At 60.5% G+C, this 56,890-nt stretch carries 51 protein-coding genes and 5 pseudogenes (2 of these 56 only partly in view); 28 read left to right on the forward strand and 28 right to left on the reverse strand.

What is annotated here, in order from left to right; genetic code table 11:
- The 4 genes in view from nirD to JVX98_RS03785 are tightly spaced (at most 2 nt apart) and all read left to right on the forward strand, a layout consistent with a single transcriptional unit that may run on beyond the window.
- Positions 1 to 130: the end of a nitrite reductase small subunit NirD gene (gene nirD / locus JVX98_RS03770; RefSeq protein ID WP_371826511.1), read on the forward strand. It extends 206 nt beyond the left edge of the window; the window shows 130 of its 336 coding nt (coding positions 207-336); its start codon lies beyond the left edge, outside the window; its stop codon occupies positions 128 to 130.
- Positions 131 to 132: 2 nt separating this feature from the next.
- Entirely contained in the window at positions 133 to 2,790 is a 2,658-nt protein-coding gene (locus JVX98_RS03775) for a nitrate reductase (protein WP_205236914.1), read from the forward strand.
- Complete coding sequence (cysG, locus tag JVX98_RS03780; RefSeq protein WP_205236915.1) at positions 2,762 to 4,234, forward strand: siroheme synthase CysG; 1,473 nt, start codon at positions 2,762 to 2,764, stop codon at positions 4,232 to 4,234. Before JVX98_RS03775 ends, cysG begins: the two co-directional genes overlap by 29 nt.
- On the forward strand, positions 4,234 to 4,542 hold the full coding sequence (locus JVX98_RS03785; protein ID WP_205236916.1) for a hypothetical protein: 309 nt from the start codon (positions 4,234 to 4,236) through the stop codon (positions 4,540 to 4,542). The genes cysG and JVX98_RS03785 overlap by 1 nt, the downstream gene beginning before the upstream one ends.
- Positions 4,543 to 4,746: 204 nt before the next feature.
- On the opposite strand, the gene JVX98_RS03790 is transcribed toward JVX98_RS03785, so the two are convergent.
- Complete coding sequence (locus JVX98_RS03790) at positions 4,747 to 4,926, reverse strand: hypothetical protein (RefSeq protein WP_192449336.1); 180 nt, start codon at positions 4,924 to 4,926, stop codon at positions 4,747 to 4,749.
- A gap of 342 nt (positions 4,927 to 5,268) precedes the next feature.
- Here JVX98_RS03790 and JVX98_RS03795 point away from each other — a divergent pair, with 342 nt between their 5' ends.
- Positions 5,269 to 7,338: an ATP-dependent helicase gene (locus JVX98_RS03795; protein ID WP_192449994.1), complete on the forward strand. Its 2,070-nt coding sequence runs from the start codon at positions 5,269 to 5,271 to the stop codon at positions 7,336 to 7,338.
- Between the two features lie 59 nt (positions 7,339 to 7,397).
- Here the strand turns inward: JVX98_RS03795 and JVX98_RS03800 are convergent, their stop codons facing one another.
- Both JVX98_RS03800 and JVX98_RS03805 read right to left on the reverse strand, forming a co-directional pair.
- Positions 7,398 to 7,565, reverse strand: a complete 168-nt coding sequence (locus tag JVX98_RS03800; RefSeq protein WP_192449335.1) for a hypothetical protein — start codon at positions 7,563 to 7,565, stop codon at positions 7,398 to 7,400.
- A gap of 202 nt (positions 7,566 to 7,767) precedes the next feature.
- Positions 7,768 to 8,223: an SRPBCC domain-containing protein gene (locus tag JVX98_RS03805; RefSeq protein ID WP_205236917.1), complete on the reverse strand. Its 456-nt coding sequence runs from the start codon at positions 8,221 to 8,223 to the stop codon at positions 7,768 to 7,770.
- Between the two features lie 167 nt (positions 8,224 to 8,390).
- Here JVX98_RS03805 and JVX98_RS03810 point away from each other — a divergent pair, with 167 nt between their 5' ends.
- Positions 8,391 to 9,449 carry an adenylate/guanylate cyclase domain-containing protein gene (locus tag JVX98_RS03810; RefSeq protein WP_205236918.1) on the forward strand — a complete coding sequence of 353 codons (1,059 nt, stop codon included), beginning with the start codon at positions 8,391 to 8,393 and terminating at the stop codon, positions 9,447 to 9,449.
- On the opposite strand, the gene JVX98_RS32195 is transcribed toward JVX98_RS03810, so the two are convergent.
- Positions 9,430 to 9,954 (reverse strand): dienelactone hydrolase family protein, encoded by a 525-nt coding sequence (locus tag JVX98_RS32195; RefSeq protein ID WP_246764866.1) that lies wholly within the window; start codon positions 9,952 to 9,954, stop codon positions 9,430 to 9,432. The genes JVX98_RS03810 and JVX98_RS32195 overlap by 20 nt on opposite strands.
- 439 nt (positions 9,955 to 10,393) lie before the next feature.
- On the reverse strand, positions 10,394 to 11,449 hold the full coding sequence (selD, locus tag JVX98_RS03820; protein ID WP_246764867.1) for a selenide, water dikinase SelD: 1,056 nt from the start codon (positions 11,447 to 11,449) through the stop codon (positions 10,394 to 10,396).
- A 186-nt stretch (positions 11,450 to 11,635) separates the two neighbouring features.
- Here selD and fdnG point away from each other — a divergent pair, with 186 nt between their 5' ends.
- From fdnG to JVX98_RS03855, 7 genes are all read left to right on the forward strand, one after another.
- On the forward strand, positions 11,636 to 14,722 hold the full coding sequence (gene fdnG, locus JVX98_RS03825; RefSeq protein WP_205236919.1) for a formate dehydrogenase-N subunit alpha: 3,087 nt from the start codon (positions 11,636 to 11,638) through the stop codon (positions 14,720 to 14,722).
- Positions 14,719 to 15,705, forward strand: coding sequence for a formate dehydrogenase subunit beta (gene fdxH, locus JVX98_RS03830; protein ID WP_205236920.1), 987 nt, complete (start codon positions 14,719 to 14,721; stop codon positions 15,703 to 15,705). Before fdnG ends, fdxH begins: the two co-directional genes overlap by 4 nt.
- Positions 15,705 to 16,394, forward strand: a complete 690-nt coding sequence (locus tag JVX98_RS03835) for a formate dehydrogenase subunit gamma (protein ID WP_205236921.1) — start codon at positions 15,705 to 15,707, stop codon at positions 16,392 to 16,394. Before fdxH ends, JVX98_RS03835 begins: the two co-directional genes overlap by 1 nt.
- Positions 16,395 to 16,496: 102 nt before the next feature.
- A complete protein-coding gene (gene fdhE, locus JVX98_RS03840) occupies positions 16,497 to 17,408 on the forward strand; it encodes a formate dehydrogenase accessory protein FdhE (RefSeq protein ID WP_205236922.1) in 912 nt (303 codons plus the stop codon).
- Complete coding sequence (selA, locus tag JVX98_RS03845; protein WP_205236923.1) at positions 17,408 to 18,784, forward strand: L-seryl-tRNA(Sec) selenium transferase; 1,377 nt, start codon at positions 17,408 to 17,410, stop codon at positions 18,782 to 18,784. The genes fdhE and selA overlap by 1 nt, the downstream gene beginning before the upstream one ends.
- Positions 18,781 to 20,685: a selenocysteine-specific translation elongation factor gene (selB, locus tag JVX98_RS03850; protein WP_205236924.1), complete on the forward strand. Its 1,905-nt coding sequence runs from the start codon at positions 18,781 to 18,783 to the stop codon at positions 20,683 to 20,685. The genes selA and selB overlap by 4 nt, the downstream gene beginning before the upstream one ends.
- Positions 20,686 to 22,284: 1,599 nt before the next feature.
- Entirely contained in the window at positions 22,285 to 22,617 is a 333-nt protein-coding gene (locus tag JVX98_RS03855; RefSeq protein ID WP_205237031.1) for a hypothetical protein, read from the forward strand.
- 393 nt (positions 22,618 to 23,010) lie between these two features.
- Here the strand turns inward: JVX98_RS03855 and JVX98_RS03860 are convergent, their stop codons facing one another.
- The 7 genes and pseudogenes from JVX98_RS03860 to JVX98_RS03885 all read right to left on the reverse strand — a co-directional run bounded on the left by JVX98_RS03860 (position 23,011) and on the right by JVX98_RS03885 (position 25,535).
- Complete coding sequence (locus JVX98_RS03860) at positions 23,011 to 23,538, reverse strand: DUF1515 family protein (protein ID WP_205236925.1); 528 nt, start codon at positions 23,536 to 23,538, stop codon at positions 23,011 to 23,013.
- A 3-nt stretch (positions 23,539 to 23,541) separates the two neighbouring features.
- The gene (locus JVX98_RS32200; RefSeq protein ID WP_246764895.1) at positions 23,542 to 23,751 is read right to left on the reverse strand and encodes a hypothetical protein; all 210 of its coding nucleotides are present in this window, start codon (positions 23,749 to 23,751) and stop codon (positions 23,542 to 23,544) included.
- Positions 23,745 to 23,897 (reverse strand): hypothetical protein, encoded by a 153-nt coding sequence (locus JVX98_RS03865; protein WP_246764868.1) that lies wholly within the window; start codon positions 23,895 to 23,897, stop codon positions 23,745 to 23,747. The genes JVX98_RS32200 and JVX98_RS03865 overlap by 7 nt, the downstream gene beginning before the upstream one ends.
- A gap of 1 nt (position 23,898) precedes the next feature.
- The gene (locus JVX98_RS03870; RefSeq protein ID WP_205236926.1) at positions 23,899 to 24,333 is read right to left on the reverse strand and encodes a hypothetical protein; all 435 of its coding nucleotides are present in this window, start codon (positions 24,331 to 24,333) and stop codon (positions 23,899 to 23,901) included.
- A gap of 13 nt (positions 24,334 to 24,346) precedes the next feature.
- Positions 24,347 to 24,700: a hypothetical protein gene (locus JVX98_RS03875; RefSeq protein ID WP_205236927.1), complete on the reverse strand. Its 354-nt coding sequence runs from the start codon at positions 24,698 to 24,700 to the stop codon at positions 24,347 to 24,349.
- A gap of 154 nt (positions 24,701 to 24,854) precedes the next feature.
- A pseudogene (locus tag JVX98_RS03880) lies at positions 24,855 to 25,245 on the reverse strand (DNA packaging protein); the annotation flags it as partial.
- On the reverse strand, positions 25,242 to 25,535 hold the full coding sequence (locus tag JVX98_RS03885; RefSeq protein ID WP_205236928.1) for a hypothetical protein: 294 nt from the start codon (positions 25,533 to 25,535) through the stop codon (positions 25,242 to 25,244). The gene JVX98_RS03885 and the pseudogene JVX98_RS03880, both read right to left, overlap by 4 nt.
- Before the next feature lie 647 nt (positions 25,536 to 26,182).
- Here JVX98_RS03885 and JVX98_RS03890 point away from each other — a divergent pair.
- Positions 26,183 to 26,350, forward strand: a complete 168-nt coding sequence (locus JVX98_RS03890; RefSeq protein ID WP_205236929.1) for a hypothetical protein — start codon at positions 26,183 to 26,185, stop codon at positions 26,348 to 26,350.
- Positions 26,351 to 26,608: 258 nt separating this feature from the next.
- On the opposite strand, the gene JVX98_RS03895 is transcribed toward JVX98_RS03890, so the two are convergent.
- The 4 genes and pseudogenes from JVX98_RS03895 to JVX98_RS03905 all read right to left on the reverse strand — a co-directional run.
- The gene (locus JVX98_RS03895) at positions 26,609 to 26,818 is read right to left on the reverse strand and encodes a cold-shock protein (RefSeq protein ID WP_192449324.1); all 210 of its coding nucleotides are present in this window, start codon (positions 26,816 to 26,818) and stop codon (positions 26,609 to 26,611) included.
- A gap of 1,010 nt (positions 26,819 to 27,828) precedes the next feature.
- Positions 27,829 to 28,185 carry a hypothetical protein gene (locus JVX98_RS32205; RefSeq protein WP_246764869.1) on the reverse strand — a complete coding sequence of 119 codons (357 nt, stop codon included), beginning with the start codon at positions 28,183 to 28,185 and terminating at the stop codon, positions 27,829 to 27,831.
- A 14-nt stretch (positions 28,186 to 28,199) separates the two neighbouring features.
- A complete protein-coding gene (locus JVX98_RS32515) occupies positions 28,200 to 28,322 on the reverse strand; it encodes a hypothetical protein (protein WP_256442645.1) in 123 nt (40 codons plus the stop codon).
- Positions 28,323 to 28,491: 169 nt separating this feature from the next.
- Positions 28,492 to 28,728: pseudogene (locus tag JVX98_RS03905) on the reverse strand (ATP-binding protein); the annotation flags it as partial.
- 107 nt (positions 28,729 to 28,835) lie between these two features.
- Here JVX98_RS03905 and folE point away from each other — a divergent pair.
- From folE to JVX98_RS32640, 4 genes are read left to right on the forward strand one after another with little or no spacing between them, the layout of a single operon-like run.
- Positions 28,836 to 29,444, forward strand: a complete 609-nt coding sequence (gene folE, locus JVX98_RS03910) for a GTP cyclohydrolase I FolE (RefSeq protein ID WP_205236930.1) — start codon at positions 28,836 to 28,838, stop codon at positions 29,442 to 29,444.
- A 42-nt stretch (positions 29,445 to 29,486) separates the two neighbouring features.
- Entirely contained in the window at positions 29,487 to 30,194 is a 708-nt protein-coding gene (locus JVX98_RS03915) for an SDR family NAD(P)-dependent oxidoreductase (protein ID WP_246764870.1), read from the forward strand.
- 41 nt (positions 30,195 to 30,235) lie between these two features.
- Positions 30,236 to 31,798: a cryptochrome/photolyase family protein gene (locus JVX98_RS03920; RefSeq protein ID WP_205236931.1), complete on the forward strand. Its 1,563-nt coding sequence runs from the start codon at positions 30,236 to 30,238 to the stop codon at positions 31,796 to 31,798.
- 45 nt (positions 31,799 to 31,843) lie between these two features.
- Positions 31,844 to 32,119 (forward strand): DUF2256 domain-containing protein, encoded by a 276-nt coding sequence (locus JVX98_RS32640; protein ID WP_371826520.1) that lies wholly within the window; start codon positions 31,844 to 31,846, stop codon positions 32,117 to 32,119.
- 174 nt (positions 32,120 to 32,293) lie between these two features.
- Here JVX98_RS32640 and JVX98_RS03930 read toward each other — a convergent pair.
- The 5 genes and pseudogenes from JVX98_RS03930 to JVX98_RS03950 all read right to left on the reverse strand — a co-directional run.
- Positions 32,294 to 32,985: pseudogene (locus tag JVX98_RS03930) on the reverse strand (IS5 family transposase); the annotation flags it as partial.
- Positions 32,986 to 33,369: 384 nt separating this feature from the next.
- A complete protein-coding gene (locus JVX98_RS03935) occupies positions 33,370 to 34,962 on the reverse strand; it encodes an arylsulfatase (protein ID WP_371826512.1) in 1,593 nt (530 codons plus the stop codon).
- 72 nt (positions 34,963 to 35,034) lie between these two features.
- A complete protein-coding gene (locus JVX98_RS03940) occupies positions 35,035 to 37,419 on the reverse strand; it encodes an arylsulfatase (protein WP_205236934.1) in 2,385 nt (794 codons plus the stop codon).
- 69 nt (positions 37,420 to 37,488) lie between these two features.
- Positions 37,489 to 39,042, reverse strand: a complete 1,554-nt coding sequence (locus JVX98_RS03945) for an arylsulfatase (RefSeq protein ID WP_205236935.1) — start codon at positions 39,040 to 39,042, stop codon at positions 37,489 to 37,491.
- Positions 39,043 to 39,537: 495 nt separating this feature from the next.
- Complete coding sequence (locus tag JVX98_RS03950; protein ID WP_205235873.1) at positions 39,538 to 40,230, reverse strand: GntR family transcriptional regulator; 693 nt, start codon at positions 40,228 to 40,230, stop codon at positions 39,538 to 39,540.
- Positions 40,231 to 40,406: 176 nt separating this feature from the next.
- On the opposite strand from JVX98_RS03950, the gene JVX98_RS03955 reads away from it, so the two are divergent.
- The 4 genes from JVX98_RS03955 (at position 40,407) to JVX98_RS03970 (ending at position 46,212) form a co-directional block, all read left to right on the forward strand.
- The gene (locus JVX98_RS03955; RefSeq protein WP_205235874.1) at positions 40,407 to 41,516 is read left to right on the forward strand and encodes a mandelate racemase/muconate lactonizing enzyme family protein; all 1,110 of its coding nucleotides are present in this window, start codon (positions 40,407 to 40,409) and stop codon (positions 41,514 to 41,516) included.
- Between the two features lie 340 nt (positions 41,517 to 41,856).
- The gene (locus JVX98_RS03960; protein WP_205235875.1) at positions 41,857 to 43,377 is read left to right on the forward strand and encodes a sensor histidine kinase; all 1,521 of its coding nucleotides are present in this window, start codon (positions 41,857 to 41,859) and stop codon (positions 43,375 to 43,377) included.
- A gap of 145 nt (positions 43,378 to 43,522) precedes the next feature.
- A complete protein-coding gene (locus JVX98_RS03965) occupies positions 43,523 to 44,746 on the forward strand; it encodes a putative DNA modification/repair radical SAM protein (protein ID WP_192451300.1) in 1,224 nt (407 codons plus the stop codon).
- Positions 44,743 to 46,212 (forward strand): UdgX family uracil-DNA binding protein, encoded by a 1,470-nt coding sequence (locus JVX98_RS03970; protein WP_205235876.1) that lies wholly within the window; start codon positions 44,743 to 44,745, stop codon positions 46,210 to 46,212. The genes JVX98_RS03965 and JVX98_RS03970 overlap by 4 nt, the downstream gene beginning before the upstream one ends.
- Positions 46,213 to 46,396: 184 nt before the next feature.
- On the opposite strand, the pseudogene JVX98_RS32215 reads toward JVX98_RS03970, so the two are convergent.
- Together JVX98_RS32215 and JVX98_RS03980 are read right to left on the reverse strand one after the other, a co-directional pair.
- Positions 46,397 to 46,572: pseudogene (locus JVX98_RS32215) on the reverse strand (CsbD family protein); the annotation flags it as partial.
- Positions 46,573 to 46,721: 149 nt separating this feature from the next.
- Positions 46,722 to 47,651 carry a LysR family transcriptional regulator gene (locus JVX98_RS03980; RefSeq protein WP_205235877.1) on the reverse strand — a complete coding sequence of 310 codons (930 nt, stop codon included), beginning with the start codon at positions 47,649 to 47,651 and terminating at the stop codon, positions 46,722 to 46,724.
- Here JVX98_RS03980 and JVX98_RS03985 point away from each other — a divergent pair.
- From JVX98_RS03985 to aac(3), 4 genes are all read left to right on the forward strand, one after another.
- Positions 47,535 to 48,623, forward strand: a complete 1,089-nt coding sequence (locus tag JVX98_RS03985; RefSeq protein ID WP_246764788.1) for a penicillin-binding transpeptidase domain-containing protein — start codon at positions 47,535 to 47,537, stop codon at positions 48,621 to 48,623. The two genes, JVX98_RS03980 and JVX98_RS03985, sit on opposite strands and share 117 nt — an antisense overlap.
- Positions 48,624 to 48,759: 136 nt before the next feature.
- Entirely contained in the window at positions 48,760 to 49,083 is a 324-nt protein-coding gene (locus JVX98_RS03990; protein WP_205235879.1) for a DUF1330 domain-containing protein, read from the forward strand.
- Positions 49,084 to 49,086: 3 nt separating this feature from the next.
- Entirely contained in the window at positions 49,087 to 49,713 is a 627-nt protein-coding gene (locus JVX98_RS03995) for a LysE family translocator (protein ID WP_205235880.1), read from the forward strand.
- Positions 49,714 to 49,771: 58 nt separating this feature from the next.
- A complete protein-coding gene (gene aac(3) / locus JVX98_RS04000; RefSeq protein WP_205235881.1) occupies positions 49,772 to 50,584 on the forward strand; it encodes an aminoglycoside 3-N-acetyltransferase in 813 nt (270 codons plus the stop codon).
- 70 nt (positions 50,585 to 50,654) lie between these two features.
- Here aac(3) and JVX98_RS04005 read toward each other — a convergent pair whose 3' ends face one another.
- The 4 genes from JVX98_RS04005 to JVX98_RS04020 form a co-directional block, all read right to left on the reverse strand.
- The gene (locus JVX98_RS04005; RefSeq protein ID WP_246764789.1) at positions 50,655 to 51,857 is read right to left on the reverse strand and encodes a patatin-like phospholipase family protein; all 1,203 of its coding nucleotides are present in this window, start codon (positions 51,855 to 51,857) and stop codon (positions 50,655 to 50,657) included.
- Positions 51,858 to 51,933: 76 nt separating this feature from the next.
- Positions 51,934 to 53,166: an MFS transporter gene (locus tag JVX98_RS04010; RefSeq protein ID WP_205235882.1), complete on the reverse strand. Its 1,233-nt coding sequence runs from the start codon at positions 53,164 to 53,166 to the stop codon at positions 51,934 to 51,936.
- On the reverse strand, positions 53,163 to 54,137 hold the full coding sequence (locus JVX98_RS04015) for a zinc-binding alcohol dehydrogenase family protein (RefSeq protein WP_205235883.1): 975 nt from the start codon (positions 54,135 to 54,137) through the stop codon (positions 53,163 to 53,165). The genes JVX98_RS04010 and JVX98_RS04015 overlap by 4 nt, the downstream gene beginning before the upstream one ends.
- Positions 54,134 to 55,651 carry an FAD-dependent oxidoreductase gene (locus JVX98_RS04020; RefSeq protein ID WP_205235884.1) on the reverse strand — a complete coding sequence of 506 codons (1,518 nt, stop codon included), beginning with the start codon at positions 55,649 to 55,651 and terminating at the stop codon, positions 54,134 to 54,136. The genes JVX98_RS04015 and JVX98_RS04020 overlap by 4 nt, the downstream gene beginning before the upstream one ends.
- Before the next feature lie 46 nt (positions 55,652 to 55,697).
- Here JVX98_RS04020 and JVX98_RS04025 point away from each other — a divergent pair, with 46 nt between their 5' ends.
- The gene (locus tag JVX98_RS04025; protein WP_205235885.1) at positions 55,698 to 56,177 is read left to right on the forward strand and encodes a MarR family winged helix-turn-helix transcriptional regulator; all 480 of its coding nucleotides are present in this window, start codon (positions 55,698 to 55,700) and stop codon (positions 56,175 to 56,177) included.
- A 246-nt stretch (positions 56,178 to 56,423) separates the two neighbouring features.
- Entirely contained in the window at positions 56,424 to 56,807 is a 384-nt protein-coding gene (locus tag JVX98_RS04030) for a helix-turn-helix domain-containing protein (RefSeq protein ID WP_205235886.1), read from the forward strand.
- Positions 56,808 to 56,834: 27 nt separating this feature from the next.
- Here the strand turns inward: JVX98_RS04030 and JVX98_RS04035 are convergent.
- Positions 56,835 to 56,890: pseudogene (locus JVX98_RS04035) on the reverse strand (IS1595 family transposase); its annotated part runs 82 nt beyond the window's last position; the annotation flags it as partial.

Genomic DNA, 56,890 nt, shown 5'->3' on the forward strand with positions numbered 1-56,890 from the left:
TTGGGCGATCTCGCTCGAAACCGGCAAGGCGCTCGGCGCCGACGAAGGCGCGGTGCGCACCATTCCAGTGCGCGTGGACGGCGGTGCACTGTTCATCGCGCTCGAAAGCCTGCTGATTGCGGCGGAATGACCATGGAGAAGGAGGTCAAGACCACCTGTCCCTATTGCGGTGTCGGCTGCGGCGTGATCGCGACCGTGAGCGAGCAAGGAGCCGTTGCCGTTCGCGGCGATCCTGACCACCCCGCCAATTTCGGACGGCTCTGCTCCAAGGGTTCCGCACTTGCCGAGACCCTCGACCTCGACGGTCGGCTCCTGCATCCGGAGATCGACGGGCGCCGGGCCGGCTGGGACGAAGCGCTCGACCTCGTCGCCGACCGCTTTGCGGAAACGATCGCCGAACACGGGCCGGATTCGGTCGCCTTCTACGTCTCCGGCCAGTTGCTCACCGAGGACTACTACGTCGCCAACAAGCTGATGAAGGGTTTTGTCGGCTCGGCCAACATCGATACCAATTCGCGCCTTTGCATGTCCTCCTCGGTTGCCGGTCATCGTCGTGCCTTCGGCTCGGATACGGTACCCGGGACCTATGAGGATCTGGAGCTGGCCGATCTGGTAGTGCTGACCGGATCTAACCTCGCCTGGTGTCACCCCGTCCTCTACCAGCGCCTTGCCGCCGCCAAGGCGAAACGACCGGGGCTGAAGATCGTACTCATCGATCCGCGCCGCACAATGACGGCCGATATCGCCGACCTGCATCTCGCGATCCGGCCCGACGCCGACGTGGCGCTCTTCGTCGGGCTGTTCTCGCATCTGGTTTCCAGCAATGCCGTCGACCAGAACTATGTCGCTGCGCATACGGCCGGTTTCGCGGAGACCTTGCTCGCAGCCGGCGGTGTTTCGTTCGACGACGTACTCGAACGGACCGGCCTTCCGGCGATGCAGATGCGCGAGTTCTACCGGCTGTTTTCGACAACCGAAAAGGTCGTGACCTGCTACAGCCAGGGCGTCAACCAGTCGTCCTCGGGCACCGACAAGGTCAACGCGATCCTCAACTGTCATCTCGCTACCGGCCGCATCGGCCGACCGGGCATGGGGCCGTTCTCGCTGACGGGCCAGCCGAACGCGATGGGCGGCCGCGAGGTCGGTGGTCTTGCCAATATGCTGGCCGCCCACATGGCGATCGAAGATGCCGGTGACCGCGATCGCGTCCAGCGCTTCTGGCGTTCGCCGAAGATTGCCGAGAAGCCGGGGCTGAAGGCCGTCGATCTCTTCCAGGCGGTGGCAGACGGTCGCGTCAAGGCGCTCTGGATCATGGCAACGAACCCTGTCGTCTCGATGCCGGATGCCGATGCCGTCGAGGCGGCGATCAGGGCCTGTCCCTTCGTCGTGGTCTCCGACATCCTGAAGGAGACCGATACTGCCCGCCACGCGCATGTGCTGCTGCCGTCGCTCGGCTGGGGGGAAAAGAGCGGCACGGTCACCAATTCCGAGCGTCGTATCTCCCGCCAGCGGGCGTTCCTCGCCGCACCGGGAGAAGCCCGGGCTGACTGGCGGCAACTAGCCGAAGTCGGGCGCCGCCTGGGCCATGCCGATGCCTTCGCCTACGAAGCGCCCGCAGCGATCTTTCGCGAACATGCCGCGCTCTCGGCCTTCGAAAATGCCGGCAGCCGCGATTTCGACATCGGCACCTATTCCGATCTTGCGCTTGAGGACTACGACGGGCTGACGCCCTTCCAGTGGCCCCAACGGGAAGGCCAGAAGCGCGCCGAAAGCCGTTTCTTTGCGGCGGGCAATTTCTATCACGCTGACGGCAGAGGCCGGTTCGTGGCCGTTCGCCCGGCAGAGACCAACCGCACCAATGCCGATTACCCGTTCACGCTCAACACCGGCCGCATCCGCGACCAGTGGCACACGATGACCCGCACAGGCAAAAGCGCGCGCCTCTCGGCCCATATCGCCGAACCGTTTGCCGAACTGCACCCGCGTGATGCGATGGAGATCGGCGTCGGCAACGCCGACCTTATCGAGATCGAAAGCCCTGAGGGCAAGGCGTTCGTACGTGCGCTCATCACCGAGCGCCAGGCGCGCGGCAGCATCTTCGCGCCGATGCACTGGAACGACCAGTTTGCGGCGAAGGCACGCATCGATGTGCTCGTGCCGCCGATTACCGATCGTCTCTCGGGCCAGCCGGCATCGAAGAACGTTGCCGTCGCCGCGCGAAAATTCAAGGCGACGCACTACGCCTTTGCCGTCTCTCAGGCAAAGCCGGTCGATCCGGATGCCGCCTATTGGGCGCTGGCAAAGGCGGCAGGCGGGTGGCGGCTGGAGCTGGCTTTTGCCGAGCCGGTGGACGACTGGGCCGGCTGGTGCCGCCGCGTTCTTGCGATCCCGCCAGGGGTAGAGCCGCTCGGCTATGCGGATGCACAGACCGGCGACATCAGGCTCGCCTTCTTCGATGGTCCGCGGCTTCTCGCGGCCTTCTTCCTCGCGCGTGAACCGGTCGCCGTCGCGCGCAACTGGGCAATCGCGCAGCTCGTCGCTGAACACGTCAACCTGCGCAAGCGCTTCGCGCTCGTCGCCGGCCGTCCGGGGGCCGACAAGCCGGATCCCGGCGCCACCGTCTGCTCCTGCTTCGGTGTTGGCGTCAACCAGATCGTCGCGGCCGTACGCGGCGGTTGCCACAGCGTCGAGGCCGTCGGCGTGGCGCTCAATGCCGGAACCAATTGCGGCTCCTGCCGCGCCGAAATCAGGGGGATCATCGATGGATGTCTTGCAGCAGCCGCAGAGTGACGGACCCGCCCGCATGGAGGCGCTCGCCAAGCTGCCCGTCTTCTGGGCGCTGGAGGGCCGGCGCGTCGTGGTGGCCGGTGCAACGGACGGAGCGATGTGGAAGGCCGAGCTGCTGGCCGCCTGCGGCGCGCGCGTCGACCTTTACGCTGAAGGGAACGACGAGGCGCTCGCGGCATATGCCGGCCGTACCCCCCAACACCCCACCGCCATCATCACGCTAAACCGCCGGCACTGGGCGCCCGCCGATCTTGACCGTGCCGCGCTCGCCGTCGGCGATTGCGAGGACCAGGCGGAGGCGCGGGCATTCTTCGCCGCCGCCCGCGCGGCGGGCGTTCCGGTCAACGTCATCGACAAGCCGGACTTCTGCGAGTTCCAGTTCGGCTCGATCGTCAACCGCTCGCCCGTCATCGTTGCGATCTCGACCGATGGCGCCGCCCCGATTCTCGCCCAGACGATCCGCCGCAAGATCGAGACGCTGTTGCCGAAAAGCCTGAAGGCCTGGGCAGCGCTGGCACAGTCTCTTCGTGGAGCGGTGAACCGCCGGGTCGAACCCGGTCCCCGCCGCCGCGTCTTCTGGGAACGTTTTGCCGATCGCGTCTTTTCGACCATGGATACGCCGGAGGAGGGCGTAGGCGGGGTGCTTCTTGCTGACGCCGAAAGGCTCGCGGGAGCCCCCGCCATCGGTCACGTGACTTTGGTCGGCGCGGGACCGGGCGATGCCGAACTCCTGACGCTGAAGGCCGTGCGCGCGCTGCAAGCGGCCGATGTCATCCTTTTCGACGACCTCGTTTCTTCAGACGTGCTCGACCTCGCCCGGCGGGAGGCAAAGCGCATGCTCGTCGGAAAGCGCGGCGGCCGCGAAAGCTGCCGGCAGGAAGATATCAACGCCATGATGGTCAAGCTCGCCAAGGCTGGGAAGCGCGTCGTGCGGCTGAAATCCGGCGACCCCATGGTGTTCGGCCGGGCCGGCGAGGAAATCGCCCATCTCGACCGCGAGAACATCCCCGTCGACGTCATCCCCGGGATCACTGCCGCAAGCGCCATGGCCTCCCGTCTCGGCCTGTCGCTGACCCATCGCGACTATGCCCAGTCGCTTCGGCTGGTGACCGGTCATTCCCGCCATGGCGGCCTGCCCGACGATGTCGACTGGGCAGGCATTGCCGATGCGCGCAGCACTGCGGTCTTCTACATGGGCGGCCGAACGGCAAGTCTGATTGCCGAAAAGCTCATCGGCGAAGGCCGTCCGCCTGAAACACCGGCCGTGATCATGAGCGATGTCAGCCGTCCGACGGAGCGTAGTTGGCGCGGCACGCTCGCGACAATCCCGGAGGGCATCGCAGAGATCGGCTACGACAACCCTGTCCTCATCGCCGTCGGCGGCGTGTTTTCGGCCCGAGACAAGCATGCCGCATCGATCGGCCACCCTCTCGCCGGAGCATGCTGATGGGCATCTCCCTGGTGTTTCTCGTTCTCGCCATCGGTCTCAGCTGGCCGCGTTTCAGGCTCATCTTCGAAGCTCAATCGAACGCCGCGGTAGCCGTAGCGCCCCTCACCATGGTTGCGAGTGCCGTGAACCTCTGCGCCATCGGCCTCGCTGTTGCGGAACACGGTCTGCTTCTAGGCGGATCGTTCATTGCCGGCGCCATCTTCCTGGCGAGAATAATGCATGCCGTGCCATCGACGCCGGGCATCTTAGCCTCGGCCCTATGTCTTGCCGGCTACATCGAGATCACATCCAAGGCAGTTGCGTGACGGGCTGAAGCGCCCCCGCGCCGCACAATCAAGCACCGGCATCCGCTGTCGCACCAAGGGATATTCGAGTGCGTCGCCTCGTATCAACGTCCCGAATATCCCAAGGTCGCCACCGTAGGCTGGTTCTAAGCGCGCAGGCAGGTCACCGCCATACCCCAATTGAGGAATGAGCCCGTGCCGGGAACGCGACGTCGGCCACCGAAGTCAGTGCACGGCCGTTTCCGATCTATCGCCGCTTTCCTCGAATACCACCGTCTCGCCGAGCGGGGTCGCTGCAATTGACCTGATCTCTTGGGCGAGCGACGCCAGCTTGCGGGCAATCTCCTGCAGTTCGGCGGTCGAGCCGGTGGCCTCGCAGGTCTCTTCAACGCTCCGTTCGTCCATGTGCTCTTCCTCTTTCGAGTGAACGCAGGAGCGAAGCATATTTCTAATTCACCATATAAGGCCACAAGCCGTCGCGCGTTCTTCATGGCGGCGCACAGCCATAGGTATAGGCCGGTCGATGACGCCGATTACACCTACTGTCGCAAACACCCCCATCTGCGGTCTCACAGGTCATCAAAACCTTGGAAGAGTGACATTCCGACGCTGCAAGAAGGCAAACTCGGCAACGTCAGGGTTTTCATCTGGATGCTAAATTGCTAGTTCTTTCTTTGTTCCTGCCCGTCTCTTCGATGAAAATCGATGCGGGCTGTGACTGAGTGCGATGAAAGCGAACGGGAACGCATGAGCGCCGCCTATCTGGAAAAACTCAATGACCGCCAGCGCGAAGCGGTCGAGCACGGTATCGGCTTGCCGGAAGGACAGGTCGGCGGCCCGCTTCTCATCATCGCCGGCGCCGGCTCCGGCAAGACGAATACGCTGGCCCATCGGGTCGCGCATCTCATCGTCAACGGGGCTGATCCGCGTCGCATTCTCCTGATGACCTTCTCTCGGCGCGCAGCAGCCGAGATGACCCGCCGGGTCGCGCGCATCTGCCGCCAGGTTCTTGGCGACAATGCCGCAGTCATGACGGACGCGCTTTCCTGGGCCGGCACCTTCCATGGCATCGGCGCCCGGATCCTGCGCATCTATGCCGAACAAATCGGTCTCGGCCCGGATTTTACGATCCATGACCGGGAAGACAGCGCCGACCTGATGAACCTCGTGCGCCACGAGCTCGGCTTCTCGAAGATGGAAAGCCGGTTCCCGACCAAGGGAACGTGCCTTTCGATCTATTCGCGCGTCGTGAACTCCGAAAGCTCGATTGGCGACGTGCTGAAGACGGCCTATCCCTGGGTCACCGGCTGGGACGAACAGCTCAAGGCGCTGTTTGCGGCCTACGTCGATGCCAAACAGGCGCAGAACGTGCTCGATTACGACGATCTCCTGCTCTACTGGGCGCAGATGGTTTCCGATCCGGAGCTTGCCGACGATGTCGGCGGACGCTTCGATCATGTTCTTGTCGACGAGTATCAGGACACCAACAGGCTGCAGGCCTCGATCCTGATGGCGCTCAGACCCGGGGGCCACGGATTGACGGTCGTAGGCGACGACGCCCAGTCGATCTATTCCTTCCGGGCTGCAACGGTTCGCAACATTCTCGATTTCCCGAACGCCTTTTCGCCCGAGCCCGCCGACGTCATCACCCTCGACCGGAATTACCGCTCGACGCAACCGATCCTCGCTGCCGCAAACGGCGTGATCGGCCTGGCGCGGGAGCGGTTTACCAAGAACCTCTGGACGGACAGGCAATCGGAGCAACGACCGTTGCTCGTCGCCGTCAAGGACGAAGCGGATCAGGCGGCCTATATCGTGGAGCAGGTTCTCGCTGGCCGTGAGATCGGCATCGCCTTGAAGCAGCAGGCGGTTCTATTCCGCTCGTCCAACCACAGCGGAACGCTCGAAGTCGAACTCACCCGGCGCAACATTCCGTTCGTGAAGTTCGGTGGCCTGAAGTTTCTCGACAGCGCCCATGTGAAGGACCTGCTCGCAGTCCTGCGCTTTGCGCAGAACCCGCGTGACCGCGTCGCCGGTTTCCGGTTGCTGCAGATGCTACCCGGCATTGGCCCGCAGACCGCCGGAAAGATCCTCGATGCGATCGCCGCCGATCCGGAACCGCTCGCAGCCCTTGCGGAGATCCCACCTCCCGCCAAGACCGGCGAGAACTGGACCGGCTTCGTCGATCTGGTGTCCGGCCTGCGACGGGCCGAGCCTGGATGGCCGCAGGAGATTGGCGCTGCGCGCGCCTGGTATGAGCCCCATCTCGACCGGATCCATGAAGACGCCGATACCCGCAAGGCCGACTTGCTGCAGCTCGAGCAGATTGCCGGCGGCTACCAGAACCGCGAACGTTTCCTGACCGAGCTGACCCTGGACCCGCCCGATGCCACCAGCGACCAGGCGGGCGTGCCGCTGCTCGACGAGGACTATCTGATCCTGTCGACCATCCATTCGGCGAAGGGTCAGGAATGGCGCTCGGTCTTCATGCTCAACGTCGTCGACGGCTGCATTCCGTCCGATCTCGGGGTCGGCACGACCGCCGAACTCGAAGAGGAACGGCGGCTGCTCTATGTCGGCATGACACGGGCACGCGATCATCTGTCCCTGGTGACGCCGCAGCGCTTCTTCACCCACGGTCAGAATGCCCAGGGCGACCGGCATGTCTACGCCTCGCGAACCCGCTTTATCCCAGCGACATTGCTGCAATTCTTCGAGACGAGCAGTTGGCCGAAGATTTCGGCAAGCGCCAGCGAGCGAAGCGCCAAGCAGATCCGCATCGACGTCGGCGCCCGCATGCGCTCCATGTGGAAGTGAGCTAAGGCGGTGGTGGACCGCAAGTTCGTGCGATCACCCTCGGACGGCCCGAAGATTTGTTAGCCCGGCATGCTCGGCGGCGCGATAAACTGATAGTACGACCACACCGCAACCAGGGCCGCAATCACTGCCAGCCAAATCAACGCCTTCCGCGGCACAGGTCTGGTCGGCTTCGCCTCCTTTTTCGGCTTTGGTCGTTCAAACTTGATGATGTTGTTGTCGTCCATTCGCTCCCACCCCGGGTAAATTCATACATGTTCCGGCGCGTTCAGCCGGCGCACCACTCGTGGCGCGCCCCGCCTAACGTCCTGATTCGGCATCAATAAGATGTAAAAGCAGGTTCGCGCCAATCCCGTTGAATCAACATGGCATTCCAACGCCGCCGTCAAGCCTTCAGGGCCAGGCGTTTTTAATCAAGAGACGTCGTCATCAAGCCGCACCGTCGCGGCCGAGCCAGGGATCGGGGCCTGGATCGCGCCCGGAGGCCACTTGGCGCAAGCGCTCCAGATAATGCGTCCAGCCTTCCGCATGCCCCGCACATTGTTCGGCGCTGGGCAGGCCCGTTTGCGTAAGGCGCAGCAATGTTCCGGGCGGCTGTTCGATCAGGTCGATCTCGATCAGGCTCGAGCCGGGCGGCACGATGTCGCTGCCTTCCCAGCCGAAGCTGTAGGCGAGACGATGCACCGGCACGACCTCGCGGAAAGCCCCGCGGGCAAAACGCGCGCCGGTCACGTTGACGAGGTAGAGACCACCGGGCTCCGCCTTGGTGTCGGCCTCAGTTCCCATCCAGCGCAGGATTTTTTCCGGGTCGGTCAAGAGAGCGAATACTGCGGCGGGGGGCGCCGGGATCTGTGTTTCGCGACGGACGACGAGGGCTTCTGGCATCGGTCTTCCCTTTGCTGATTGGCCTGCCCGCGGATTGCTAGCCTTCTGCGGGCGCCGCAATCATAGACCGCCATGGCGGATGGCGCCACCGCTCGCCCCAGTTTTGCGCTCAGCGCGGCGGCAGAACGGGGCTTGTCGGCAGGGGGCGCGGCCCTATCCTCTCTAGCATGGATTTGTCCGTCCCCCTTGCCTGGCTCGTGGACGAGGCGAGCGCCTCGCCGGAGCCGGACCGCTTCCTGTCCGACCTCGGCCGCCGGCTCCTCGCCGACGGTTTGCCGCTTGCGGCCGGCGCCCTTACGCTCGCCGTGCCACACCCGATCATCGCCCGCCGCACCTGGCTGTGGCGGGCCGAGAGCGGCGTGGTGATCGAGAGCCTGGGCTTTGCCGGCGCCGTCTCCGACCGGGCGGGTGAAGAGTGGCTGGCCGGGTTCGGACCAATGCTGCAACCATCGGCAAAACTGGGAACGGAACACGCGCCCCTCAGCTGGGCCGGGAGCCGCCCGTTCGACCCGGAAGAGACGGCGCGGCTTCATGAGGTCGAGCGCTTTGCCGTCGCGCCCCTGGCGGTTCTTGCCGAGCGGGCAGCGCTGACCGCCCTGCTCGACGCCTATCTCGGCCGCCGCAGTGCCGCCCGCGTTCGCGCCGGGGCGCTCACCCGCGGCACCGGCGAAACAATTCGGGCGGCCCTGCTCTATGCCGATTTGCGTAACTTCACGGCGCTGTCCGAGATATCGGAACCGGCCGTGGTGATCGCCGCCCTCGACGCCTGGTTCGATCGCCTCGCCGGCGCGATCCACGCCTTTGGTGGCGAGGTGCTGAAATTCATCGGCGACGGCGTCCTGGCGATCTTTCCGGTGAGCGGTTCGCCGGGCGAAGCCTGCGATTCGGCGCTGCGCGCGGTCTCCGCCGCACGCGCCGGAATGGCGCATCTCGACGAGACACGGCAGGCCGAAGGGCTGCCGCCGCTCTCCTTCGGCGTGGCCCTGCACCTCGGCGACATTCTCTGGGGCAATATCGGCGCCGCCGACAGGCTCGACTTCACCGCGATCGGCCCGGCGGTCAATCTCGTCAGCCGGCTGGAGGGCCTGTGCCGGCCGCTCGGCCGCTCCGTGCTGATTTCGGGTGCCGTCGCTGAAACCACGTCGATGCCGCTGCTGCCGCTCGGCGAGCATTCCTTGCGCGGCATCGCAGCGCCGTGCGCCGTCTTCACGTTGCCGGACGCGTAACGCCACCCTTGGCGGTCGCGCGCCCAATCGCTCCGCCGCCCAGTCGGCGACAAGCGGGCGATAGAGCCAGGGGATATTGTTGCAGACGTGGTTGCCATCCTCGAAGATGTGCAGTTCGGCGCCGCGCACGCAGATATCCGCGCATTTTAGCGCCTCGGAGGGTGGGAAGATCTTGTCGCGTCCGCCGTGAAGGATGAGGGCCGGGATGGCAGCGCGCCAGGGTGAAACGGTCGGCCCGTTCGCGAACGTCCGCGCCGCCGAGCGAGGAGCGCATGTTGTCGCGATAGACCTGCGGCAGCGCATCCCAGAACCCGCCGAGATCGAAGAAGCCGTTGATGGAGACGACACCGGCAAGCGTCGGCACGGAAGCGGCAGCGCGTAGCGCGAGAAAGCCGCCGAAGGCCATGCCGACGAGCGCGACCTTGCCCGACAGGCGCGGATGCGCCGCCACCGATCGGAGGGCCGCCTCGACGGCCGGGCCGATATCCGGACGCAGCGCACCCATCGAACGGCCCTCGCCCTGGCCGGGGCCGTCGAGCGATAGGGTCGCAACGCCGCGGGCATGAAAATGCCGCTCGAAGGCCGGATTCTTCCTTGGTCGAATCCGAGCCAGGGATGATCAGCGCCAGCGGGTGTCTGCCGTCTCCGCTCGGCACGCGAAGAACGGCCCGAAGTTCCCCGTCCTCGAAGGGAACGGCGACCATCTCACCCTGCTCCGCGGCGAGGTCGTATACGATGCCGGCGCCCTCCGGTCCGCCGAGCAATAGCCGGGGACAAAGGGGCACCATCATGGCCTGCTGTCAAAGCAACCCGGCCGCAACATAGCGATCATCGCCGGGAGTAACGCGTCCCGGCGAAAGGCGTTGCAGCCACTCTGTTCGACGCGAGGTATTAGGCCAGGCAGAGGCGGCCAGACTCGACAGTCGCCGGGTGAGACCCAGAGCCTAAGCGACCACCAACCCCGCCGGGCCGGCCACCGTTTCCCCGATCACCGCTGCGCCGAAGCCGTGCTTGCCGAAGAGGCCGAGCACGTCCTGCGCGGACGACCGGTCACAGGCGACGAGCAAGCCGCCGCTCGTCTGCGGATCGCAAAGCAGCGCCTTGTCGATCGCGCCCATCTCGCGGTCAAAGGCCACGTCCTGACCATAGCTTGCCCAATTCCGCCCGGAGGCGCCGGTGACGAAACCGGCGGCAGCGAGATCGAAAGCACCTTCCAGAAGGGGAACGGCGGACCAGTCGATCCGGACCTGGCAATTCGATCCACGCGCCATTTCGAGCGCGTGGCCGGCAAGGCCGAAGCCTGTCACGTCGGTCATGGCATGGACGCCGGAAAGCCGCGCGAGATCCGGTCCCGGCGTATTCAGCCGGGTGGTGCTATCAAGCATGCGGGCATAGCCGGCCCCATCGAGCGCGCCCTTTTTCAGCGCCGCGGAAAAGATGCCGACGCCGAGCGGTTTGCCGAGGATGAGCACGTCGCCGGCACGGGCGCCGTTGTTGCGTTTCAGATGCGCGGGATCGACGAGGCCGATCGCGACGAGACCGTAGATCGGCTCGACGGAATCGATCGTGTGGCCGCCGGCGATCGGAATGCCGGCCGCCCGGCAGGCCGCCGCGCCGCCGTCGAGGATGGCGCCGATGGTTTCGGTCGACAGCACGTTGACCGGCATGCCGACGAGTGCCAGCGCAAAGATCGGCGTGCCGCCCATTGCGTAGACATCGCTGATCGCATTGGTCGCGGCGATCCTGCCGAAATCGTGGGGATCGTCGACAACAGGCATGAAGAAATCGGTGGTGGCGACCACCGCCTGGTGATCGTTGAGGCGATAGACTGCCGCATCGTCGGACGTTTCGATGCCGACCAGCAGCTCCGGCGGCACCGGCAGCTGGACGCGCCCCCGCAAGATTTCCTGAAGCACGCCCGGCGCGATCTTGCAGCCGCAGCCGCCGCCATGGGCAAGCGAGGTCAGGCGAGGCTCGGAGGAGGCGGGCAGGCTGCTCACGATCAGAACTCCCTCGATGCAATGGTATCGATGGCGGCCTTGCCGGCCACGGACGCGATCATGACCGATCATTTCCGGCAAGGCCATGACTTTTCGTGACAAAAGCCGATCAAATCGGCCTTGACACGCCGGCTCTGAGGCTCGACCATTCGTTTCAAGACCGATACGCATGGAAGAGGACCTCCAATGAACATCGATCTTTCTCGCCGCAGTTTCCTGAAGCTTGCTGGCGCAGGAGCCGCGGCCACCACGATCGGGGCCATGGGCTTCGGAGCGGCCGAGGCCGCAACAGCCGCCCATGTGCGTGCCTTCAAACTCGCAAGCACCACCGAGACCCGCAACGTCTGCACCTACTGTTCGGTCGCCTGCGGCATCCTGATGTATTCGAAGGGTGACCTTTCCGCCGGCGAGAAGGCGGAACTCATCCATATCGAGGGGGATGCCGATCATCCGACCAACCGCGGAACGCTCTGTCCCAAGGGCGCGGCGCTCAAGGACTTCGTGAAGTCCGAGACCCGCGCCACGAAGCCACGTCACCGCGCTCCAGGCGCCGACACCTGGCAGGACATCTCCTGGGAAGATGCCTTCGACAAGATCGCCCGCGCGATCAAGGACGATCGCGACAAGAACTTCATCGAGAAGAATGCGGCCGGCGTCACCGTCAACCGCTGGACGACGATGGGATTCCTCGCGGCCTCGGGCGGCACCAACGAGACGGGATGGCTGACCTACAAGACCGTCCGGTCCATGGGCGTCGTCGGCTTCGACAACCAGGCACGCGTCTGACACGGCCCCACGGTAGCCAGTTTGGCTCCAACATTTGGCCGCGGCGCAATGACGAACGCCTGGACCGACATCAAGAACACCGACCTCGTCATCGTCATGGGTGGCAACGCGGCGGAAGCCCATCCTTGCGGCTTCAAATGGGTGACTGAAGCCAAGCACCATCGCGGCGCCCGGCTGATCGTCGTGGATCCGCGCTTCAACCGCACCGCCTCGGTCGCTGACGTCTACGCCCCGATCCGACCCGGCTCCGACATCGCCTTCCTGATGGGCGCGATCCGCTACTGCATCGAGAACGACAAGGTGCAGTGGGACTATGTGAAGAACTACACCAACGCCACATACCTGGTGAACGAAGGCTTCGGCTGGGCCGATGGCCTCTTCAACGGCTACGACGAGGAGAAACGCGACTACGACCGCACCGCCTGGGAATACCAGATGAACGAGGACGGGACGGTGAAAACCGATCCGACCCTGTCAGACCCGCGCTGCGTCTGGAACCTCCTGAAGCAGCATGTCGCAGCCTACACGCCGGAGTTTGTCGAAAACATCTGCGGCACGCCCAAGGATCGCTACCTGAAGATCCTGGAGATGATCGGCGCGACCTCGGCCCGCGACAAGGTGATGACCTCGCTCTATGCGCTCGGCTGGACCCAGCATTCCAAGGGCGCCCAGAACATCCGCGGCATGGCGATGCTGCAGCTGATCCTCGGCAATGTCGGCTTGCCGGGCGGCGGGGTAAACGCGCTTCGCGGCCACTCCAATATCCAGGGCCTGACCGACATCGGCCTGCTGTCCAACTCCCTGCCGGGCTACATGAACCTGGCGACCGAAAAGGAGACGGACTACACGACCTACATGTCGACGCGCGGCAACAAGCCGCTTGTTCCCGGCCAGACGAGCTATTGGCAGAACACGCCCAAATTCATGGTCAGCTTCCTGAAGGCCATGTGGGGCAGCGCTGCGACCAAGGAAAACGACTGGGGCTTCGACTGGCTGCCGAAGCTCGATGTGCCCTACTACGACATCCTCAGGATGTTCGACATGATGAGCCGCGGCGAAGTGAACCTCTACTTCTGCCAGGGCTTCAATCCGCTTTTGTCCTTCCCGAACAGGGCAAAGCTGACCGAGGGTCTGTCGAAGCTGAAGCTGCTCGTGACCATCGACCCGCTGCAGACCGAGACGGCGCATTTCTGGGAAAACCACGGCATCTACAACCAGGTGGATCCCGCCAAGATCATGACGGAGGTGCTCCAACTTCCGGCGACGTGCTTTGCCGAGGACGAGGGCGCCACCGTCAATTCGGGCCGGTGGCTGCAATGGCACTGGCCGGGTGCGACACCGCCGGGTGATGCCAAGCACGACACCTCGATCATGGCCAACATCTTCCTGCGGGTGCGTGAACTCTACCGCAAGGAAGGCGGGGTTTGTCCCGAACCGATCCTGAACCTCGCCTGGGACTACAAGGACCCGTATGAGCCGGAACCGGCCGAACTTGCCCAGGAGATGAATGGGCGGGCGCTGCAAACGCTCTACGATCCGACGGATCCGACGAAGGTGCTGGTCGAGGCAGGCAAGCTCCTGCCCAACTTCGGCGTGATGCGTGACGACGGCTCCACCATGTCGGGCTGCTGGATCTATACCGGCTCCTGGACGGAGGAAGGCAACATGATGGCCCGGCGCGACAACAGCGATCCGGGCGATGTCGGCACCTTCCTCAAATGGACCTTCGCCTGGCCCGCAAACCGCCGCATCCTCTACAATCGCGCCTCCTGCGACCTTGAGGGCAAGCCCTGGGATCCGGCGCGCAAACTGATCGAATGGAACGGCGAGCGTTGGGCCGGATTCGACGTGCCCGACATCGCAGTGACGGCAAAGCCGGAGACCGTGATGCCGTTCATCATGACGGCCGAGGGGACCGCCCGTCTCTTTGCCCGCAAGCTGATGCGGGACGGCCCCTTCCCCACGCATATGGAGCCGTTCGAAAGCCCGGTCGAAAATCCGTTCAACGCCAAGCTTCGCGGCAATCCCGTCGCGCGCATCTTCCCAGGCGACCTGCAACAGCTGGGCACGAGCACCGACTTCCCCTTCGTTGCGACCTCCTACCGCCTCACCGAGCACTTCCACTTCTGGACCAAGCACAGCCGCGTCAACGCCGTGCTGCAGCCGGAGTTCTTCGTGGAAATCAGCGAGGAGCTGGCGGCTGAACGCGGCATCACCAAGGGCGGGCGGGTGCGCGTGTGGAGCGCGCGCGGCGAGGTCTGGGCGAAGGCGGTGGTAACGAAGCGTATTCGCCCGCTGATCTGCAACGGCAAGCCGGTCCATGTGGTCGGCATTCCCTTGCACTGGGGCTTCATGGGTGCGGCCCGCAAGGGCTTCGGCCCGAACAGCCTCACGCCCTTCGTCGGCGACGCCAACATCGACACGCCGGAGTTCAAGGCCTTCCTGGTCAACATCGAGCCGGCGGCGGAAGAAGGAGCTTCGGCATGAGCGAACGCGCACCGGAACCGGTAACGGCCGCCGCCAACCCGCCGCTGCAGCCGCTGGCGTCGAACCTTTTGCCGAGCGACGTCATCAAGGCCTCGGCAACCAGCGACGTGCCGACGCCCGAAAGACAGCTGACCCCGGTCGCCAAGCTGATCGACGTTTCGAAATGCATCGGCTGCAAGGCCTGCCAGTCCGCCTGCATCGAATGGAACGACACCCATCCGGACCTGGAGGAAAATGTCGGCGTCTACGAGAACCCGCACGACCTGACGGCGGATATGTTCACGCTGATGCGGTTCACCGAATACGAGAACCCGGTTACCAACGAGTTCGAATGGCTGATCCGCAAGGACGGCTGCATGCACTGCGCCGATCCCGGCTGTCTCAAGGCCTGCCCGGCGCCCGGCGCAATCGTGCAATATTCCAACGGCATCGTCGATTTCATCTCCGACAACTGCATCGGCTGCGGCTATTGCATCGCCGGCTGTCCCTTCAACATTCCGCGCATCTCCAAGACCGCGCATGTATCGAAGAAATGCACCCTCTGCTCGGACCGCGTCGCGGTCGGCCAGGGACCGGCCTGCGCCAAGGCCTGTCCGACCAAGGCGATCACCTTCGGGACGAAGGACGACATGGTCACGCTTGCCAACGAGCGCGTAGAGGACCTGAAGTCACGCGGCTACGACCACGCAGGCCTCTACGATCCGCAAGGCGTCGGCGGCACGCATGTGATGTATGTGCTGCACCATGCCGATCAGCCGTCGCTCTATTCCGGGCTGCCGGAGGATCCGCAGATTTCGCCGGTGGTGCTCGGCTGGAAGGGTCCGGCGAAGACCGTCGGCCTCGCCGTTGCCGGGCTTGCCGCCGCCGGTGCCGTGCTGCACGGCATCTTCGCCCGTCCGAACGAGGTGACCGCCCACGAGGAAGGCGAGGCCGAAGAACTCGTCGAGGACCGCAACCGCCCGCAAGGCGGCAGGGAGGCGTGATGGCTGACAAACGCATCTATTCGGCCCCCGGCGACCGGATCGAGACGAAGCACCCGGTCACCGTCAATCGCTATCGCGGCTATACCCGTCTCAACCATTGGGTCACCGCCGCCTGCATGATCGTGCTTCTGATCTCCGGCCTTTCCTTCTTTCATCCGTCGCTGTTTTTCCTAACCGGCCTTTTCGGTGGCGGGCAGGCGACGCGGTGGCTGCATCCGATCGTCGGACTTGTCCTCGTCGCAAGCTTCCTCCTCCTGTTTGCGCAGATGTGGAAGCTCAATCTGCCGCGGCGCGAGGATGTGGAATGGAGCCGCAAGTTCGGCGACCTTCTCCAGGGCAACGAAGAAAGCCTGCCCGAACTCGGCAAGTACAATGCCGGCCAGAAGATGGTTTTCTGGGGCATGTCCGGCCTGATCGTCGTGCTTGTGACGACCGGGATCATGATCTGGGAGCAGTACTTCCCCGACCTCGTTTCCATCCCCGTTCGCCGTATCGCCGTCGCGGTGCATGCGCTGGCGGCGCTTTTCACGATCCTGATCTTCATCGTCCATGTCTATGCGGCGATCTGGACGCGCGGCACGATACGGGCGATGACCCGCGGCACCGTCACCGGCGGCTGGGCCTTTCGCCATCATCGCAAATGGCTGCGCGAACTGGCTGGACGTCAGGGCTCCGACCCGTCAAAGTGAACATCTCCTACAGCGCCGCGCGTCCTGTCGGGCGCGCAACGGTCGCTGTAGCACCGTGAATGCTGCATGATCCGGCGTCTCCGCCGGATTGCCGGAGATGCGATGGCTGAAGACATACAACCCGATCCCTCCCTCATCGGTGGGGTGCCGACACCGCCGCTGGCCTTCCTGCCCGAGCCTGTCAAACTGTTCCAGACACGCGCGCGCCGCTTCGCGTTCCTCGCTGAAAGCAACGCGCTTGCGCCCTACCTCACCTTCCTTGCGGCGCTCTCCAAACTCCAGGCTCGCTTGGCAGTAACCCTTCCGCCCGTGACGGCGCCGACATCGGCGCGCGTCACCGAGGCGGTGCGCGCTGAAATGCCGCCGATCGACCGGCTGGCGCTTGTGGATGACCCCGGCCTTTCGGCGACGCTCGATGCGCTTCTCGAAGGTGCTGCCGAGATTTCCATGCCCGACGCCGCGCGCCTGGCGCTCGATGCGGTGCGAGCAGCTGAGGACGGCGACCGACGCTGGTTGCTGACCAACATGCTCTCGGATCAGGTTCCGGACGACAGTGCCGCTCCCCACCTCTTCGTCGCAGCCGCGGTGCAGGTGCACATGGCGCGGCTCGCCGCCACGCTCGATGCGGAAGCGCTCGTCCCCGTCGGCCTCGGCGTCTGCCCCGTCTGCGGCGGCCGGCCGGCGACGTCGTCGGTCGTGGGTACGCAGGGCGCCGAGAACGTGCGCTATGCCGCTTGCGCCTGCTGCGCCACGCAATGGAACGAGGTGCGGGTGAAGTGCCTCTGTTGCGGCTCGACCAAGGGCATCAGCTATCGTTCGGTCGAGACCTCGGAGGCGACGGTGAAGGCCGAGACCTGCCGGGAATGCCATTCCTGGGTCAAGATCTTCTACCAGGTGAAAAACCCGAGCCTGGAGCCGATCGCCGACGACGTCGGCAGCCTCGGCCTCGATATCCTGATGAAGGAGACCGATTTTCGCCGCGGTGGCTTCAACCCCTACCTCGCGGGGTATTGATGCCGGATTTTCGCGTGCTTCCCTCGGTCGACCAGATGCTGACCTCGCCAGAGGGACTGGCGCTGGCGGAAGAACATGGCCGCCTTGCCGTCGTCACTGCTGTCCGCGCCCGGCTCGAGATCGCGCGGGAGAAAATCCGCGCGGGGGAGGATGGGAGAGCGCTTGCGGCCGACCTGCCGCGCCGCGTTGCCGAAGAGCTGGCGATCGCTGCCCGCTCCGCCCTTCGGCCACTCATCAACCTCACGGGCACGGTGCTGCACACCAATCTCGGCCGCGCCATTCTTGCCGAGGAAGCCGTGCGCGCTGCGAGCGCCGCGATGGCCAACCCGCTGGCGCTGGAGTTCGATCTTGGCGGCGGCGGGCGCGGCCAGCGCGACGACCATCTGCGCGGCCTGCTCTGCGAACTGACCGGCGCCGAGGACGCCACCAGCGTCAACAACAATGCCGCCGCCGTACTGATCGCGCTCAATACGCTCGCCGACGGCCGCGAGGCGATCGTCTCGCGCGGCGAACTGATCGAGATCGGCGGCGCCTTCCGCATGCCCGACATCATGGCCCGCGCCGGCGCGAAACTGGTGGAGGTTGGCACCACCAATCGCACCCACCCACGCGATTATGAAGGCGCGATCCGCCCGGAAACCGGCGTCTTTCTCAAGGTCCACACGTCCAACTACCGGATCGAGGGTTTTACCGCCGAGGTGCCGGCGCCAAGACTGGCCGAGATTGCCCGCAAGGCCGGTGTGCCGCTCTTGAACGACCTCGGGTCGGGATCGCTCGTCGATCTCTCCTCCTTCGGATTGCGGCGCGAGCCGACGGTGGCGGAAGCGGTCGCCGAAGGCGCGGATCTCGTGACGTTTTCGGGCGACAAGCTGCTCGGCGGGCCGCAGGCGGGCCTCATTGTCGGCCGGCGCGATCTGATTGCCGCGATCAATCGCAATCCGCTGAAACGCGCCGTTCGTCTCGACAAGATCCGCGTTGCCGCGCTGGAGGCGACGCTGAAGCTCTATCGTGATCCCGACCGGCTGAAGGAGCGACTGCCGACGCTGCGCTTCCTCTCCCGGCCGGAAGCCGACATTACGGCACAGGCGGCTCGTCTCGCTCCGGCCATCGATGCGCTGCTCAAGGGACACGGCTATTCGGCGGCGCCCTGCGCCTGCCAGAGCCAGGTCGGCTCCGGCGCCTTGCCGGTCGATACGATCCCGAGCGCCGGGCTGCGGTTAACAGGCAGCGGCGGCGACGCGCCGGAACGGCTGTCCGCACGGCTTCGCGCGCTCCCCCTGCCCGTAATCGGCCATATCCGCGACGGCGCCCTGATCCTCGACCTGCGGTGCCTCGAGGTGGATGCGACGCTCATCGAGGCCCTGGCGGCGCTATGATCGTCGGAACGGCAGGGCATATCGACCACGGCAAGACGGCGCTGGTGAAGGCTCTGACCGGCACGGATGCAGATCGCCTTGCCGAGGAAAAGGCCCGCGGCATCACCATCGACCTCGGTTTTGCCTATGCCGACCTCGGCGACGGCACGGTCACCGGCTTCGTCGATGTTCCCGGCCACGAGCGGCTGATCCACACGATGGTTGCCGGCGCCGGCGGCATCGACTTCGCGCTGCTGGTGGTCGCAGCCGACGACGGCGTCATGCAGCAGACCCGTGAGCATCTCGCCATCCTCGACCTGCTGGGTATCACCAGAGGCATCGTCGCGCTCACCAAGGCCGATCTCGCCGGACCGGAGCGGCGCGGGGAAGTGGCTGCGGAGATCCAGGCCGCACTTGCCGGCACAGGTCTCTCAAAGGCGCCGATCCTTGCCGTCTCCGCCCTCACCGGCGAAGGCATCGAGGTCCTGCGCGCAGGGCTCGCCGCCGCCGAAGCGGAGACCGCCGCGCGCAGCGATGCCGGCCTGCTGCGCTTTGCCGTCGACCGCAGTTTCACGCTGTCAGGCGCCGGCACCGTGGTGACCGGCATGGTGCTCGGCGGTCGTGCGACGCTCGACGATACGGTCATCGTCAGCCCGTCCGGCCTGACCGCCCGCATACGCGGCATCCATGCGCAGAGCCGCAAGGCCGCGGAGGGGGCCGCCGGCCAACGCTGCGCGCTGAACCTTGCCGGCGAACGGGTGACGAAGGACGCGATCCGGCGTGGCGACGTCGTCCTCGCCCCGGCGCTACACGCCCCGACGGACCGGATCGACGCGGAGGTCCGCGTGCTTGGCTCGGAGGCCAAGCCGATCGGCACCTGGTTTCCCGTACGCCTGCACAGCCACGCGACAGAAGTCGGCGCGCGGATCGTGCCTCTTGCCGGTCCTCTCGATCCCGGGATGGAGGGCCTAGTGCAACTGGTCCTCGACCGCCCGATCGCCGCGACCATCGGCGACCGCTTCATCCTGCGCGACACCTCGGCCAGCCGGACGATCGGCGGCGGCCGCTTTCTCGATCTGCGCCCGCCGGCGCGAAAGCGCGGCACGCCGGAGCGCCTGGCCTTCCTTGCCGCCTCCGGCAACGAGGACCCGGCGGAAGCTCTTTCGGCCCTATCCGATCTGGCGCCGATCGCGCTTGCGGCTTTCCTTCGCGACCGTGGCCTGGGTGAGGAGGCGCTGTCAGGACTTCTGTTTGCCGCCGGGGCAAAAACCATCGGCGACCATGCGCTCTCGGCCGCAGCGATTGACGACCTGCGGGCGAGCCTGACCGACACACTCGCAGCCTTCCATGCAGAAAACCCCGAGCTTGCCGGCATCGGCCGCGAGCGGTTGCGGCTCCTGCTCAAACCACGCCTGCCGACGACAAGCTTCCTCGCGTTCCTCAGGGATGAAGCGGCTGCCGGTCGCATCGTGCTCGACGGCGCCTTCCTGCGGCTGCCGGGCCACGCGGTCCGGCTGTCGCCGGCCGACGAAGACCTGTGGCAGCGGATCCATCCGCATCTGGTCGACGACAATCGCTTCCGGCCGCCGCGCGTGCGCGACTTCACATCCCTTCTCAATGCGGACGAGCGCGACATAAGGCGCGTGTTGAAACTCGCCCAGCGGCTCGGGCAGACCCACGAGATCGCGCACGACCATTTCTTCGCCCGCGCCGTCGTGGAGGAGATGGCAGCCATCGTACTCGAGGTAGCAGCGCAGGCGGATGACGGCTGGTTCACCGCCCCCGCCTTCCGCGACCGGGTGCACAACGGCCGCAAGGTCGCCATTGAGATCCTCGATTTCTACGACCGGCTGGGCCTGACCTTGCGCAGGGGAGACTTGCGTCGCATAAATCCCCATCGCCGCGACCTGTTTGCACACTGAGGAAGGGAATCGTCTCCGGTGGGACGGCCGGAGCAGATTTGTTCTCTTCCCGTTCATTTTTGTGCCCTGGCGCTAAGTCTTGAATCAGAGCATCGTACTGTCCCCGCCTCGGTCTCAATCGCAATGAAGTCGCCTTGGCGATCGGCGTGAGCGTCAACACGGTCGACCAGATGGTGGACGAAGGTTTCCTCCCAAACCGCGACGGTGGCACAGCCGCAAGATTTGGATCGTCTCTGAGATCGAGCTTGCGATGCTGGAATGGCCGGTGGATGGCGTATCTACGTCAACAGGTCACGGCCATCCGTGTCGCCGACGTCCCTGAAGCGGACTTCGAGCGGCAGGCTGAAAGCGAAACGCCGCCGAACTCGCAGAGCAAGGCAAGCAGTCCGCCCCTGCGCCTAAGCCAGTCGTTCCTTCACCCTTGACTGCGCCGGCATCCTGCCCTGCCACCTTCTCCACGTCAGGCTCGCCGATGGCCGCGAGCTTATCGAAATCAATGGCGATGACGAGCCAAACGACTTCACGATTTTTGATACCGACGAAGTTATCCGTCGGGTCTAGGTTGAAATGAGCCGCGCCAACTTCCGCCAAGCCGATATCGAGCGGATCTTCCGTGCGGCACGCAACACGGGATCGACGGTGCAAGTCGATCTGCCGACGTTGGTTATCACTGTGCTTCCTTCCACTGAGCACAACAGCCCTGCCGCCAGACCAATATCGCCCCAGATGACAAGGAGAACTGGGACGACGAGCGAGTTCGCCGCGTGCCCGATACCGACGATACTCCTGCACCGAGCTGACAAGCCCGAGCCATCGAAGGCTATTCATTCCATCGCGCTTGAACAACGCCATCCAGGGCTTGGATGGCCCGGCCCAAGTGCGCGATGGTCGATCTTCTTCCCAATCCATCCTGCCCTATAAAGATACTGTTTGGTCCTCGCCACTTGATCGAGATCAGACATCGATCATCCAATCCCCCAGCACCGGATCAGCACGCTCTTGGCCCCGTCCTTTCGGGGCCATTTTTTTGTTGGAGTCTTGGAACCCATTTCTCGCATCAGCGTTTTTCGGTTTGTGGAACCCCGAGCTCCCCGATCAGGTTGCCACCTTCATTGTCCCCTCCGGATGTGAAGCCCCGATAAGTGCCCAATGGCCCCGTCATCCCCGGACGGGGCCATTTTTAAAGGGCGAGAAGCCGTCTGGCCCGTCACTGGTGCAGCGAACTACGCTGCCTGGCTTCTACTTTTGTTTGGAACCGTCAGGCATTATAGACGTTCCTGTAATGCCGTGCCCCACATCCCCTGTGGCTTATCGGCGGGCTCCATATTTCCCCCGCAATGGAGCCCCTGCGCCTAGCGCACTCGGTGGCCTCGTCGAAAATGGCGGGGTCATTGTGGTTATGTATCGCCCCCCCAGTCAACCTTTTGAATTGATCCGACCTCCTTTCTTTGGGCCATCGACTTCCTCAATCCGTACTCACCTGTTGGTGTGTTGCGTTGTCATCAATTCGGAGCATACTTCATCATCGCTGGGCAGTTTCCAGGGCCCCGACGACTGGAAGATCATCACGCTTTCGCCCCAAGTACAGGAGGTCGCGCGATGTCTACCACGACCCATTCAACAACCCTTTCCTCCCACGATATAGACGAGATCGACCAGATCTTCGTGGACATGCGGCGCGGGCTCGGCCTAACGCGGAATAGTGAGGCCGCAGAAGCAATCGCAAGACGCATCGTCAACTGCTACCAAGGCGGCGATCGGGAGAGCGGCGCTCTCCAACACATCATCGACTACTATAAATCGGCGGCGTTACGTCAGACACCGGCACAGAACAAAACTGAAGCGATCAATCGATGGGAGAATGAAGGTGGCGCTCTCGCACGCTTACCGCATGAGCGCTTGCTGGCATGGCCCGCCCCGCTTCATTCATAGGAGGCGTCGGTGCACATACCTCCAAAATTGGCAGTTCAACACCTTGGGTCTCGCGACGTTGCTTTGATACGGAGAGTTTTCAAAGCGGCATGTTCGAAAACTCGCACCCACCACATCAGCAAGGATGCCGACCGACTAGCAAAGTTCATCAGCGATGAATTCAGGTTCGGAAACAGAGATGAAGCTTCCCTTCTTGAATGTGCGCTCTGGTTCGGCACCGCCCGTATTCCGCCGGCGACAAGGGACGTCTCAACCGTCGACACCCAAGTTGCTGCGACACGAGAGGGCAGAGATCGGGTAGGCCTGCGGAAAACCGGCGTGCCCAAGAGCCAAGGCTAGACACGCTCGCGATTCCGCCACCGGACTTCCGTGTCATATGGCCTCGCAAAGGTGTTAGATTGGTTGTCGCACCACCCCACAGGGAACATTCCGCATGGGCAACCGTTCTTGCTGAGCCGAAGATCCACTCGCCCAACGGATCAAAGGCAGGGCTTCCGTCGCTGGTTTTAAGAATGAAGGCCCTTGGGTGTAGCACGGTTGGTATAGCACGCGCGCTTTCCCAACGACTATGAACAAGATCCGCCCAATCGCCTCGGCAAAACTGACGCCAAGAGCCATGGCCGCGATGCCGGTGACGCCGAGCGCACCAATCCCCATAAGCTTCCACCGCTTCATGTCGTCGGTAACTGGCTTCATCTCCGAGACGTCCTCGCCGATCGTAGAAACCGATGCCTCGACGTGCCCGAGACGATCGACAAGCTGATCCATGCGCTGGTGAACGGCAGCGCGACTGGTCGCCGCCTTATCCTCGGCTCGCACCGAGCCCTCCTCCAAGCGGCGGATCGATTCCTGCAGGCCCCGCATGCCGGCCACCAGTTCCCCAAGCTGGCGGTGAACCGCATCAATTTCCGTTGATGCCATCTCCTAGCGCCCTTCCCCATGCCTTGAGCATTCCGCCTTCGTCCAGATCGCCGCGGCGCAGATGCCGACGGCGGTCCGGTCTATTTTCCGTTGAGCTTCAGCCGTCGCCCCGTGCGCGCCGATCAGATCAGTGCCGACCACGCGCCTGAGACCGTCGACACTTGCCGGCGCCGTAGTCCCACACGCCGCCCCGATCGAGGCATAGGTCAAAATCGCTGCGAGCTCGCTGCATCACCGCTCGCATTGTTCTGCCTTTCAATCTTGGTGGTGACCGACCGGGCGCCGTCCTCGCGGATCTCGGCGACAAGCCAGATAAGAGCGGCGAGCGCGAGCCCGCCGATAATGACGCGCGGCCACATCTCAGCGGGCCGGTGCGCGGTACACCGACCAACGGCCGGTGACGAACATGAACGCGGCGATCGAACCGATGACGATCAGCAACGCCGCGATACCAGCGGCGTAGGGATTGTTGACACCGAGAACTACCGAAAGACCCGCGCTGCCGAACAAACCGCCCACGGTTGTCAGGGCCGTGCCGCTCTGGCTGGCTGGCACGTCCTCGGCTTTGGCCGCGTCCGGCGTGACATCCGTGACCCGGACCGGCGATCTCGCCGCCTCGAGCGCATCCAGAAAGCTCCGATAGTACCCTGCGATCAATGACGCCTTGTCGGTGCTGATGATCGCGCGGGCGCCGACAGGATCATTGGCCACCTGGTTGAAATAGTCGGCGAGCTTCTTGCCGGTGAAGAGACCACCGATCATGCCGTCGAAGAGGATGCGGATCGCGGTCGCCATCTCGGCCGCCTTTTCAGGGGCGTCGGCGATCCCGAACTTGGCATAGTTGTCGTGGCCGGTGATCTGCGGCAGGCCACGGGTAGCGCCAGCCATCATCGGCCGCCTTGCTGCCCATCCGGCCGCCGTATACCTTGTTTGCGAGCTTGCGCGGATTGCGGGCGTAGCGCTTGGCGCTGTCGAGATCCGGAAAGCGTTTCGACCAAACCTGCGTCAGACGTTCGGCCGAGTAATTCAAGTTCTCGGTCACCGGCTGCATCGTCGCCACGGTTTCGTGGAAGGTGATCGCGAGCATGTAGGCCAGCCACCGGTTGTCGAGCACCTTGCCGGTCGACTGGCGCCGATCCCACTCGTCGAGGATGGCGATCATGCCATCCTTCTGAGACTGCTTCATGCTCACGCCAAAGGGCGCGCGCTTCGCGTAGGCGAAGAACGTTCGCGGTTCATCGGATTTACCTCTTCGTTCGGAAAAACAGGCCACCATCCAAGGCGCGGCATGATGCCGGCTGGGGGAACTTCTGGCATCAAACAACCTTCCGATCAGTGAACGCCCAGTCGGTGTTCGAGGGTTTCACCTTGGCAAAGCGCTTCATCATCAGCGCGTAGCGAGACGCTGAAATCACGTCGTCGCGCTCTTTCACGATTTTCCCATCTTTCCGGTGATAGAAGCCGGAACTCTTCGAACCAGTGCGTGCAGGTCGAGAACACCTTCCAGCGTCCCGTCTGCATCCTGTCGAGCATGTCGGCCAAGCCAGCCTCGACACCGTTGGTGCCGTCATCAGACGTGGCGCGCTCTGGCAGCATGTTCAGGCCATGACCGCGGTACTGCGCCGCAAGCTGCTCGCCCGAGCCCTTGTCGTGCTGCAGACCGTCGTGAGGCCACGACCACGGCAACCAAGAGCCCCAAGGCTTCAACGTCCCCGGAGTCCGAGGGCTGCGGAGAGTTCGCGGGCGCGCTCGACAAGCTGTTCATCCGTCAGATTGTCCAGATTGTTGACGTTGACGTTCAGATCCTTCGGCAGGATCGGGGCCACGACCCGCAGATATTGCTCCGGCTTTTCCTTGCGGACCCGCTCGATGACATCCTGGCCGTGGTCCTCGAAGTCAGCGTGCATCGCCTCGAGAAAGGCCTCGCCGAGCTTGTTGCGGGCGCCCTTTGGCCGGCCGGGATTGCCTGCCTTGAACTGGTGTTCGATCGGAGGCATCGGTTTCCCCGATTTCCCCCGTTATTTCGGGTCTCATCTGTCATGTTTCATGCCTTCGGCGATTGCCTGCGCGAATTTCTCGTGGCGCGCGTTCCTTAGGACGGGCATTGATCCAACCTCGGAGAGTGGGAATGGCCGAATTCGCTTGCTATTCCCCCGCCGTTGACAGCTAGCTCTTTTGTCAACAGGAGACGCGCAAATGGCCAAGGGTCAGGTACGAAGCAATAAGGAAGCCAGAAAGCCCAAGAAGGACAAGGCCGCCGCGAAACCCGCTGCGCCGACGTTAGGGTCTCAGGTGAAGGACACCAAGAAGTAACGTCAACACCGACGTTCGCGCGGGCTATGCGCTAAAAAGCAGAAAACGAAAGCCCCGCTACCGGGTGACAAACCGGGCGGGGCGACCTCCAGCTTATGAGGCTGGCGAGCTACCGGGCTGCTCTACTCCGACAAAAACCCCACTTCCACGCAACTGTGGTACACTTCCAGTGTTGCCATGCGGCGACCGGAAACCATGATCCCTTCTTAACCGCACCGGCCGCGCGGCCTCAATTGAGCGCTTGCGCGTCCAATTGCCAGAAGTGCTCGACCTGACAATGGCGACGAATGCCGAACTGCATTCACAGCGCTCCAATTAGGAGAATAGCGCCATGTCAAATCGCCTCGTTTTCTCGCTTCTCATTGTTTCCTTCAGCATCTTGATGGTCTGGGCCTTCAGGCCCGCCCCGACCATCTTCACTGGACATGATGAATCACCGCCCAAAACGGCCCAAGCCGAAAAAACTGACCGCATCCCCAGTGACGCGGTCAAATACTAACCACCTCACGGTGCAGTTGGACAGCCGAAGTAACCAGCCGTGTGAAGAACCATCATCCACTTCTGGGCCTGAAAGAGCCTAACGTCACAGAGGTTGCTTCCTTCGTTGACGATCTAGGAGCCGACCCCCTTGAGACTTCCCAGGTCGCGATGTTGATCGACGCGCGCCAGCAAAAAAGGCCGGGCGAACCCGACCTTCCACATTCCGCCTCAATGGCCACTGCCAGTACATCGGTGGTCAAAGACCAGAGCGATATTATTATGCAGCCGAAAGGTTGCCTGCCGCGCTCTTGCCGGATCTGGAATCCTGCACGATTTCGAAGTTGACCTTTTGCCCCTCAACGAGCTCCCTCATACCAGAGCGTTCAACGGCGGATGCGTGAACAAAAACGTCCGTTCCGCCGTCGTCAGGGGCAATAAATCCAAAGCCTTTGGCGCTGTTGAAGAACTTCACGGTTCCAATATTCATAACGATTTCCTTTCCATCGCAATAAAAATACTTGGCTGACATGGGTATCAGCCAAGCAAGAGATCGATTTTGAGAGGAAAGGTCGGCTTAGACGCCAAAGCGAGAAAACAAATCTCAACAGGCAAGATCGATGGGGAACGACTACAGACTCATTGTGTCCTCAACAAGTCGGAGGCAGCCACTGCTGTAGAAACAAAAAAGGCCGGGGCGAAACCGCACCGACCTTCCTCATCATCACCTTTTCACCAGTGCCAGTACATCCGTGGTCAAAGGCATCAGGTGATGGCGGCGTTCGCGAGCGGCAGAAGTTTTCCAGCGCTCATCAGCGATTGCCGATGGAGGTGATATAGGGGGCAATTGCGGTTAACGCAAGTCCGACGTCGCAAATTCACAATTTCTCATTGCGAAGGGCAGCAGAAGGGCGCAGTGTCGATCCTTCGGTGGCCATTTAAAGGGCGCCGCCGCTCAGGCGATGCCTGGCCCCAAAGAAAGGAGGACTTATGTCTTCCGTCCTACTTCCCTATTCATTGTCCGCAGACCTCCGAAAGATCAAAGAGATCATGGCCCGTTCTGAGCTCATCATCTCAGAGAGTCCCCAGCCGTCTCCAGACGTCCGGCGCTCCGCGCGCATCATCCGAAACTTTCGCGCAGGGACCACATATCCCTCGTTCGATAAGAAATAGGAGGAGGCGATGGCCTACTTAGCTCGACAACGTGTAGCCCTACTCCATTTTGCGATTCAAGCTTCGCCTACCCTGGCAATAACGTTTATCGTCTACATGACGCTTCGAGATCTCTTCTGAGCCCAGGCTGAAAAAGGGCGGCTTCGGCCGCCCTGAGCGATTTAACGCACCTCCTCGATGCAGTCTGTGTGCGGATGGCGGCCTAGCTCATCTTCCGATATTGGTCGGGCTTTCCATCAGGCGCCATCCACGCGTGCAAACCCGATGTTATTGATTTGCCCGTGCTTTGTGCCTCCTCGTGTGCCACCTGTAAACCGGCGGTATCCTTCAACAAAATTGAACTTTTGGCGACTTCGCTTTCAATTTGTTGAAGTGACTTCTCAATCCAGCGGTAGAGCGTTCGTCTAACCCACGCCTTTTTCTGCGGCTGGCGCCGGTTCGGATGTCGATGTACCGGCTCCAGTCCCATCCGCGGGCCTTCACCTCGGCATAGGCGAAGAGAACGACCCGCATTTCATGGTGCCACACCGAGCATGGTACCCAGGCAAGCGCCTCCTCCATCCTGGTAATCCGTTCTCTCGATCGCTTCGCCCTCCGCTCGACGCTCGCATCGATCGCGCTATTTCGTTGGCGTGTGTGCATCCCGCCGGTCTCGTGGCCGTCGATAAAGTCGAGCGTGATCAACTCGGCTTCGGAGATCAGGAAATCGGGATGGAGTTCCCGTACATCTTAGGGCCAACGCGGCCGGGCATTGCAAGATCGGTGTCGATCGCCTCTATCAGGCGCTCTAGAATGGCAGCCTGCGTGTCGGTCAGCGACATGCCCGGGTCCGCTTCCCGAAGGAGGCGGGCGTCGGGATCTCCTTGGAAGTCCCGACCGTCTGACTTGTAGTACCGCTCTCCACCGAGCCGGCCTTTCTTCCGGTCGATCTGGAACCCGTGTCAATGCCGCTCGAATTCTCCCCAAAAGTGCCGAAGTAAAATTCCCCACTTATGCCGACGTGGGCGGCACGAAGGCGTGACCATTTTTCGGTGGCCGTCCGCGTGGTTTCGGTGGTGGCGCGAAGGCGGGCGGCGTGATGAGGGCTTTGGAGCGGACGTGCTCTTGCATCAGTTCCGCATGTTGTCGCAGGCGATAGCTTGATCCTTCGATCTGAATGACGACGGCGTGGTGAAGGAGCCTGTCGAGCAGCGCGGTGGCGACGACGGGATCGCCAAAGACGTCACCGCGTTGGAAAGAGATCGAAATTATGCACTCCGTCCTATTGCCCGATTTGATCCGATCAAAGGCAGAATCCGTACTGGTGTTGTTGACTAAAATACGGAGAGTCTTTGATGGACGCGATTGTTACCGACAGCGATGTTTTGTTCCCATCGTATCGTCCGACCCAGGCGGAAGCGGAGTCAGCCGTACGCACCTTGATCCGTTGGGCCGGTGATGATCCGTCTCGCGAAGGCCTCCTCGATACACCCAAGCGGGTGGCGAAAGCATATCGTGAGCTGTTTGCGGGATACGATGCGACGCCGGAAGACATCTTGGCGACGACATTTTCTGACGTCGCCGGCTATAGCGATATGGTCATCGTTAAAGATATCGAGTTCCATTCGCATTGCGAGCACCACATGGTGCCTTTCCATGGCGTTGCCCACATCGCCTACATCCCCGAAAGCGGGGTTCTCGGTCTTTCCAAGATGGCCCGACTGGTCGACCTTTACGCGCGCCGGCTGCAGACGCAGGAAACGATGACAGCCCAGATCGCCGCTGCTCTCGAGGAAAGTTTGAGGCCGAAAGGTGTTGCGGTGATGCTTGAAGCCGAGCACATGTGCATGGCAATGCGCGGCATTCAGAAACATGGTGCCAAGACAATAACGACGACGTTCATTGGAAAGTTCGAACGATCGGCCAGAGATCAGGCAAGATTCATTCATTTCGTGCGCGGTTAGGAAACATGGGCCGACACGGCACCATCGCTGAAAGAACCTGATATGTCCGAATACTCGATGAAATCGCTGAAAGCGGGATACTCCGCCGTTATAATTGGAGCGAGTGGCGGGATTGGCGGCGCCATCAGTGCGGCCTTGAAATCCGATCCGAACTGTTTTGCAGCAGTTCCTCTTTCTCGTAGTTCCCACGGGTTTGACATAACCGACGAGGCAAGCATGCAGAGGGCTGCCGGCGCACTTGAACTCGGTGCATACGATTTGGTCATCTGCGCGACAGGCGCGCTTACCATCGATGGAGTCGGCCCGGAAAGATCCATTCGGCAAATCTCGCAGACAGCGATGTTGGCGCAGTTCACCTTGAATGCTGTGGGACCGGCTCTCGTCCTCAAGCATTTCGCCCCGCTTCTTGCTCGCAAGGGTAGGACGATCTTTGCATTCCTGTCGGCCCGTGTGGGATCCATCACCGATAATGCACTCGGTGGATGGATTTCTTACCGTTCCTCAAAAGCTGCGCTCAACCAGATTGTTCGCACCGGCGCAATTGAAATCGGCAGGATCAATCCTCAATCGGTTGTCGTTTCGATACATCCAGGAAGCGTTAAGACCACCCTTTCAGACCCTTTTGCATCGGGACACGAACGAATGGAGCCCGCTGACGCCGCGCAAGGAATACTAGGCGTGCTTGATGGGCTCCAACCGTCGCAAACAGGCCGGTTTTTCGCGTATGACGGGAGTGCCATCCCTTGGTAACCGGCCGTTCGAAGCTGATTTTTGTCATGCTCAGGTGAACAATGCCGCATGTTCCTGCAGGAAAGATTCGAAATCTGGTGCTCATACTCGGCGATCAACTCTCCAGATCCGTTTCGAGTATGGAGAATTTTGATCCCGCACAGGACATCGTGATGATGTGCGAGGTAATGGAAGAAGCCAGCTACGTTAGTCATCACAAGTTGAAAATTGCCTTCATCTTTTCTGCGATGCGGCATTTTGCAGGCGAACTGCGTGAACTTGGATTTGATGTTCATTACACAAAGCTCGACGATCCCGAAAACAGTGGTTCATTCACCGAGGAGCTCGCGCGGCAAGTCGCTATGGTCATGCCCCGGCGAGTCGTCGTCTGCGAGGCCTCAGAGTGGAGGGTTCTTGAGGCCATGAAACAATGGGAAACGTTGCTTGGTCTGCCTGTCGATGTAAGGCCAGACGCTCGCTTTCTGTGTTCCAAAACTGAGTTTCAAGGCTGGGCACAGGGACGCAAAACTTTGACTATGGAGTATTTTTATCGCGACATGCGGCGCCGCACCGGACTATTGATGAACGGCAATGAGCCGGAGGGGGGACGCTGGAACTTCGATGCCGAGAACCGCAGGCCAGCGCAGCCTGACCTTTTCCAACCTAAGCATCGTCGGTTCAGTCCGGACACTATCACGAGAGAAGTAGTCGAGCTGGTAGAACGAAACTTCCCTGAAAACATGGGTTCCGCCAGCGATTTTGGGTTTGCAGTCACTCGCACGCAAGCCGAAGAGGCGGCTGATGATTTCATTCTTCAATTTCTCCCGAATTTTGGGGAAACCCAAGATGCGATGTTGAGAGACCGACCGTTCCTCAACCATGCACTCCTTTCATTTTACATCAACGTCGGGCTGCTCGATCCCCTGGAAATTTGCCGCGCAGCTGAACGTGCTTACATGGAAGGCCATGCGCCACTCAACAGCGTCGAAGGGTTCATCCGGCAGATTATCGGGTGGCGCGAATACATCCGCGGTATCTACTGGCTCAAAATGCCCGGTTATGAAAACTCCAACGCGTTTAACGCACGTAGGTCGCTACCCGATTTCTTTTGGAGCGGCGACACAGATATGGCATGCGTGTCGTCTGTTATTACTCAAACGATAAATCACGCCTACGCCCACCATATACAGCGCCTAATGGTGGTTGGAAACTTTTCGATGCTGGCGGGTCTCGACCCCCACGCTGTTCATCTTTGGTACCTCTCAGTATATGCGGACGCGTTCGAATGGGTGGAGTTGCCGAACGTCATCGGCATGAGCCAATTCGCGGACGGCGGCTTCATGGCCTCGAAACCCTATGCCGCGAGCGGCGCCTACATTTCCCGGATGTCGGACTACTGCGAAGGATGTCGGTACAACGTCGGGAAGAAGACAGGTACGGACGCCTGCCCCTTCAATGCTCTTTACTGGGACTTCCTCGATCGAAACGCTGAAACGCTTTCTAACAATCATCGCCTCGGCCAGGCATACTCTTCGTGGAACCGAATGTCTGGCGACAAACAGGAGCCCTACCGCCAAAGTGCTCGGTCATTTCTTGCAGACCTTGATGCAGGTAAACGCGTGTGATCTCGGACAGCACGCAAGAAAGTGCGGAAGCTCAACGTGCCGAGGATGATCAAAAAGTCGGATTTTCCCAAGAAGTTCTGCCCAGCCTGTGGGCTAGTCTTTCAGTGGCGTCGAAAGTGGGCGAAGGACTGGAACGGGGTCAGATTTTGCTCGGAACGTTGCCGCAAATCGAAACGTGGCTCCCGCCTCGATTTGTCAGACGCGCAAGTCGGAGCCGATTCGGCTTTGGGTCATGAGGAAACCGCGGCTTCGAAGAGAAGCGAAGACACCTTCGTTTCCGCGCCGGAAGGAAGGCCGTCAAAGTTTACTTCGCCCGATTAACAGCGCCCCGTAGTCAACGCCGGCCATGCGCCTGCCGAGCGCAATCGGTTGAAGTTCGTCTACGGCAGGCAGATAAACCGGATTATTTCCTAGGCCGTCGACTCATAAACTTTGACACCAAATTCTCGTGGCGACGAGTTTTACAGCGGCGAGGTAGTTTTCGGGGCGCTTGTCGTATCGGGTTGCGATGCCACGGAACTGTTTGATCCTATTGAAGAAACGCTTTACGAGGTTGCGCTGCCGGTAAACCCACTGCGAGAAGACGAAGGTGCCCTTACGGTTTGTCTTCGGCGGGATGTTGGCCCAAGCCTTTCGTTCGGCAGCCTTGGCCCGAATGGCGTTGGTATCATAGCCCTTGTCGGCCAACAGGATATTTCCCTCATCGAGCTCGTCCGTCAGCGCGTCAGCCGCGGTGCAGTCGGCGACTTGGCCGCCGGTCAGACGGAGGGAAACGGGACGCCCTTCCACGTCGACGAGCGCGTGGATTTTGCTTGTAAGCCCGCCGCGGGAACGTCCCATGCCTCCATCGTCTCCATCCCCTTTTTTCCCGTGGCCGCATGCTGGTGAACACGGACACAGGTCGAGTCGATCATGACGATATCGCCATCGTAAGCCTCGGAAACCGCCTCAAGAAGCTTGTCCCAGACACCGGCCTTCCGCCAACGGACGAAGCGGTTGTAGCAGGTGGTCGGCGGACCGTAGCGCTCCGGGATTTCCGCCCAAGGTGAACCAGTCCGGAGCCGCCAAAGGATGCCATTCAGCACCCGCCGGTCATCGACCCGAGGAACGCCGCGGGGTTTGTTGGGCAACAGTGGTGACAGGATCGACCATTCGTGATCGGTAAGTTCGTAGCGGCGACGCGTCATAGAGCCTCCCTTATCCGGAAGCCTTGAATCACGACACGCGAAAAACACCAAGAAATTTTATGAGTTTACGGCCTAGACGCTGGTTCCTGCCTCCGACACTGAAAAGCGAGGCAACCCGATGAACGTCTATAGTGCTACAGAAAACATAAGAAGATTCGATATTTTTATTGAGAAGAACAAATCCCACAGGCGTGCTCCACTGGATTTGTTGTGCGTTGAGCGCGAACAGGTCAGTGCGGCGCTTGCGACATAAGCGACAGCGACACCTCCCGCGACATAGAAGGTTCGAAATCGCCTGGCGGAGCGCGGCGGGACGCAGGGCTCAAGGCTTTGCATCGCGTTGACAACGGTGCGAGATTTCGAGGCAAGCTACTGGGCCTTGACCTACTGCGCCAGTCCGATGTCCTTTGGCGGGTATTTCTTGAACGTCGCCGCATGCGCTTTCATCTCTGCGCCAAGTGACGCAAGCCATGCGTTCATGCGGTGTCCGACCGGATATTGCTCCTTCGGGTCGATGTAGAGATTGAATACCCAGGGGGCGAGCCCGACGTCGGTGATGGTGGACATGTCGATATCCAGCCATTGCGATTTGGTTTCCACCACCTTGGTCATGATCTTGTATTCGTACATGCGCATGGCCATGAAGTTCTGTTCGTTCCAGATGTAGATCTTCTCACGCTTCGAGTGGCCACCGTCAGCGAGCAGGAAGGACGTCTGGTCGATGCCGTCGATGTAGCGGTCGGTTGGGATCTTGTCCAAAGCGCCACCGAGATCGAGGGATGTGTTGAAGAGGTCCATCAGATCGAACAATTCGTCGCTCTGTCGACCGGGGCTGATCATGCCGCGCCAGTAGGCAATGCCGGGCACGCGGACGCCGCCTTCCCAGGCGGATCCCTTCGCCCCCCGGAACGGCGTCGTGCCACTATCTGGCCAGCTATCCATCTGGGGGCCGTTGTCCGACGTGATAAAGATGAACGTATTATCGAGCACCCCGGCATCGTCCAGCGCCTTCACCATCTCACCGATATAGTCGTCGACCTCGACGACCGCGTCCTTGTAGGGATATTTGCTGTCACTCTTGCCTTCGAACTCCCTGGAAGCGAAGTTGTCGGCGTGGACCTTCATGAAGGCATGTTCCAGGAAAAACGGCTTGTTGCCCTTGGCCAATTCCCTGATCTTCGCGACGCTGAACTCCTTAAGCGTGTGGTCGGCCTCGGCAATGTCGTCAAGACTTTCCATTTTCTGTGCGACGGTCGTTTCTCCGCCCTTGAAGCCGTGGATCAGAGCTTCGCTGGCTCCAGTGTCGCGGAACATCTGCATCCGTTCGGGGTTCAGCACCAGATCTGGATAGCGACGTTTATCCAGGGCTTTCGAAAGTTCCTGCGAGGCTGGGTAGAAGCCATAGAATTCATCAAACCCGATCTCATGTGGACGCATGCCCTCGACATCCCCGACATGCCACTTCCCGCAAAGCACGGTCGCATAGCCAACCTCACCCAGGAGCTTCGGAAGCGAGGTTTCCTCGCCCCACGGGTTCTTGGTAATCTTGTCTCCCGCGAGAATTGGCCGGGTCAGTCCCGTACGCACCGGCAGGCGTCCAGTGAGGATCGCGGAGCGGGTCGGCGTGCAGGTCGGCTGTGAATACGCGGAGGTCAGCATCAAGCCTTCGCGCGCGAGCCTGTCCATGTTGGGCGTCGCCGCACCGACGGCTGCTCCGCCACCATAAACGCCGGGGTCACCCCATCCCATGTCATCGATCAAGAACCAGACAATGTTGGGCTTTCTACCAATTCTCTTCTGCAATTCGGCTAATTTCTCGGCTGCAGTTCTGTCCTGATCAGGAAAGGCAAGCGCAGGCTCCATCGTTTCGCTGGTCCGGACCGCCTTGCTCAGCACGGACTGGGCAAGGGCCGGACTGAATGACCCCAGCAGACTGAGTGCAAAAACGCCGCTTGCAAGTGTTCTATAGAAAGACATTTTATCCTCCGTGGGCTTACACCCGCTCGTCAACGTTTTATCGACACGAAACTCGGTGCCGAGGCACTCCCATCACTTCAGGTGGACATTCACTGCATCGATCTTGCCGTCGAACTTGAAGGGCCGTCGCTCGGCGTAGACGTGTGAGACCGGAGAACCGAGATCTGTGCCGACATCGAAAGTTTCCGATGCGGTGAATGCAGCGGGCACCGTCCGAGCTACCGTCGTGCGGGCAACCGCTTTGCCGTCGACCTTCAGGACGACATCCGCGGACGACAACGGCCTGGGGCTCTGCAGCGTCGTATCGATCTCGATCAGGTGCTTGCCGGGCGGCAGCCTGTCGGGGCTACGGGCCTGATAGTTCTCGATGATCATCATGTTGTATTCGTAAACAAGATGTCCGTCATCCATGTAGACGACAAGCCCGCCGCTTGCCCCGCCGAGCGCGTAGAGGACGCCGTTGGCGTTCTCGCGGAAGTCTGCGTCCACCATGACGACACTGCTCTCCCGGCCAAGACCCGGCGCCGTAAACTCAGGCATGCGGATCGTGTCGGCGTCGAAACTCCAGTTCGTATAGGGAGTCTTGATGCGGTCTTCCGGATGCAGCCGAAGCCAGTTGCCTGCGCCGATCGGAAAGACCTTGTTGTCTTTGGCCACCTCAAGAAAACGCGCCTTCATGGCGGCGAGTCGATCCTTCTCGATCGCCGCAAGGTCGTCAGCCTGTGAAAAGTCCTTGGCGAGATTATAGAGTGCCCAGGTGTCCCTATCCGGATCCCAATCCTTGTTGAACGGCTGGGAAGCCTGCCACGGAACGAACGGGCCGAATACCGAGGCGATCCAGCCGTCTTCATAGAGCGCCCGGCTGCCGTTGTTCTCGAAGTACTGCTCGGTTTTGGTGTCGGCGGCAGCTGCATCGTTGAAGCTGTAGACCATGCTCACGCCGTCGATCGGGTCCTGCTTCTGACCGTTGACCTCCAGCGGTGGCGTGATGCCGAGGACATCGTAGATCGTCGGCGCAATATCGTTGACATGATGGAACTGTGAGCGGGGCCGTTTGTCAGGCCCGATCTTCGACGGCCATGAGACCACGAGCGGATTGCGCGTGCCCCCGAAGTAGGAGGCGACGAGCTTGGTCGCCTGGAACGGCGTCGATCCCGCCCATGCCCAGCCGGCGTGGTACATATTGTCCATATCGCGACCGCCGAGCGCCTTGATGCCTCCGAGTTTGTCCATCGCCCTCAGATGCTGGTCGATCGTATTCGGGATGCCGTTCTGCGCCAGGAGTTCGCTGATCGTCCCGGCTTGGCCTTCGGCGCTCGATCCGTTGTCACCGAATATGTAGAAAATCAGCGTGTTGTCGCGTAGGCCGAGTTTGTCGATCTCGTCGACGACGCGCCCGGCCTCAAAGTCTGCGTGCTCGGTGAACCCTGCGAAGACCTCCATCAGCCGGGTCTGGAACGGTCGCTCGCTTTCGGGAATACTGTCCCATGCCGCCAGACTCTCTGGCCGTGGCGTCAGCTTCGTATCGGCCGGGATCCAGCCCAAGGCCTTCTGGCGGGCGAAGACCTCTTCACGCAACTTATCCCATCCTCCGTCGAACTTGCCTTTGTATCGATCGGCCCACTCCGGAAAGATGTGATGGGGGCCATGCGAAGCACCGGGCGCCCAATAAATCAGGAATGGCTTGTCGGGTGAGTAGGCCTGATGCTTGTGGAGCCAGGTGATGGCATGGTCGGCGAGATCGGTCGTAAGGTGGTACTTCGGGTCGTTCGGCGGCTCGACCAGCGAGGTGTTCTCCACCAGCCGTGGCTCCCATTGCGACGTCTCTCCGGCTAGAAACCCGTAGAAATACTCGAAACCGTAGCCCGTCGGCCAACGATCGAACGGACCCATGGCTGTGGTTTCGGTTGCGGGCGTGTTGTGCCACTTGCCAAAGGCCGCTGTGTTGTAGCCATAGTTCTTCAGCACCTCGGCGACGGTCGCCGAGGTCTTCGGGATAACGCCGACATAGCCCTCCCAATCGAGCGCACGTTCCGCGATCGTACCGGAACCGACCCTGTGGGCATTGCGTCCGGTCAGAAGCGCAGCACGGGAAGGCGAGCATATCGCCGTCGTGTGGAAGGCGTTGTAGGAAATGCCCTCGGCAGCCAATCGCGACAATGTCGGCGTATGCACAAAGCCGCCGAAGGTGTCGGCGACCCCGAAGCCGACATCATCCATGAGCACGATGAGAATGTTCGGCGCATTGGCAGGAAGATGTCGCTCTTCCACCCGGCGCTGGTGAACGGAATCCTTCAACGTCGGCCCGGCGACGCTCTTGGACGGCGTTGGTTGAAATGGCAGCACGGAACCGCCGTCGGCGGCCGTCGCCGTTTGGCAGAGCCCGCCCAAAATTGACAGAAATCCGGCGACAACCAATGAAACGGCGCCGGTCGGTGGCACTATGTTTGTCCACATGCCGATATCCTCCCCGTTTGGCCCGCGACGGTAGCCTATCACCGTTGCCGGTCTCGACTTGACGGGACGCTATTGTTGACTCTGCTGAATGCGGTTCAACTGCGCTTGGATGCCTTCGATGGTCTTGCCGAAATTGCCGCTGAGGGGCGTCTGGCGTGGCGGGAACTGTTTGAATGTTTCCATATGCTGGGCGACGATGCCGATGATCGGCGTCAGAACCCACGTTTTGTGTTCCTCGAACTGACGGCCGACATCCCCCAACTGACGCTCGAACGGATCCATCAGGATGTTGGTAATCAGCGGACGGCTAAGGTTTTGCAGCGGATCGTCCCAGCGTTCGCCGGACTTGACTGAGAACGAGATCTTGTACTGCTTGTAGCGGATCGCCGTCAGCGTGGTCTCGTCGTAATAGAACTCGAAATTCCGTGCCGACCTGTCGGTCTTGCCAGCAAATAATGCGGTCTGATCGTATCCATCGAGATGCAGCTTGTAGCTCCTCCCGTTATAGGTCGCACCCGCCTTCAGTTTTTCGACGACGTCTTTGTCTCCGGCCGCGGCTGCAAGTGTTGGCATTAAGTCCGTCATGTCGACGATTTCCGAACTGACCCGACCGCCAGGAGCGCCCGGCCAACGAATGATCGCCGGCACGCGAACGCCGCCTTCCCAGGTGGTACCCTTGTCGCCCTTGAATGGCGACGTGCCGCCTTGCGGCCACATGTACTGATAGGCCCCGTTGTCGGATGTGTAGACAACGATGGTGTTCTTCGCCAGGCCCGTCGCATCAAGCCTGTCCAGGAGCTCACCGACCTGGGCGTCGTGCTCGGCGAGCCCATTGCCGTAGGTGTCGTCGATGCCGGCGCGAGACAGTTTGCGCGATTCGTCCTTGAGATGGATGAAGACGTGCTGTCTGGTCGAGTTGTGCCACAGGAAGAAAGGTCTACCGTCCTTGGCGCGCTGATCGAGATAGTTCAGAGACTTGGCGACGACCTCCTCGTCGAAGGTTTCCATACGCTTGACCGATAGCGGTCCCTCGTCTTTAACCTCGCCGCCAGCAGTGCAGGAGACGATCCCGCGCGGATCGAACTTCTTGCGGAATTGCGTATCTGAGGGGCGGTCCGGATCCTCAAGGTCTTCGTTGGCATTGAGGTGATAGAGATTGCCCCAGTATTCGTCGAAGCCATGATTGCAAGGCAGGTGCTCGTTGAGGTCGCCGAGATGGTTCTTCCCGAACTGGGCTGTTGCGTACCCTTCGGTCTTGAGGATTTCCGCAAGCGTGATGTCTTCCTTCTGCAATCCGATCGGCGATCCCGGTGTTCCGACCGTCGTGAGACCTGTACGCACTGGCAGCTGCCCCGTGATGAAGGCTGCCCTGCCTGCCGTGCAGCTCGGCTGCGCATAGAATGACGTCAGCCGCAGGCCCTCCTTGGCAAGACGGTCGATATTGGGCGTTGCGGCCCCCATGATGTCGCCGCCGTAGGACGATACGTTCATGTAGCCGATGTCGTCACCAAAGATGACAACTATGTTGGGTCTGGCCTCGGCGGCTTGCATCGAGAGGCTATACAGGGACGCGGCTGCAGCGGAGACCAGCAGGCCGAGCCAAACTTTGGACCGCTTGTTCATGGCGTGTTTCCGATCAACGATCGTTTGGCCTCCCTACGCGCAGAGGCCCTCATCGCATGCATGATCTCGTATTGAGCAGGTAGGATGCTCCGTTCAGAGGATGACTGGAGGCGGAACGGAACAGTCGAAGATGCTATGTATCGTTGTCCGACAGTGACGAAAATCTACTTTAAAGACTACTTAAATAGCACACTCAGACACACGGGTCGAGGAAGTCGATTCCGGTGCCCAGGTCGACTATCGAGGGCGACCTCACGCGGGCCGCGGCTTCCCGGACGTTCAAACCGGCCGCCAGATGCTGACGGGCTCTGGCAAGCTCTGTGTTGTCGCCTCCTTCGATCAAGCCCCAGGTTTGGGTCTACTTTACGAGCAACGAAGCAGGTTCCGTCCCTGAGCATCGACTGCGACACAACGGCCAACTTGCGACCGATCCGCATGTCGGCTCCTATGCCGCGGCTACAATTCGGGTTTTGCACCGTCCACTTGCTTGGCGTGTCAGCCTTCGAGCGCCTCAGCGACTTCATCACGGCTGTGCATAGTCGTGAGTCCGCGGCGTATATGGTCGATATGCTCGCGCATGAGGCGCGCGCCCTCCTCGAAGGCGCCATGCTCGCATAGACGCAGAAGCTCCGCATGTTCGGCGACCGCCCGTCCTCGATCACCTCGGATGGTCGATAGCTGTATCCGGGTGTACCGGTCGCATTCGACGAGCAGGCTCTGCACTGTCAGGAATACACGCGGACTGCGTGCGTGCTTATAGAGTGTGAGATGGAACTCGGTGTTCAGTTCGTTCCAGACATCAATATCGAGCTCATCGATAGACGCGGCGTAGCGCGTCTGTATCTGGTGAAGCGCCTTCAAGTCGTCTCTCGTTAGCCGCGGAACTGACCGCCTGAACAAAAACGGTTCAAGGAGAAGCCGCATGTTGAACAGCTCTTCGATTTCATCGGGCGTAAGCTGAACAACGATCGCCCCCCGGTGGGGCAAGATCTTCAGCAGTCCCTCGCTTTCAAGTTGGACTAGGGCCTCACGGATGGGGATGCGGCTCATCCCGAGGTCCTCCGCCAAGCCATCCTGACGCAGCTGAAAGCCTGGGGCATAGTCGCCCGCCAGGATCCGATTGCGAATTTCCTCGGCCGCGGCAGACGCCATCGTCTTGTGCTTGAGGCCCTTTGCGGCTGTAGCCATGGCATCGATCCTAACCAACTCGTGATCCTTCGTACCGGGGTTCGAAGTTTTAAACAACATTCGCCCCTGACCTTCTTCCTGCTTTCCCTTGTCACGTTTCCTTGCCTTCAAGCGGACGCTGACTTGAATGCCGTTAAATTATATTTTATACAATATACAACATCAAGGAGTTTCAGGTGAAGATAATCGGCATCGACGTCTACAAATACGAAGTGGGCTACGCCCACGGCACTTACGTTATGTCTGGCAACCGCGTAGCCGCGGCCGAGGATGGCACGGTCGTGCGCATCCGCACGGACGAAGGGCTCATCGGCTGGGGCGAAATCACAACACTCGGAAAGGTTTATCTCCCGACATTCCCGCAGGGGATTCGCACTGCCTTGAAAGATCTCGGAGAAGCACTCGTCGGCGCCGATCCAACCAATATCGGCAACGTAGCACGTATTATGAATAGCACGCTGATGGGCCAGGAATTCGCGAAGAGCCCACTCGATATCGCGTGCTGGGATATCTTCGGCAAATCATTGAACCGACCGATTTCGGCGCTCATTGGCGGCGTTCAGAATGAGCGGTTCCCAATCTACGAAGCGGTCCCGCTGGATCGCCCCGAGGCGATGGCTGAGTTTATTCGCGAACGTCGACAAGCAGGGATTAATCGCTTCCAGTTGAAGGTCGGCAATAATCCGTTCGACGACATAGCGCGTACGCGGGCAAGCGTTGAAGCCGGTGATTTCGAAACTGTCATCGTGGCCGATTCAAACGGCGGCTGGTCGCTCGCGTCCGCTAAGCTTGCGCTGCAGGGGCTGAGCGGTCTTCCTGTGTATGTGGAACAACCCTGCCGCAGCACGATTGACTGCATTCTTGCCCACCGCGGATCATCGATCCCGCTGGTGCTTGACGAGTCCATCGTCAATCACGACGAAGTCTACCGTGCAAAATTTGAAGCCAATGCCGTATCCGTCAACCTTAAGTTCGGCAAGCTCGGCGGGCTGACCAATGTCGTAAAGGCCCGTGACTTGCTTCAGGAGTTGAACATGGCGGTGTCCGTCGAGGACATGTGGGGCGGCGACATCATTACCGCGGCGACATCGCACGTCGCGGCCACCACTCGCCCGGAGTCCCTCCTTATGACACCGTTTTTCAACGACTGGACCGACGGCCATCTAGCGAACCGTACACCCCGTTCCAACGCGGGCTTCGGATCTGCTCCGACGGCGCCGGGTCTCGGCATCGAGATCGATGCGGCGAGGTTGGGCGAGCCTTTGTTCACGGTTGGCGCAAAATAATGGCGCCCAGCCGCCGGGATCGGGCTTGCGTGTGCAAGAGCTCACCGACGAGTTCGCTCGGCGCCGCATCGATCCAATCGGGTGCTTCAACCTAGTGCAGCAGGCGAGCAAACTGCTATCGCCGTCGTCGCTGTAGTGCCGGCAGGAACCGCCATTGCCGCCTGCACAATCAATGCGTCGCGAAACTCTATCGATAGTATTCACGGCAGAAAGTTCGCAAACTGAGCAATTATAGGGCCGCTTCCTCGCAAGCCTGACAGCATTCCCGGAGACTCACCCTTGCATCGTGCAAGCAGACTTCTAAGATTAACTGGCTGTAGGGTTTGGAGCGGGCGGCTGCATGGACACAGGTAAGCGGCTAGCGGTCTCGACCGCTGCCACATCAATCGTGGCGGCCATGTTTGCGGCGCTCGTCGTCCTACTCTTCTTGTGGGTCTACGAGAGCTATCGCTCTTCGATTCTTCGAACCGAGGAGCGTGCCGCGGCCGCATCAAAGATTGTTGCGACCAATGCAAGCTGGATCAATGCGTTGGCTGTTCAGGCCCTTCGGCGAATTGACGACACGCTGGGCCCCACGCTTGGGCTCGCGTCTGACGAAGTGGCAGACATCAATCTGGCGGTGTCAGACCTGCCTGGGCAGGTTCAGGCTTACGTCGTTGATCGCAACGGCCGGACGTTGTTCTCAACAGACCCCAATATTAGGCCCATCGACATTCGGGATCGGCCATACTTCTCCGCACTTGCAACTGGCCAAAAATCCTACGTCTCGGGCCTGCTCGTAAGCCGGCTGAACCATCACCAAATTTTCGTTTTCAGCAAGCGCCTGGAACGGAATGGCGTCTTTGCCGGAGCTGCAATGGTTTCCTTCGAAGGCGGATTGCTCAAGGAAGTTTGGGAGGCGGTTTCGCTCGGGGAGAACTCCACTGTCAGCATGATACGAAACGATGGCGAACTGGTCGCAAGATACCCGGCTGCCGACGGTCCACTGAACATGAGCAAGTACGTTCTGTTCACGGAGTACTTGCCTTCGTCTCCGACGGGCACGTATTTTGCTACGTCGCCTGCCGACGGCGTTCGTCGAGTTGTGGCTTATCGTCGTGTGGATGGGACGGATCTCATCGCGGTCGCCTCTGAAGACTATGGGGCCGGTTTGGCGCCGTTTTGGAGTGACCTTTCCATCGCGCTGGCTGTTCTGGCGCTGGCCGCGATCGCTTCGATTGCTGCGGGGGGGTGGATTCATCACCTGGTCCGGCGCGATGTCACGAAGTCCGCGCATCTGCAAGCAGCTTTGGCCGACAATCAGCTCTTGCTGCGCGAAATCCACCATCGTGTGAAGAACAATTTCCAGGGCATTCAAAGCATAATTCGGATGCAACAACTTCCGCCTGACGCCCAGAAGGCGCTGTTTGACCGTATTGGTGCGATGATTGCGGTGCACGAACAGATCTACGAACATGACCAGTTTGATGCCGTGTCTGCCGGCGATCTCATACCGTCCGTAGTAGACAAACTTGTCGCGGCTTATGGCGACAACGTTTCGGTCCATTATGACATTGGTGACTTCAAACTGACGCCGGAGCAAGCCACGGCAATCGCGCTGCTTGTGAACGAGGTTGTGACAAACAGCCTCAAATATGCCTATCCCGACAGCTGCCCCGGACATATCGAGATCTCTTTCCAATCGGGCGCGGATCGCGCATCTCTAACGATTGTAGACAATGGTGTGGGTTTCGATCCGTCCACGGCGCGCAAAGGGATGGGTAGCCGTCTGATTCGTGGTGTCATGAGCCAACTTCACGGTACATACGAATACAAGAGGTCCAGCGGGACAACTTTCAATGCGACCGTGAAGCTTCAATAGGCGACCCAGTTTCGCCTAAAGGCAACAGCGTGCCTATCGGTTGATCGACCGCGGCCACGCTTGTCGCCCCTTGCGGAAACATTGAAGATAGCGCAGAAGCATTGACGAACATATCGTGAACATCTAAAGTCGCGTTATGACATCCATGGCACTTCGAAAGAAGCTGGCGATCCTTGCGGACGCAGCGAAGTACGACGCTTCTTGTGCTTCTAGCGGCGGCGAGCGGCGAGATTCACGAAAAGGCGGCGTGGGATCTTCCGGTGGCAGCGGCATTTGCCACGCCTACACACCCGACGGGCGATGCATATCGCTTTTAAAGATCCTTATGACGAACTTCTGTATCTTCGACTGTGCCTATTGCATCAATCGCGTCAGTTCCAACGTCGAACGTGCGCGATTCTCCGTCGAGGAAGTCGTTTCGCTGACACTCGAGTTTTACCGGCGCAATTACATCGAGGGGCTGTTTCTATCTTCCGGCATCATCCGCTCACCCGATCAGACCATGGCCGATATGGTTCGCATCGCTCGAACGCTCAGAGAAGTCCACGGCTTTAAGGGATACATCCACCTCAAGACTATTCCCGACGCTCAACCCGAACTGATACGCGACGCGGGTCTTTGGGCAGACCGTTTGTCGATCAATGTCGAGCTCCCAAAGGACACGAGCGTAAGACAGCTCGCTCCTGAAAAGCGGCCGGAGACCATTCGCGCCGCCATGGCGCAGGTGCGGCTCGAGGGCGAAGCTGCGCGAGACAAGACCCACACCGGTCGCAAACCAAGACGCTTCGCGCCTGCCGGCCAAAGCACGCAGATGATAGTTGGCGCCGATGGCGCCGATGATACCGTCATCCTCTCCTGCGCAACCCGGCTATACAGCGGCTACCATCTGCGGCGCGTCTACTATTCGGCGTTCTCTCCAATTCCGGATGCTTCCGCAGCGCTTCCCCTGGTCCGTCCCCCACTTGTGCGCGAGCACAGGCTGTATCAAGCCGATTGGCTGCTGCGATTTTACGGGTTCACGGCAGACGAAATCGCAACTGGCACACAAGGGGGATACCTAGATCTTGAGCTCGATCCGAAGACAGCCTGGGCATTGCGAAATCGGGAATTTTTCCCGGTCGACGTCAATACCGCTTCGCGCGATGTCCTTCTGCGCGTGCCGGGCTTCGGCACGCGGGTCGTCGACCGCATCATCACCGCGCGGCGCAATCATCGCCTTCGCGTCGAGGATCTCGCGCGAATGGGAGCGCTTACCCGCAAGGCACGGCCCTTCATCGCTCTTGCGGGCTGGAGCCCGGGCGCTTTGACCGATAGCAGCGATCTTCGAGCGCGCCTTGTTCCTGCGCCGCAACAACTACAGCTCCTATGACCTACTGGGTCTCACTTGCCGCGCAGGGAACATTTGATGCCTGGCGCGACGCTGCAAGGCGGGCTATCAGCCACCGGATCGCTCCGGAAGAGATCGACTGGCATGGTTGTGGAGGGTTGTTCGACACGACACCCCTGCCCGAACGTCCCGGCGTTCACGCGACGCGGGTTCCACAGGCCTTCATGAACCTGGCAAAGTCGGTAATCTGGCATTCGGCATCTGAACGCCTGCCGCTGCTTTACCGCGCCCTTTGGCGCCTCGACACAGGCGAAGGTGAACCGCTTTCGCCTGCGGACCCGCTCGGTCGTAAACTGTTGCTGATGCAGAAATCCGTCGATCGGGACATTCACAAGATGCACGCTTTCGTCCGGTTCCGGGAAGCGCCGGTGCAGGCCTCCCGTCGTCGCTTTGCAGCTTGGTTCGAGCCGACGCACAACACTCTGGAGCCGGGAAGCATCTTTTTTACACGCCGCTTCGGTGACATGGATTGGGTGATCGCGACGCCACGCCTGACCGCCCGATTTGTTGGCGGCGCGCTGAGCTTTGGTCCCGGTGGCACAAAACCCGACCTGCCAGAAGATGCAGCAGAAAGTCTTTGGGCGACTTATTTCACCAACATCTTCAACCCTGCTCGGATCAAGCTCAACGCGATGCGATCGGAGATGCCTAAGAAATATTGGCACAATCTGCCCGAAACGCGCCTGATCCCGCAAATGCTCGCCGACGCGGAAGCGCGCGTTCAGAAAATGCACGAGGCCGGCGTCTCCACACCGCGACTGGGCGCAGCCCCGGTTTCACAGCGCTATCGGTCTGCAATGCCGCAGCCACCAAAGCGGATCGATACATTGGAGGACGCTGCCAAAGCCGCGGCGCAATGTCGGGAATGCCGTCTTTGCGAAAAGGCGACGCAGACCGTCTGGGGCGAAGGGGCCGCAGACGCCGCGCTGATGATGGTAGGGGAACAGCCCGGAGACAGGGAAGACATCGAAGGCCGTCCGTTCGCCGGCCCGGCCGGGCTATTGTTGCGGGAGTTGCTTGCTGACGCTGGGATTGATGCGCGAAAGTTGTGGCTGACGAACGCCGTCAAGCACTTCAAATTTAGCCCTCGTGGCAAGCGGCGCTTGCACCGCAATCCGGATCGCGGCGAAATTGCTCACTGTCGGTTCTGGCTAGGATTGGAACTCGCTTTAATCAAACCGAAGCTTACGGTGGCGCTGGGCGCCTCGGCGGCCTTTGCACTCACGGGTGACGACCGGTCCATGGCGGAACGCCGCGGCAAGGTGGAACCGGGCATACACGGCGGACCGGTCCTGATTACATGGCATCCGTCCTATATTCTGCGCGCGCGCGATCCAGCGACGGCCACGATCGCCCGAAGGGACCTCGCACGCGACGTGGAAAATGCCCTGGCACTGAGCCGCAATGTCCACGAAGAATGTGCAAAAAGCTCCAAGGAGCAAGGATAAGGCCAGCGCGACCCGAGCGGCAACCTAAAACGAAGCAAGCTGTTCATGTTGCCGGCGCCATCAATCGCAATCCAACGGCTTCATGCACCGGGTGAAACGTTGTCAACAAGTTGCTTCGTTGAGGGCGGCCAACAAAAAACCGAAAAAAAACCCCGCCGAAGGGGGGTTGAGCGTTACGACGCCGATACCAATCGTAGATATCTTTGGTTGTGTGATCCTTGGCATAGCCATAACGTTTCTGGATCTTGCCTTCGAGCTGATCGCGCTTGCCATCGATCACGTCAAGATCATCGTCAGTGTGCCGTCCCACTGTTCTTTGATCTTGCCTTTGACCTGCTTCCAGTTGCCTTCAACAGGCAAGTGCCGTCAAACCGCAGCATAGTGAGTTTTCGGCCAGAATCGGACTGTCAGTAGACGGCCCTAATAGTGATGCCAGGCAGCGGCCGTGTCTCGACTGGATTATAATACTGCCCATCGCTTCGCGCATATTTCCCTGCACGACCCGGATGTCATCGATGGAGCGCGAGTTCTGCCACAATTGAGATGATCCAGGCTCCAGCAACCGTCATTTCGAATGAACGCGTGTACTCGAGTGACAAACTGGCCTCAAGGCGCTGCTGCAGGCTAAAAATCTTCAGCTCCCCGTAAAGTCCTGTTATCGCTTGCGCAGCATGCTCGGGCATGACGCAGACAAGATCGGTCTCAAGGAGAGTAGCAGCAACCGCTGCGTAACTCGTTGTTTTGAAGGCGATGCGTCGATGCAGCCCTCGGCGAGCCATGACCGTATCCAGGTAGTGGTGCGAAATCGGCCAGGCCTGGGCGTAGATCTGGTCTAGAGTCGCGAGTGCCTCCAACCCAATCGCTTTCTCGCGCTCTAGAGGTCCGTTCGGGCCCTGAACGACGACCAGCTCATCATGCCAGAGGGTCCTGGAGTTTAGTGCTTCGATGGGCGGCGTATGTCCTCCGATGGATAAGACCAGGTCTACCTCTCCCGCGATTAGATCCTTTTCATAGCTGCGGCGCTCGAACGGCAGGATCTCCAGAGTCCACGCGGGTGCCGCTGCGCGCAATTTCTTTGTGATCAGGGGTGCGAGCGAAAGCTCAACGGCTCCCGGCATCGCAATTCTCAAGTCTCGTGCCTGTGACTGAGGGTTGCACTCAAAGTCAGTGTGAGCCGAGGGAGTTCGGAGCGCGCCGTGTACTGAGTTGAGCAGAGGTCTGATCTGCCTCAGGACCACCCGGCAGCGCTCTGTTGGGACGAGCTTGTTGCCAGATCGGATAAAGAGCACATCGCCGAGATCTCGCCGCAGCCGAGCAAGCGCATGGCTGACGGCCGATGGCGTGACGTGCAACCTCGTGGCAGCGTTCTGGACACTTCGCTCTCGCTCCAGGAAATCAAGCGTCTTCAGGAGATTGAGGTCAAACCGGCCCAGTTCCATCGTGAATCCTGCTCATGCGATCCTGAATACTCATCACTGGATTCAGGTTTTGTTCAGCCGTACCAGCCAGATCGCACACGGTCAAACATGGGACCATTGATTCAAATGAACAGAAAACTTCTCTCCCTATTCGGTGTCATTTCTCTCGTGTATTTCACGTGCTTCAGTTCGCTGCGATATCTGCATGCGGAGACTGTGTTTCTGGGTCGCCACGAGCACTCAAGTCAGCTCCACGGCACGAAGGTCCAATTTCTGGCCCGGGACCTGCAAAGTGGCATCGACTATGTCCTAGCCGATAGCGATCTGACCACTCGCCACTCTCCCTTCTCGACCTTCAAGATACCAAACATGCTGATTGCGCTGGAGACGGGTGTGTCGACCTCGCCGGACCACTGGCGGGATTGGGATCCGGTGAAACGTCCGGCCGAGGAGTTCTGGCCTGATGTATGGAAGCAGGGCCAGACGCTTGACCAAGCATTTGCGCGCTCCGCGGTCTGGTATTTTCGGGATCTCGCGCTCGATATCGGGACCGAGGCCTATCGCGATTACTTGACCTCATGGGCCTACGGTAATTCCGAAGTGCCTGAAGGATCCGATCACTTCTGGCTCGGCGACACATTGAAGATCTCAACGCGGGAGCAGGTCGACTTTCTTGAGAAGCTTGTCTCAGGCGAACTGGGTGTTTCGCGAGCAAACCTGGATTCTCTGGAGCGGGCAAGCTTTCAGGGCTCCCAAGCATCAATCAGCCTTCATGGGAAGACAGGCACAGGTCCCGACCAGGGCGGCGCGTGGGAAGGGCGGTTCTCGGGCTGGTATGTCGGCTATCTGAGACGAACTGAGAAGAGACCGGTCGTCTTTGCCCTGCATGTTTCAGCACCGTCATTCTCCGCCTTGAGGAGCTTTCGCAAGGCATTCTCATTGACGCTGCTTCAGGACGCCGGCCTCATCACGAGTGTCCAATTCGAACCATGATCGGGCAAGCCCGTCGATCTCAGCTCCACTCGCTTGCTGCGGAGATAATTGAGGCGGCATTGCTCACGGTGTGGCAGTGCGCTCGCCCTCACGTCTGGCCGGAGCATGATCCAGTCAGTGATACGCGGAGAAATCCATGACATCTTTTGCCGTTGCCACCTTGCGGAACGTTACCCTGAACGAAGACGCCGTCACCCATCTCGAAAGGATTGATGAGACACTGAAGCCCTATGAAGGACGGTTCATCATCCACGGCGGTGAGAAGCACGTGAAAGAAGGGGCGCCAGATTTCGACCTGATCGTCTTGAGGTTCACGAACCTCAAGAATGCCGAGGCCTGGTACAGGTCCGCAGACTATCAGGCGATCCTCGATCTACGTGTGGCCAATTCGCAAGGGGAGGTTTTCCTGATTGACGGTGTCGCGGCCGATCCTAAAGCAACCGACATTCTGACGCGGTGAGCCATGCCTAACATCGATATCCTACTCGCGTTCGTGGTTGCCGTCCTCATCCTGTCGGTAACGCCGGGTCCGGATTTTGCACTGGTTGTCAGCAGGGCGATCGGGCATGGGAAAGCATCGGCTTTGCTCACAGTCTGTGGCTTTGCCTTGGCGGGCCTTATCCAGGTTCCGCTTGTTGCCATGGGAATAGGCTCCCTGATGGATGCATACCCGATGCTCTTCGATCTCATCAGAGTATTAGGCGGCGCCTACCTTGTTTGGCGTGGTGTTAGTCTGCTTCGCCGTCGGCACTCGCCTCACACGGATCAGGCCGCACAAATCGGGGTCATTCCCGCACATGCAGTGCGCGACGGATTTATCGCTTCACTGACGAATCCCAAGGGCCTTATGTTTATGACTGCTTTGCTGCCGCAGTTCGTTGATGCTGAGTCTGGAAATCACCAGATCCAGCTTCTTGCGCTCGGCTTAATCATGAAGCTGACCGCCTTCTTGGCGGAAGCTGTTATCGCATTGGCAGCTAGCGCCGTCTCACGCGACCTGCGGCGATACCCGAAGCTAGTTGTGATGCAGGAGAGGTTCTCCGCAACAATCATGATCGGGTTGGGGCTTCAACTCGCCTTTCGTCGGTAAGATTTGTTGGCGGAGAACGACCGTTGGGCTCGAGATCTAATGTTATTCGGAGAGATGCATGGACCTGCTGACATTCGATCGCGCCACGTCCGAACTGAGATCACTCGGTGTTTCCGACGGGGATACGGTGATGGTACACGCCTCCCTGCGGAGGATTGGGCCAGTGGAGGACGGGCCTATGACCATTGCCCGTGCATTGCAAGCGGCGGTTGGGCCGTCCGGGACCGTCACCGCCTACGTGTCCTGGGCGTATTCTCCCTATGAGCGTACGCTCGGCGGTCAGCGTATGCCGGCAGGTGAGGAGCGCGACTGGCCGCAGTTCGAACGGCTTTCGCCCGCGTATCCTGGCTTCGGCGCCATGAATTCGTTTCTGCTGTCGCTGGACGAAGTCAGGCGCAGTGCGCATCCGGACGCTTCGATTCTCGCTGTTGGGTCAAAGGCAGACTGGATCGTTGAACCCCACGCACTTGGCACAGGCTATGGACCCGGATCGCCGATCGCGAGGATCATCGAGCTTGATGCGAAGGTCCTCCTTCTCGGAGCGCCGCTCGATGCAGTCACGGTTCTTCACTATGCCGAAGCTGTTGCGCGTATTCCCGAGAAGCGATGGGTCACGTACTGGGCTCCACAAGCGGGAACCGACGGGTCGACGCGGTGGGTTGAGGTCATTGAACCTGACTCCAACGGAATCGTCGAAGTATTTGCATCCGAAGAAGGACCGGACGCCATCGAGACGATTGCCGCGACCTTCATTGCCGAAAGAAGAGCAATCCAACAGCCCTTCGGCCAAGCGACGGGTCTGTGCTTCTCAGCCCGGGATATTGTCGAGTTCGGCGTCGCCTACCTCGAGACTTACATGAGAGCTCGCTGAGGGATCTGAAGGGCAGGCAGCAGTCCGAAGGTCATGAAGCGTCAGCAGAACAATCATCGCGAACTGAAACTCACCGTGGGGCCGGCTTGAATATCGGGCGCTTACTCCAGACTCGATGATTTAGGGTGTTTCTATAACCGATGAGATAGACTGACTTCATATAGCTGGCGTTGAATGGATCAAACATGGAGTATGGAACCTGCGCATCGATTGATGCAATGTCGAGATGGATGCCTGATCGCTGCGCGAAGTTGTAGAGCGCGATTAAGCCCTGCTTCGTCTGTGACTTCAGGAGGATGCTGTAGGCTCGCCCCATCATCGGCAGGGCTCTCGCTCGGGACATTGAAAATTCGGGGATCAGGGCGTTGTTGACGATCACGTAGATTTGCAGGTTCTGACCGTGCGCATGGCTGTTGGGGGCAACGAGCAAGTGTTCGGGAAGAGTAAAAAACTGCGCCGAACTGCCTCCGTCGGAATGAAGCTCTTCGATCTCCTTTCCATCAACGATTGTCTTAATTGATACAGGCGGAAATATCCCCGGAACGCTTGCAGATGCGACCAGTATTTGGCGCACCAAGGGCAGAGCGTCTGAGCGGCCGCTGTTCGCAATTGCACCAATATTCCATACGACAGCGCGTTGTGTATCAATATTTGTGGTCATTACGAGGAGACGCCGCCCGTCACGATGTTTGCGTGCGATACTATGCAGGATTTCGCTTGTGATGTTCTCCTGTACCGCGTCACGCAAGGCGCTCCCCTGCAGGAGGCCGGGAGAGAAAATACCTGCGCCTTTCCATTCGATGTCAATGAGACCTCTGGTTTTGTCCGACAGATAAAGGCGCCTGAGCTGCTCGTCATACTCAGGCCCGAGGAAAGCAAGGGGTGCAATCAGCGCTCCCGTGCTTACTCCCGTCACCACCGTGAAATTAGGTCGGGTTCCAAGTTCGCTCCATGCGGATAGGATCCCTACCGCGAAGGCTCCCCCGGAACCGCCGCCTGACATGGCAAGCATAGTCGGCCTGCCTCTCGGGACGACCGGCTTCCAAGGGTCATAAGCTGAAGCCGGTGGCCGCGGATCGTCAACGTGGGCTCGGATGTTCTCAAATCCTGAAATCTGAGCGCGCGCAGCTTCCGACGCGCTGTACATCGGACGTTGCAGCGGCGCGCATCCGCTTGAAAATACCGCCACGAGAATCGACACGCTGACGAATACGACCCGAAGATGCATGCCTACAAATTTTCGGGCACACCCCTCTCGATTTGAGAGCTTCATCAATCACTCCGTTGGAGAAGGCAACCGCGCAGCGTTGCAGGCGGAGCGGAGGAGAATCTTGTGAGACAGATCAGCCTTACCGCTTCCGTCCATCCGGATCGGTCGAGGGAAGTTTTGCCGCCGCCAACGCAGCGCCTACGGCAGCGACGCCGACTGCCAGGCCGATCCAAACGCCATACAGTTTGTGACCTAGGATGAAACCGCCGATCAGCGGCGAGGCGATGTCCGTCAAGGCACCCAGTGACTGGGCGGATCCCATGACGACGCCCTGACGGTTACCCGGCACATGGACGGACAAGGCCGCAAGATAGGTTGGCTTGGCCATCGCATCGCCTGTGCTCACGCACACTAAAGCCAAGGCTAGAAGCGGCACGGTTGTGGCAAGGCTTGCGATCAGAAACCCGGTGCAGACCAAGCCGAAGATCAGGATGATCAGATTGCGTTCGGAGAAGCGCCGGCCAAGCCAACCCAGAAGTAGGAGCTGGACCAGGATGTTGATCACTCCATCCGCCGCGACGATGTAGCTGAGGTGCTGCGGGCCAAAAGCCTGTCCGTTCCAGATAAACGTCTCTGCGAGAAAGATCGGCATTTGCGAGCTATAAATGCCGTAGGCAAGAAAATGGCATAACATCACAATGACAAGTATGCGGATAACCGGAGAGAAAATGATGGCGCGAAACGAGATCTTCTCGCGTTGATAGATTCCGGGCTGAGGAAGGACTGCTTGATCTCGCTTCAATGCAAACAACGTCAGGCCAATGGCGCCTACTGAGAGAAAAAGGGCTGCAAAGATCGGCATAGTCAGCGAAGTATCCGATAGGAGCCCTGACAGGCCCGCCCCACTGATACCGCCCAAGCCCACGCCGCCGGTCAAAATGCCAAGCGCCTGCCTGCGATCCTCAGGAGCGGTGTGGTCAGCGACATAGCCCGCGACAGCCGAGAAATTACCGCCCGTTAAACCGAAGAGCGCGCGCGCGGCCAATACCACGAGCATATTTGGAGCCGTTGCGAGCAGAAGGAGACTTGCAGCTGCCATAACTTGGCTTGCGAGCAGAATGCGCTTCCTCCCAAACCGATCCGACAGCTGGCCGAGGGTTGGCGCGGCCACGAACTGAGTGAATGCTTCCGTCGCGATAACGAGGCCGAATATGAGCGGAGTTGCCCCCATGTCCCTCAGGTAGAACGGCAAGATGGGTAGGACCGACGCCATACCAGCAGAATAAATGCAAACAATCAGGAAGAGCGGCGCCAAGATTTGCCTGTTCCGGCGCATACTGGAGGCCGGTTTAGAATATGCAGCTTCGGTCATGCCCACGTCGCCCCTTGCGTAAGGTCGAAAACAGTCCGTGATGTGCTGTCGTCCTTGGGCCATGCCCTGTCGAAATCCGCGAATGGGATCTTTCTGAAATTGATGTCGAGTTTACCTGGGGTTGTGGCACGCAGCACGTCGCCGGTGAGTTCAACCAGCTTTTCGACAGTTACGCTGCCAATGCCGCAGCCCATCAGCTCGATCGCTGATGCTCTCAACAATGCCCCCGGCAAAGCGATCTGCGAGCCCGAGACCGATCCCACCTGAACGAATCGAAGCGGCCGCCCGTTGCAGCCAGCTTTTGCGGCGGCCGACAAAAGGCACTCCGCGCTCTTGCCCCACAGATAATCGATTACGATATCGACGCCTTCTTCGAATTCGTCAACCAAACGGCGTTCGAGCGATGCCGGGTCAGTGCCAAGCTGGATGGCCGTAACGGCGCCAACATGCTTTATTTCTCCAAGGGCGATCGGATTTCTTCCAGTTGCAATGATCTTGCCGGCTCCGAGCCATTTGGCAACCTGCACTGCGAGTCGCCCGGCGGTCCCGGTCGCTCCATTGATCAAAACCGTTTCACCCGGCTGCAGGTGGGCGCGCGCTGTCAGCGCCGCCCACGATGACACTCCCGGATTGGCAACGGCGGCTGCGGTGAAGTCGTCGAGATCGTCCGGAATCGGGACGCAAAAGCGAGGCGCGGAGACAACAAATTCAGCCATGCTCCCGAAGGGCGACCGGGGAAGACCGAAGTATACACGCCGCCCATCGTCCAGCCTGCCGACGCCATCGATGCCTACGACAAACGGAAGGACTTCGTTGGCGCTGTAGTGGGCACCGGAGACGCGCGCCTTTGTGACACGGCTGATCGCGGCTGCGGTGACTTTGATCCAGTTCTCGCCAAAGAAGGGGATGGGCGGCGCAATCTCCCCTAAGGCAGGTTCGCACCCAATGACCGAGACGATCGCCGCCTTCATTGGCAGTCCTCCTGGAACGAGGACAGGCCGACATTTGCCAAATAACCATCGATCTCGTCGGTTCGGTCCGTGTCGAAGACCGCGCCGATATATCCGTCCGGGCGGATCAGCAGGCAATCTCCAGGCATCAATGAGTATGCATCCTTGAAATGCTGCCACTCGTCATGAAACTCGCCATCTTTCCCAACACGGTGAATGTGCAAGCCTGGGCATGACTTGAAGGTGGCCCTTGAAGCTTCGTATGCCAGCAAAGTCCAATGGGGACCTTTCAGCAACTCAAAGAGGCGTGTGACCTGCCCTCCCGCGCCACGCATCGGAGCGTCCGGAGCACGCGCGCCGGCGGGAAGAGCGCCTTGGCTCGCGGTAAAATTCAGCGACAACTCGGATTCCGGATAGCCGATATCGAGCTGACGCACGTCCCGTCCGCGTCGCATTTCTCCTTGTTTTTGTGCGTCAAGCAGCCGATTTGCCAGACCGAGCATCGCAGCGGCGACGGGTCGCCTCTCAGCCTCGTAGCTGTCGAGCAAGTGATCTGGTGCACCGCGCACGACGGCAGATAGCTTCCAACCCAGATTGTACGCGTCCTGCACACTGGTGTTCAGACCTTGGCCTCCAGTTGGTGGATGCACATGAGCGGCATCGCCGATCAGGAATGTGCGGCCCGTTCTGTAGCCGTCGGCTAGGCGAGCGTTCATTTCATAGTCTGAGGCCCAGTGAACAGCGTGCACGATGATGTCGCTTAAACCTGTCCGCTCCGAAACGAACCGCGTCAGTCCCTCCGCAGTGAGTTCAACATCCTCGTCTCTCGCGACAGGTGCCTGTATCTGGAACAGATCTGTACCGGCGAGCGGGCCGATCCAAACCTGCAAGCGCATGTCGCCGCTCCTGGCAAAGCGGTGGGCGACCTCACGAGAAAGCCCAGAGAGTTCGACGTCCGCAACGACAGCCCGAGCGTCAAGCGTGCTACCGGGAAAACCGGTACCAAGAAAACGTCGCACGAAGCTTTTCCCGCCATCGGCGCCTATCAACCAACGTACTCGGACGATTTCTTCACAGTCGCCGCCAGCAATTCGCGCAGTCACACCTCCTTGGTCCTGCTCGAAACCCTTCAGTTCCCGGCCGAACTCAACCCGGCCACCAAGCTCCGCAAGACGCGAGCGTAAAATCTGTTCGGTCACAAACTGCGGAACCATAAGGGCCAAGTGGTAGGGCTCTGCCGGCGTGGGTTGGATGATCTCGCCCATGTCGGCATCTACGTAGCGTCCATCGTCTTGATAGGTGCGCTGACGGGGATAAAGTCCACCCGCGGCCACTGCCTTGTCGAGAACGCCGAGGTCTTCGAAAATTTCCTGTGTTCTGGGCTGAATTCCTTTGCCGCGCGATCCGCGAAATGGCGCTTCCACTCGATCGACTAATCGAAAGGAAATCCCGCGCCGCGCGAGATCGATAGCAAGCGACAGGCCAGCCGCCCCCGCTCCGCAGATGAGTACATCCGCAGCGAAATCATTTGTCATCTCTGCCTCCATGTGTGTATTATGCACATAAATGGAGTGGAGCTCGATGTCAACAAAAAATGTGCAAAATACACACACCTCCGTGATGATGCGCGATCTTCATGGCGCCCTGATCGAGATTGTCAGCGCAATGAACCGTCCCCAGCGCGACGACGACCTCGTGCGTGAAGCCGGGATATCATTGGACCGGGCGCTGTTTCGCCTTCTTGTCGCCATTGAAAGATTGGGGCCGATCGGTGTCGTTGATCTGGCTGAGCGCATAGGACTGGATTACACGACTGTCAGTCGTCAGGTCGCCAAGCTTGATGGCCTGGGTCTTGTCGAACGCAAGGGCAGCGTCTCCGATCGACGCGTTCGCCAAGCTGTCATAACGCCTGAGGGAAAGCGCATGACGGACAAGATCGACGCCGCTCGTGAGCGAATGAGCCAGGCGATCTTCGAAAAATGGGAGGAGAAGGATGTCGCCGACCTCGTGCGGCTGATGGGCCGGTTCGCCGAAGCGTTTAGACGTGGTGAGAAGGTATGATCGCCACATGTGCATGTCTTTCGCGAGCCTTTTCTTTTTCAAGGTTCAGAACGACATCGTCGGATCGCCGGATGAAATAGTTCGCGACCTTCTTCGCATCCGACTTAACCGTAAGACGCAACACCATTTGCCCGAAGGACAGGGCGCCGGCTACCAAGCGCTGGACCCTCGCGACGACACCGGAGCCCTACCCGGCCAAGCGGCCTCATGACATCTGCTTTAGCTCGAATTGACAGCCACTAAATCTTGACGCGAGCGGCGCAATGCCTTGAGGCCTCTTCGAGGAAAGCGGCGGCCTCACCGGATCCGCGAAGCACCGTCGCACAGGAGCGGGCCCGTCAGCTCGGCATTTCGAATGCTGAAGCAGTGCGGCGGGTGGGCCCCGATGAACGTCGCTACGCCCACTACGCGTCCGGCCGCAGAGAACCGTATCTGTCGACGCTCGTGAGGATTGCCGACGCTTTAGGGGCATCCCCAAATTGGTTGCTGGGTGTCGCGCTCAAGACGACACTTGATCAGCACCTTGCCGCACTCATCGAACGGTTCTCAAATGCCGCGAACGGGATGACGAAGCGAGAAGTAGAATTCATTCAGGCTGAAGCTATCGTTGCTGCGAAAGCGCGTTGCTAACAGATTCCAGTGGATCCATGGCCCTTATCAACCAAAGACAGCGACTCCTGATTTGACGACGATGCCGACGTCCGGACTTCTGC

The sequence above is a fragment of the Ensifer sp. PDNC004 genome, assembly GCF_016919405.1.
GTDB lineage: Bacteria > Pseudomonadota > Alphaproteobacteria > Rhizobiales > Rhizobiaceae > Ensifer.

Excerpts from the sequence above, each read along its gene's own strand:
- JVX98_RS03805 (WP_205236917.1), bottom strand. The coding sequence starts at position 8,223 with ATGCCAGAAGCCCTCGTCGTCCGTCGCGAAACACAGATCCCGGCGCCC.
- JVX98_RS03995 (WP_205235880.1), top strand. The coding sequence starts at position 49,087 with ATGCCTAACATCGATATCCTACTCGCGTTCGTGGTTGCCGTCCTCATC.
- JVX98_RS32195 (WP_246764866.1), bottom strand. The coding sequence starts at position 9,954 with ATGGGTGCGCTGCGTCCGGATATCGGCCCGGCCGTCGAGGCGGCCCTC.
- JVX98_RS03960 (WP_205235875.1), top strand. The coding sequence starts at position 41,857 with ATGGACACAGGTAAGCGGCTAGCGGTCTCGACCGCTGCCACATCAATC.
- JVX98_RS04005 (WP_246764789.1), bottom strand. The coding sequence starts at position 51,857 with ATGAAGCTCTCAAATCGAGAGGGGTGTGCCCGAAAATTTGTAGGCATG.
- JVX98_RS03790 (WP_192449336.1), bottom strand. The coding sequence starts at position 4,926 with ATGGACGAACGGAGCGTTGAAGAGACCTGCGAGGCCACCGGCTCGACC.
- cysG (WP_205236915.1), top strand. The coding sequence starts at position 2,762 with ATGGATGTCTTGCAGCAGCCGCAGAGTGACGGACCCGCCCGCATGGAG.
- JVX98_RS03885 (WP_205236928.1), bottom strand. The coding sequence starts at position 25,535 with ATGCCTCCGATCGAACACCAGTTCAAGGCAGGCAATCCCGGCCGGCCA.
- JVX98_RS03775 (WP_205236914.1), top strand. The coding sequence starts at position 133 with ATGGAGAAGGAGGTCAAGACCACCTGTCCCTATTGCGGTGTCGGCTGC.
- fdhE (WP_205236922.1), top strand. The coding sequence starts at position 16,497 with ATGGCTGAAGACATACAACCCGATCCCTCCCTCATCGGTGGGGTGCCG.
- JVX98_RS03970 (WP_205235876.1), top strand. The coding sequence starts at position 44,743 with ATGACCTACTGGGTCTCACTTGCCGCGCAGGGAACATTTGATGCCTGG.
- JVX98_RS04025 (WP_205235885.1), top strand. The coding sequence starts at position 55,698 with ATGTCAACAAAAAATGTGCAAAATACACACACCTCCGTGATGATGCGC.
- JVX98_RS03895 (WP_192449324.1), bottom strand. The coding sequence starts at position 26,818 with ATGAATATTGGAACCGTGAAGTTCTTCAACAGCGCCAAAGGCTTTGGA.
- JVX98_RS03940 (WP_205236934.1), bottom strand. The coding sequence starts at position 37,419 with ATGTGGACAAACATAGTGCCACCGACCGGCGCCGTTTCATTGGTTGTC.
- JVX98_RS03860 (WP_205236925.1), bottom strand. The coding sequence starts at position 23,538 with ATGGCATCAACGGAAATTGATGCGGTTCACCGCCAGCTTGGGGAACTG.
- JVX98_RS03810 (WP_205236918.1), top strand. The coding sequence starts at position 8,391 with ATGGATTTGTCCGTCCCCCTTGCCTGGCTCGTGGACGAGGCGAGCGCC.
- JVX98_RS03945 (WP_205236935.1), bottom strand. The coding sequence starts at position 39,042 with ATGAACAAGCGGTCCAAAGTTTGGCTCGGCCTGCTGGTCTCCGCTGCA.
- JVX98_RS03795 (WP_192449994.1), top strand. The coding sequence starts at position 5,269 with ATGAGCGCCGCCTATCTGGAAAAACTCAATGACCGCCAGCGCGAAGCG.
- JVX98_RS03935 (WP_371826512.1), bottom strand. The coding sequence starts at position 34,962 with ATGTCTTTCTATAGAACACTTGCAAGCGGCGTTTTTGCACTCAGTCTG.
- JVX98_RS32515 (WP_256442645.1), bottom strand. The coding sequence starts at position 28,322 with ATGTCGCTGACCGACACGCAGGCTGCCATTCTAGAGCGCCTGATAGAG.
- fdxH (WP_205236920.1), top strand. The coding sequence starts at position 14,719 with ATGAGCGAACGCGCACCGGAACCGGTAACGGCCGCCGCCAACCCGCCG.
- JVX98_RS03890 (WP_205236929.1), top strand. The coding sequence starts at position 26,183 with ATGTCAAATCGCCTCGTTTTCTCGCTTCTCATTGTTTCCTTCAGCATC.
- JVX98_RS03835 (WP_205236921.1), top strand. The coding sequence starts at position 15,705 with ATGGCTGACAAACGCATCTATTCGGCCCCCGGCGACCGGATCGAGACG.
- JVX98_RS03855 (WP_205237031.1), top strand. The coding sequence starts at position 22,285 with ATGTCTACCACGACCCATTCAACAACCCTTTCCTCCCACGATATAGAC.
- JVX98_RS03870 (WP_205236926.1), bottom strand. The coding sequence starts at position 24,333 with ATGGCGACCGCGATCCGCATCCTCTTCGACGGCATGATCGGTGGTCTC.
- JVX98_RS03950 (WP_205235873.1), bottom strand. The coding sequence starts at position 40,230 with ATGGCTACAGCCGCAAAGGGCCTCAAGCACAAGACGATGGCGTCTGCC.
- JVX98_RS03980 (WP_205235877.1), bottom strand. The coding sequence starts at position 47,651 with ATGGAACTGGGCCGGTTTGACCTCAATCTCCTGAAGACGCTTGATTTC.
- JVX98_RS03965 (WP_192451300.1), top strand. The coding sequence starts at position 43,523 with ATGGCACTTCGAAAGAAGCTGGCGATCCTTGCGGACGCAGCGAAGTAC.
- JVX98_RS32640 (WP_371826520.1), top strand. The coding sequence starts at position 31,844 with ATGATCAAAAAGTCGGATTTTCCCAAGAAGTTCTGCCCAGCCTGTGGG.
- JVX98_RS03875 (WP_205236927.1), bottom strand. The coding sequence starts at position 24,700 with ATGATCGCCATCCTCGACGAGTGGGATCGGCGCCAGTCGACCGGCAAG.
- JVX98_RS04020 (WP_205235884.1), bottom strand. The coding sequence starts at position 55,651 with ATGACAAATGATTTCGCTGCGGATGTACTCATCTGCGGAGCGGGGGCG.
- JVX98_RS03990 (WP_205235879.1), top strand. The coding sequence starts at position 48,760 with ATGACATCTTTTGCCGTTGCCACCTTGCGGAACGTTACCCTGAACGAA.
- selB (WP_205236924.1), top strand. The coding sequence starts at position 18,781 with ATGATCGTCGGAACGGCAGGGCATATCGACCACGGCAAGACGGCGCTG.
- JVX98_RS03915 (WP_246764870.1), top strand. The coding sequence starts at position 29,487 with ATGTCCGAATACTCGATGAAATCGCTGAAAGCGGGATACTCCGCCGTT.
- JVX98_RS04010 (WP_205235882.1), bottom strand. The coding sequence starts at position 53,166 with ATGACCGAAGCTGCATATTCTAAACCGGCCTCCAGTATGCGCCGGAAC.
- JVX98_RS03985 (WP_246764788.1), top strand. The coding sequence starts at position 47,535 with ATGGCTGACGGCCGATGGCGTGACGTGCAACCTCGTGGCAGCGTTCTG.
- JVX98_RS03865 (WP_246764868.1), bottom strand. The coding sequence starts at position 23,897 with ATGTGGCCGCGCGTCATTATCGGCGGGCTCGCGCTCGCCGCTCTTATC.
- JVX98_RS03785 (WP_205236916.1), top strand. The coding sequence starts at position 4,234 with ATGGGCATCTCCCTGGTGTTTCTCGTTCTCGCCATCGGTCTCAGCTGG.
- JVX98_RS03800 (WP_192449335.1), bottom strand. The coding sequence starts at position 7,565 with ATGGACGACAACAACATCATCAAGTTTGAACGACCAAAGCCGAAAAAG.
- JVX98_RS04015 (WP_205235883.1), bottom strand. The coding sequence starts at position 54,137 with ATGAAGGCGGCGATCGTCTCGGTCATTGGGTGCGAACCTGCCTTAGGG.
- selA (WP_205236923.1), top strand. The coding sequence starts at position 17,408 with ATGCCGGATTTTCGCGTGCTTCCCTCGGTCGACCAGATGCTGACCTCG.
- folE (WP_205236930.1), top strand. The coding sequence starts at position 28,836 with ATGGACGCGATTGTTACCGACAGCGATGTTTTGTTCCCATCGTATCGT.
- JVX98_RS03920 (WP_205236931.1), top strand. The coding sequence starts at position 30,236 with ATGCCGCATGTTCCTGCAGGAAAGATTCGAAATCTGGTGCTCATACTC.